The 55,536-nt window shown below is 48.1% G+C and carries 63 protein-coding genes and 3 pseudogenes (2 of these 66 cut by a window edge); 27 read left to right on the forward strand and 39 right to left on the reverse strand.

Annotated features, from left to right (window positions below):
• The 9 genes from rpsC to NC981_RS03565 all read right to left on the reverse strand — a co-directional run.
• Positions 1–738, reverse strand: partial view of a 30S ribosomal protein S3 gene (rpsC, locus tag NC981_RS03525; protein WP_348241548.1) — the 5' portion only. The gene continues 15 nt to the left of window position 1, outside the view; 738 of the gene's 753 nt are visible here — the first part of the coding sequence; it begins with the start codon at positions 736–738; its stop codon lies beyond the left edge, outside the window.
• An 11-nt stretch (positions 739–749) separates the two neighbouring features.
• Positions 750–1,109: a 50S ribosomal protein L22 gene (rplV, locus tag NC981_RS03530; protein WP_190378715.1), complete on the reverse strand. Its 360-nt coding sequence runs from the start codon at positions 1,107–1,109 to the stop codon at positions 750–752.
• A gap of 5 nt (positions 1,110–1,114) precedes the next feature.
• Positions 1,115–1,393 (reverse strand): 30S ribosomal protein S19, encoded by a 279-nt coding sequence (rpsS, locus tag NC981_RS03535; RefSeq protein WP_348241549.1) that lies wholly within the window; start codon positions 1,391–1,393, stop codon positions 1,115–1,117.
• A 20-nt stretch (positions 1,394–1,413) separates the two neighbouring features.
• Positions 1,414–2,277: a 50S ribosomal protein L2 gene (rplB, locus tag NC981_RS03540; RefSeq protein WP_190378714.1), complete on the reverse strand. Its 864-nt coding sequence runs from the start codon at positions 2,275–2,277 to the stop codon at positions 1,414–1,416.
• Positions 2,278–2,295: 18 nt separating this feature from the next.
• Positions 2,296–2,595: a 50S ribosomal protein L23 gene (locus NC981_RS03545; RefSeq protein ID WP_190378713.1), complete on the reverse strand. Its 300-nt coding sequence runs from the start codon at positions 2,593–2,595 to the stop codon at positions 2,296–2,298.
• Positions 2,585–3,220, reverse strand: a complete 636-nt coding sequence (gene rplD, locus NC981_RS03550; RefSeq protein WP_190378712.1) for a 50S ribosomal protein L4 — start codon at positions 3,218–3,220, stop codon at positions 2,585–2,587. The genes NC981_RS03545 and rplD overlap by 11 nt, the downstream gene beginning before the upstream one ends.
• A gap of 3 nt (positions 3,221–3,223) precedes the next feature.
• Positions 3,224–3,862, reverse strand: coding sequence for a 50S ribosomal protein L3 (rplC, locus tag NC981_RS03555; protein ID WP_190378711.1), 639 nt, complete (start codon positions 3,860–3,862; stop codon positions 3,224–3,226).
• A 675-nt stretch (positions 3,863–4,537) separates the two neighbouring features.
• On the reverse strand, positions 4,538–4,879 hold the full coding sequence (locus NC981_RS03560; RefSeq protein WP_348241550.1) for a DUF5615 family PIN-like protein: 342 nt from the start codon (positions 4,877–4,879) through the stop codon (positions 4,538–4,540).
• A 13-nt stretch (positions 4,880–4,892) separates the two neighbouring features.
• Positions 4,893–5,222, reverse strand: a complete 330-nt coding sequence (locus NC981_RS03565; RefSeq protein WP_348241551.1) for a DUF433 domain-containing protein — start codon at positions 5,220–5,222, stop codon at positions 4,893–4,895.
• A 220-nt stretch (positions 5,223–5,442) separates the two neighbouring features.
• Here NC981_RS03565 and NC981_RS03570 point away from each other — a divergent pair.
• Positions 5,443–5,855: pseudogene (locus NC981_RS03570) on the forward strand (Uma2 family endonuclease).
• Positions 5,856–5,859: 4 nt separating this feature from the next.
• Here NC981_RS03570 and NC981_RS03575 read toward each other — a convergent pair.
• Together NC981_RS03575 and NC981_RS03580 are read right to left on the reverse strand one after the other, a co-directional pair.
• Entirely contained in the window at positions 5,860–6,726 is an 867-nt protein-coding gene (locus NC981_RS03575; RefSeq protein ID WP_348241552.1) for a phosphodiester glycosidase family protein, read from the reverse strand.
• A 208-nt stretch (positions 6,727–6,934) separates the two neighbouring features.
• Complete coding sequence (locus tag NC981_RS03580; protein ID WP_348241553.1) at positions 6,935–7,798, reverse strand: EamA family transporter; 864 nt, start codon at positions 7,796–7,798, stop codon at positions 6,935–6,937.
• Positions 7,799–7,807: 9 nt separating this feature from the next.
• Between NC981_RS03580 and miaE the strand changes: the two genes are divergently transcribed.
• Positions 7,808–8,404 carry a tRNA isopentenyl-2-thiomethyl-A-37 hydroxylase MiaE gene (gene miaE / locus NC981_RS03585; protein ID WP_348241554.1) on the forward strand — a complete coding sequence of 199 codons (597 nt, stop codon included), beginning with the start codon at positions 7,808–7,810 and terminating at the stop codon, positions 8,402–8,404.
• Positions 8,404–8,880: a GNAT family N-acetyltransferase gene (locus NC981_RS03590; protein WP_348241555.1), complete on the forward strand. Its 477-nt coding sequence runs from the start codon at positions 8,404–8,406 to the stop codon at positions 8,878–8,880. Before miaE ends, NC981_RS03590 begins: the two co-directional genes overlap by 1 nt.
• Positions 8,881–8,915: 35 nt before the next feature.
• Here the strand turns inward: NC981_RS03590 and NC981_RS03595 are convergent, their stop codons facing one another.
• Entirely contained in the window at positions 8,916–9,170 is a 255-nt protein-coding gene (locus NC981_RS03595; protein ID WP_190378704.1) for a hypothetical protein, read from the reverse strand.
• 92 nt (positions 9,171–9,262) lie between these two features.
• Positions 9,263–12,667, reverse strand: coding sequence for a phycobilisome rod-core linker polypeptide (locus NC981_RS03600; protein WP_348241556.1), 3,405 nt, complete (start codon positions 12,665–12,667; stop codon positions 9,263–9,265).
• Between the two features lie 550 nt (positions 12,668–13,217).
• On the opposite strand from NC981_RS03600, the gene NC981_RS03605 reads away from it, so the two are divergent.
• Entirely contained in the window at positions 13,218–14,288 is a 1,071-nt protein-coding gene (locus tag NC981_RS03605) for a M4 family metallopeptidase (protein WP_348241557.1), read from the forward strand.
• Between the two features lie 22 nt (positions 14,289–14,310).
• Positions 14,311–14,601, forward strand: coding sequence for a protealysin inhibitor emfourin (locus NC981_RS03610; protein ID WP_348241558.1), 291 nt, complete (start codon positions 14,311–14,313; stop codon positions 14,599–14,601).
• 353 nt (positions 14,602–14,954) lie between these two features.
• Here NC981_RS03610 and larE read toward each other — a convergent pair whose 3' ends face one another.
• Entirely contained in the window at positions 14,955–15,767 is an 813-nt protein-coding gene (gene larE / locus NC981_RS03615) for an ATP-dependent sacrificial sulfur transferase LarE (RefSeq protein WP_348241559.1), read from the reverse strand.
• A 100-nt stretch (positions 15,768–15,867) separates the two neighbouring features.
• Positions 15,868–16,092 carry a Calvin cycle protein CP12 gene (locus tag NC981_RS03620; protein ID WP_348242036.1) on the reverse strand — a complete coding sequence of 75 codons (225 nt, stop codon included), beginning with the start codon at positions 16,090–16,092 and terminating at the stop codon, positions 15,868–15,870.
• A 326-nt stretch (positions 16,093–16,418) separates the two neighbouring features.
• Here NC981_RS03620 and NC981_RS03625 point away from each other — a divergent pair, with 326 nt between their 5' ends.
• The 4 genes from NC981_RS03625 to glgP all read left to right on the forward strand — a co-directional run bounded on the left by NC981_RS03625 (position 16,419) and on the right by glgP (position 21,246).
• The gene (locus NC981_RS03625) at positions 16,419–17,681 is read left to right on the forward strand and encodes an FIST N-terminal domain-containing protein (RefSeq protein WP_190378699.1); all 1,263 of its coding nucleotides are present in this window, start codon (positions 16,419–16,421) and stop codon (positions 17,679–17,681) included.
• Positions 17,682–17,686: 5 nt separating this feature from the next.
• Entirely contained in the window at positions 17,687–18,322 is a 636-nt protein-coding gene (gene trmB, locus NC981_RS03630; protein ID WP_348241560.1) for a tRNA (guanosine(46)-N7)-methyltransferase TrmB, read from the forward strand.
• Positions 18,323–18,550: 228 nt separating this feature from the next.
• Entirely contained in the window at positions 18,551–18,811 is a 261-nt protein-coding gene (locus NC981_RS03635) for a helix-turn-helix transcriptional regulator (protein WP_348241561.1), read from the forward strand.
• Positions 18,812–19,026: 215 nt separating this feature from the next.
• On the forward strand, positions 19,027–21,246 hold the full coding sequence (gene glgP / locus NC981_RS03640) for an alpha-glucan family phosphorylase (protein WP_348241562.1): 2,220 nt from the start codon (positions 19,027–19,029) through the stop codon (positions 21,244–21,246).
• 83 nt (positions 21,247–21,329) lie between these two features.
• On the opposite strand, the gene NC981_RS03645 is transcribed toward glgP, so the two are convergent.
• Together NC981_RS03645 and NC981_RS03650 are read right to left on the reverse strand one after the other, a co-directional pair.
• Positions 21,330–22,346 (reverse strand): hypothetical protein, encoded by a 1,017-nt coding sequence (locus NC981_RS03645; RefSeq protein ID WP_348241563.1) that lies wholly within the window; start codon positions 22,344–22,346, stop codon positions 21,330–21,332.
• Between the two features lie 2 nt (positions 22,347–22,348).
• A complete protein-coding gene (locus tag NC981_RS03650; RefSeq protein WP_348241564.1) occupies positions 22,349–22,966 on the reverse strand; it encodes a DnaJ domain-containing protein in 618 nt (205 codons plus the stop codon).
• 378 nt (positions 22,967–23,344) lie between these two features.
• Here NC981_RS03650 and NC981_RS03655 point away from each other — a divergent pair.
• Positions 23,345–23,818: pseudogene (locus tag NC981_RS03655) on the forward strand (Tab2 family RNA-binding protein); the annotation flags it as partial.
• Here the strand turns inward: NC981_RS03655 and NC981_RS03660 are convergent.
• The 3 genes from NC981_RS03660 to NC981_RS03670 form a co-directional block, all read right to left on the reverse strand.
• The gene (locus NC981_RS03660) at positions 23,808–24,956 is read right to left on the reverse strand and encodes a hypothetical protein (protein ID WP_348241565.1); all 1,149 of its coding nucleotides are present in this window, start codon (positions 24,954–24,956) and stop codon (positions 23,808–23,810) included. The pseudogene NC981_RS03655 and the gene NC981_RS03660 overlap by 11 nt on opposite strands.
• A 102-nt stretch (positions 24,957–25,058) precedes the next feature.
• Positions 25,059–25,367, reverse strand: a complete 309-nt coding sequence (locus tag NC981_RS03665; protein ID WP_348241566.1) for a hypothetical protein — start codon at positions 25,365–25,367, stop codon at positions 25,059–25,061.
• 406 nt (positions 25,368–25,773) lie between these two features.
• Positions 25,774–26,805, reverse strand: a complete 1,032-nt coding sequence (locus tag NC981_RS03670) for an aldo/keto reductase (RefSeq protein WP_348242037.1) — start codon at positions 26,803–26,805, stop codon at positions 25,774–25,776.
• Between the two features lie 262 nt (positions 26,806–27,067).
• Between NC981_RS03670 and ebsA the strand changes: the two genes are divergently transcribed.
• Both ebsA and NC981_RS03680 read left to right on the forward strand, forming a co-directional pair.
• The gene (ebsA, locus tag NC981_RS03675) at positions 27,068–27,445 is read left to right on the forward strand and encodes a type IV pilus biogenesis protein EbsA (protein ID WP_348241567.1); all 378 of its coding nucleotides are present in this window, start codon (positions 27,068–27,070) and stop codon (positions 27,443–27,445) included.
• 186 nt (positions 27,446–27,631) lie between these two features.
• Positions 27,632–28,720, forward strand: coding sequence for a phosphotransacetylase family protein (locus NC981_RS03680; RefSeq protein ID WP_348241568.1), 1,089 nt, complete (start codon positions 27,632–27,634; stop codon positions 28,718–28,720).
• Here NC981_RS03680 and NC981_RS03685 read toward each other — a convergent pair.
• The 6 genes and pseudogenes from NC981_RS03685 to NC981_RS03710 form a co-directional block, all read right to left on the reverse strand.
• A complete protein-coding gene (locus NC981_RS03685) occupies positions 28,717–29,010 on the reverse strand; it encodes a DUF3593 domain-containing protein (protein ID WP_348241569.1) in 294 nt (97 codons plus the stop codon). The genes NC981_RS03680 and NC981_RS03685 overlap by 4 nt on opposite strands.
• Complete coding sequence (locus tag NC981_RS03690; protein WP_190378687.1) at positions 29,007–29,312, reverse strand: DUF2499 domain-containing protein; 306 nt, start codon at positions 29,310–29,312, stop codon at positions 29,007–29,009. Before NC981_RS03690 ends, NC981_RS03685 begins: the two co-directional genes overlap by 4 nt.
• 53 nt (positions 29,313–29,365) lie before the next feature.
• Positions 29,366–29,938, reverse strand: coding sequence for a Uma2 family endonuclease (locus tag NC981_RS03695; protein WP_348241570.1), 573 nt, complete (start codon positions 29,936–29,938; stop codon positions 29,366–29,368).
• Between the two features lie 57 nt (positions 29,939–29,995).
• The gene (locus NC981_RS03700) at positions 29,996–30,199 is read right to left on the reverse strand and encodes a type II toxin-antitoxin system VapC family toxin (protein WP_348241571.1); all 204 of its coding nucleotides are present in this window, start codon (positions 30,197–30,199) and stop codon (positions 29,996–29,998) included.
• A complete protein-coding gene (locus NC981_RS03705; RefSeq protein WP_348241572.1) occupies positions 30,196–30,399 on the reverse strand; it encodes a hypothetical protein in 204 nt (67 codons plus the stop codon). Before NC981_RS03705 ends, NC981_RS03700 begins: the two co-directional genes overlap by 4 nt.
• Positions 30,400–30,464: 65 nt before the next feature.
• Positions 30,465–30,821, reverse strand: a pseudogene (locus NC981_RS03710) (type ISP restriction/modification enzyme); the annotation flags it as partial.
• A 323-nt stretch (positions 30,822–31,144) separates the two neighbouring features.
• Between NC981_RS03710 and csaB the strand changes: the two are divergent.
• The gene (gene csaB, locus NC981_RS03715; protein ID WP_348241573.1) at positions 31,145–32,194 is read left to right on the forward strand and encodes a polysaccharide pyruvyl transferase CsaB; all 1,050 of its coding nucleotides are present in this window, start codon (positions 31,145–31,147) and stop codon (positions 32,192–32,194) included.
• On the opposite strand, the gene NC981_RS03720 is transcribed toward csaB, so the two are convergent.
• The 3 genes from NC981_RS03720 to NC981_RS03730 all read right to left on the reverse strand — a co-directional run bounded on the left by NC981_RS03720 (position 32,174) and on the right by NC981_RS03730 (position 34,468).
• Positions 32,174–33,757, reverse strand: a complete 1,584-nt coding sequence (locus NC981_RS03720) for a glucose-6-phosphate isomerase (protein ID WP_348241574.1) — start codon at positions 33,755–33,757, stop codon at positions 32,174–32,176. The two genes, csaB and NC981_RS03720, sit on opposite strands and share 21 nt — an antisense overlap.
• A 115-nt stretch (positions 33,758–33,872) precedes the next feature.
• Positions 33,873–34,175: a cytotoxic translational repressor of toxin-antitoxin stability system gene (locus tag NC981_RS03725; protein ID WP_348241575.1), complete on the reverse strand. Its 303-nt coding sequence runs from the start codon at positions 34,173–34,175 to the stop codon at positions 33,873–33,875.
• On the reverse strand, positions 34,172–34,468 hold the full coding sequence (locus NC981_RS03730) for a hypothetical protein (RefSeq protein WP_348241576.1): 297 nt from the start codon (positions 34,466–34,468) through the stop codon (positions 34,172–34,174). Before NC981_RS03730 ends, NC981_RS03725 begins: the two co-directional genes overlap by 4 nt.
• A gap of 89 nt (positions 34,469–34,557) precedes the next feature.
• Here NC981_RS03730 and NC981_RS03735 point away from each other — a divergent pair, with 89 nt between their 5' ends.
• From NC981_RS03735 to NC981_RS03745, 3 genes are all read left to right on the forward strand, one after another.
• Positions 34,558–35,646 carry a branched-chain amino acid ABC transporter permease gene (locus NC981_RS03735; RefSeq protein ID WP_348242038.1) on the forward strand — a complete coding sequence of 363 codons (1,089 nt, stop codon included), beginning with the start codon at positions 34,558–34,560 and terminating at the stop codon, positions 35,644–35,646.
• Positions 35,647–35,648: 2 nt separating this feature from the next.
• On the forward strand, positions 35,649–36,419 hold the full coding sequence (locus tag NC981_RS03740) for an ABC transporter ATP-binding protein (protein ID WP_190378681.1): 771 nt from the start codon (positions 35,649–35,651) through the stop codon (positions 36,417–36,419).
• A 135-nt stretch (positions 36,420–36,554) separates the two neighbouring features.
• Positions 36,555–36,749: a hypothetical protein gene (locus tag NC981_RS03745; RefSeq protein WP_348241577.1), complete on the forward strand. Its 195-nt coding sequence runs from the start codon at positions 36,555–36,557 to the stop codon at positions 36,747–36,749.
• Here NC981_RS03745 and NC981_RS03750 read toward each other — a convergent pair.
• Together NC981_RS03750 and NC981_RS03755 are read right to left on the reverse strand one after the other, a co-directional pair.
• Positions 36,715–37,455 carry an HAD-IA family hydrolase gene (locus NC981_RS03750; protein ID WP_348241578.1) on the reverse strand — a complete coding sequence of 247 codons (741 nt, stop codon included), beginning with the start codon at positions 37,453–37,455 and terminating at the stop codon, positions 36,715–36,717. The genes NC981_RS03745 and NC981_RS03750 overlap by 35 nt on opposite strands.
• On the reverse strand, positions 37,400–37,753 hold the full coding sequence (locus tag NC981_RS03755; protein ID WP_348241579.1) for a hypothetical protein: 354 nt from the start codon (positions 37,751–37,753) through the stop codon (positions 37,400–37,402). The genes NC981_RS03750 and NC981_RS03755 overlap by 56 nt, the downstream gene beginning before the upstream one ends.
• Positions 37,754–37,867: 114 nt before the next feature.
• Here NC981_RS03755 and NC981_RS03760 point away from each other — a divergent pair, with 114 nt between their 5' ends.
• The 6 genes from NC981_RS03760 (at position 37,868) to NC981_RS03785 (ending at position 42,609) form a co-directional block, all read left to right on the forward strand.
• Positions 37,868–38,380: an adenine phosphoribosyltransferase gene (locus NC981_RS03760; protein WP_190378678.1), complete on the forward strand. Its 513-nt coding sequence runs from the start codon at positions 37,868–37,870 to the stop codon at positions 38,378–38,380.
• Positions 38,381–38,415: 35 nt separating this feature from the next.
• Entirely contained in the window at positions 38,416–39,465 is a 1,050-nt protein-coding gene (locus NC981_RS03765) for an ABC transporter permease (protein ID WP_348241580.1), read from the forward strand.
• Positions 39,465–39,767 (forward strand): hypothetical protein, encoded by a 303-nt coding sequence (locus tag NC981_RS03770; RefSeq protein WP_190378676.1) that lies wholly within the window; start codon positions 39,465–39,467, stop codon positions 39,765–39,767. The genes NC981_RS03765 and NC981_RS03770 overlap by 1 nt, the downstream gene beginning before the upstream one ends.
• 177 nt (positions 39,768–39,944) lie before the next feature.
• Positions 39,945–40,409, forward strand: coding sequence for a hypothetical protein (locus NC981_RS03775; RefSeq protein WP_348241581.1), 465 nt, complete (start codon positions 39,945–39,947; stop codon positions 40,407–40,409).
• 115 nt (positions 40,410–40,524) lie between these two features.
• Complete coding sequence (locus NC981_RS03780) at positions 40,525–42,042, forward strand: pseudouridine synthase (RefSeq protein ID WP_348241582.1); 1,518 nt, start codon at positions 40,525–40,527, stop codon at positions 42,040–42,042.
• Between the two features lie 15 nt (positions 42,043–42,057).
• Positions 42,058–42,609 carry an NUDIX hydrolase gene (locus tag NC981_RS03785; RefSeq protein ID WP_348241583.1) on the forward strand — a complete coding sequence of 184 codons (552 nt, stop codon included), beginning with the start codon at positions 42,058–42,060 and terminating at the stop codon, positions 42,607–42,609.
• Here the strand turns inward: NC981_RS03785 and NC981_RS03790 are convergent.
• The 4 genes from NC981_RS03790 to glnA all read right to left on the reverse strand — a co-directional run bounded on the left by NC981_RS03790 (position 42,606) and on the right by glnA (position 48,284).
• Positions 42,606–44,594: a CHASE2 domain-containing protein gene (locus NC981_RS03790; protein WP_348241584.1), complete on the reverse strand. Its 1,989-nt coding sequence runs from the start codon at positions 44,592–44,594 to the stop codon at positions 42,606–42,608. The genes NC981_RS03785 and NC981_RS03790 overlap by 4 nt on opposite strands.
• A gap of 132 nt (positions 44,595–44,726) precedes the next feature.
• Positions 44,727–44,885, reverse strand: a complete 159-nt coding sequence (locus NC981_RS03795) for a hypothetical protein (protein ID WP_348241585.1) — start codon at positions 44,883–44,885, stop codon at positions 44,727–44,729.
• A gap of 719 nt (positions 44,886–45,604) precedes the next feature.
• The gene (locus NC981_RS03800; RefSeq protein WP_348241586.1) at positions 45,605–46,720 is read right to left on the reverse strand and encodes a class I SAM-dependent methyltransferase; all 1,116 of its coding nucleotides are present in this window, start codon (positions 46,718–46,720) and stop codon (positions 45,605–45,607) included.
• 145 nt (positions 46,721–46,865) lie between these two features.
• Positions 46,866–48,284, reverse strand: coding sequence for a type I glutamate--ammonia ligase (gene glnA / locus NC981_RS03805; protein ID WP_190378670.1), 1,419 nt, complete (start codon positions 48,282–48,284; stop codon positions 46,866–46,868).
• 419 nt (positions 48,285–48,703) lie between these two features.
• Here glnA and apcB point away from each other — a divergent pair, with 419 nt between their 5' ends.
• Positions 48,704–49,213, forward strand: coding sequence for an allophycocyanin subunit beta (gene apcB / locus NC981_RS03810; protein ID WP_190378669.1), 510 nt, complete (start codon positions 48,704–48,706; stop codon positions 49,211–49,213).
• Positions 49,214–49,340: 127 nt separating this feature from the next.
• Here the strand turns inward: apcB and NC981_RS03815 are convergent, their stop codons facing one another.
• Positions 49,341–50,441 (reverse strand): aldo/keto reductase, encoded by a 1,101-nt coding sequence (locus NC981_RS03815; RefSeq protein ID WP_348241587.1) that lies wholly within the window; start codon positions 50,439–50,441, stop codon positions 49,341–49,343.
• An 11-nt stretch (positions 50,442–50,452) separates the two neighbouring features.
• Complete coding sequence (locus tag NC981_RS03820) at positions 50,453–50,959, reverse strand: bifunctional nuclease family protein (protein ID WP_190378667.1); 507 nt, start codon at positions 50,957–50,959, stop codon at positions 50,453–50,455.
• Positions 50,960–51,343: 384 nt separating this feature from the next.
• Between NC981_RS03820 and ribE the strand changes: the two genes are divergently transcribed.
• Positions 51,344–52,006 (forward strand): riboflavin synthase, encoded by a 663-nt coding sequence (gene ribE, locus NC981_RS03825; RefSeq protein WP_348241588.1) that lies wholly within the window; start codon positions 51,344–51,346, stop codon positions 52,004–52,006.
• Here ribE and NC981_RS03830 read toward each other — a convergent pair.
• Positions 52,003–52,452 carry a protein tyrosine phosphatase family protein gene (locus NC981_RS03830; protein ID WP_348241589.1) on the reverse strand — a complete coding sequence of 150 codons (450 nt, stop codon included), beginning with the start codon at positions 52,450–52,452 and terminating at the stop codon, positions 52,003–52,005. The two genes, ribE and NC981_RS03830, sit on opposite strands and share 4 nt — an antisense overlap.
• A gap of 1 nt (position 52,453) precedes the next feature.
• A complete protein-coding gene (gloB, locus tag NC981_RS03835) occupies positions 52,454–53,224 on the reverse strand; it encodes a hydroxyacylglutathione hydrolase (protein ID WP_348241590.1) in 771 nt (256 codons plus the stop codon).
• A 106-nt stretch (positions 53,225–53,330) separates the two neighbouring features.
• On the opposite strand from gloB, the gene NC981_RS03840 reads away from it, so the two are divergent.
• From NC981_RS03840 to NC981_RS03850, 3 genes are all read left to right on the forward strand, one after another.
• Positions 53,331–53,591, forward strand: a complete 261-nt coding sequence (locus NC981_RS03840; protein ID WP_348241591.1) for a hypothetical protein — start codon at positions 53,331–53,333, stop codon at positions 53,589–53,591.
• Positions 53,588–54,877 (forward strand): glycosyltransferase, encoded by a 1,290-nt coding sequence (locus tag NC981_RS03845; protein ID WP_348241592.1) that lies wholly within the window; start codon positions 53,588–53,590, stop codon positions 54,875–54,877. The genes NC981_RS03840 and NC981_RS03845 overlap by 4 nt, the downstream gene beginning before the upstream one ends.
• Positions 54,878–54,946: 69 nt before the next feature.
• Positions 54,947–55,536, forward strand: the 5' portion of a protein-coding gene (locus NC981_RS03850; protein ID WP_348241593.1) for a glycosyltransferase family 4 protein. 565 nt of this gene lie beyond the right edge of the window; only the first 590 of its 1,155 coding nucleotides appear in the window; it begins with the start codon at positions 54,947–54,949; its stop codon lies beyond the right edge, outside the window.

Consider the following 55,536-nt stretch of genomic DNA (forward strand, 5'->3'; position numbering starts at 1 on the left):
TCGATCTTCAAATCGCTGACGACGCTGTTGACGACGACGCGGTTGTTGGTTCGGCGCGACAACTTCAGCTTCACGCTCTTGTCCGGGCAGGATTTCTCCTTTGAACACCCAAATTTTGATGCCTAACGTTCCGTAGATCGTTTGGGCAGTCGTGTAAGCATAATCGATGTCGGCTCTGAGGGTGTGTAGGGGAACACGACCTTCGCGAGTCCACTCTGGACGGGCAATTTCAGCCCCATTCAGGCGACCGCTCACTTGGATTTTGATGCCTTCGATGCCTGCACGTTGAGCACGCTGGATCGCTTGGCGCACGACGCGCCGGAAGGAAACCCGACGCTCTAGCTGTTCTGCGATGTACTCGCCAATCAGCATGGCATCAGCATCCACGCGAGCGACTTCCACCACGTTAATGCGGATTTGTCGATCGTTTGCGCCTAACGCTTGCTGGAGGTTCGTTCTCAGCACTTCGATTCCAGCGCCACCCCGACCGACGACCACGCCAGGGCGAGACGTGCGGATTTCTAAATCAATCTGGTCGGCTTTGCGTTCGATACGGATTTCCGAAATCCCCGGCTTTTTCAGGTTATCCAAGTTCTTCGGATTCTTGGTGAAGAAATGCCGAATCTTGTGATCTTCCTGAAGCAGATCGGGATAACGATCGGCATCAGCAAACCAGCGCGATCGGTGTTCTTTGATCACACCGAGCCGAAAACCATTGGGGTTAATCTTCTGTCCCATGTTGTTCTCCCTTATGAATCTGCGCCCGGCGCAACGCCGATCGTGATGTGGCACGTCGGTTTGCGGATTTGATATGCCCGCCCTTGCGCTCTCGGTCTAAACCGCTTCAGAACAGGTCCTTGGTCAGCATAGGCTTGACTTACGACTAGACTGGCGCGATTTAAGCCTTCATTATGTTCTGCGTTTGCGGCTGCCGATCGTAGAACCTTGAGAACAGGTTCACAAGCGCGATACGGCATGAATTCGAGGATAATCAGCGCTTCTCGATAGGAACGTCCGCGAATTTGATCCAGCACTCGGCGCACCTTGAACGGTGACATCCGAATGTAGCGGGCTACCGCTTTGACTTCTCCTGGTGTTTGTGTCGCCATTGTTCCTACCTCCGCGATTTCTTATCGCCGCCGCCATGTCCCCGGTAAGTCCGGGTAGGCGCAAATTCACCCAGCTTGTGACCGACCATTTGTTCGCTCACGTATACGGGAACGTGAACTTTCCCGTTGTGAACTCCAAAAGTCATGCCGATCATTTGCGGCAGAATGGTGGATGCGCGTGACCAGGTTTTGATTACCTGAGTGTCGCCTTTTGCTCTTGCGTTTTCCACTTTTTTCAATAAGTGGTCAGCAATGAAAGGCCCTTTTTTCAATGAACGTGCCATCGTTTTTCGTCCTCTCTAACTTACGATTCGCGTCCGCCACGTCCGCGTTTAGAAGTCTTACGACGACGACGCACGATCAGGGCGCTACTGAGTTTCTTCTTGTTGCGAGTCTTTGCACCCAACGCAGGTTTACCCCACGGTGTCACCGGCCCCGATCGACCGATCGGGGCTCGACCTTCACCACCACCATGCGGGTGATCTACGGGGTTCATCACACTACCCCGCACTTCCGGGCGGCGACCCAAATGGCGTTTGCGCCCAGCTTTTCCGAGCGTTTGGTTGCGGTGATCGGTATTGCCGACTTGTCCGATCGTGGCGTAACACTCTTTCCGCACCATCCGAACTTCCGTCGAAGGTAGCTTCAGAGTGACGTAATCGCCTTCTTTTGCGGCAACTTGCGCGGCAGCTCCAGCAGCCCGAACGATTTGTCCGCCTTTACCGGCTTGCAGTTCGACGTTATGAACGATCGTACCGAGCGGGATCTTTTCGAGCGGTAAAGCGTTACCAACTTCGATCGGGGCATCGTTGCCTGCTTGCACCTTTGTGCCAACCGTCAATCCAACTGGATGCAGGATATAACGCTTTTCACCATCGGCATAGAACAACAATGCAATTCGAGCGTTGCGGTTCGGATCGTATTCGATCGCCGCAACCGTCGCGACTACATTGCGTTTATCACGCTTGAAGTCAATGATTCGGTACAGTTTCTTGTGACCGCCGCCCCGGTGACGACAGGTGACAACACCCCGATTGTTCCGTCCTTTATTGCGGTGCTTGTACACCACCAAAGACTTTTCGGGTTCCGACTTGGTGATTTCTGCGAAATCAGGGACACTGCGTTGACGAGTGCCAGGGGTATAGGGTCGAAAATTTCGGATGCCCATAGTTTGCTCTCTGGGTGGTTATACTTCGGGGAACAGAGTGATCGTGTCGCCTTCAGCCAGGGTGACGATCGCTTTTTTGTACTGCGGCTTGAAGCCAATGTACTTACCGACGCGCTTCTTCTTGCGAGGAAGATTCATTGTGCTGATGCCCGTGACTTTCACGTCGAATAAGTATTCGATCGCGGCTCTAATTTCGGGCTTCGAGGCTTTCGGCTGAACTTCAAAGGTGTATTGGTTCAGTTCGAGCAACCGTGTCGCTTTTTCGGTAATCAATGGGCGACGAATGATATCAGCTAAGTTGCGGGGATCAGTCTTCACCGTACACCTCCTGGATTTTCTCAAGTGCTGCGGAAGTCGCAACAATGTGATCTGCATGGAGCAAATCATAAACATTGAGGTTATTCGCTGAAATCAATCTCAGTCGCTCCACGTTCCGAGCGGAGAGATAAACGTTCTCGTCTCGCTCAGCCACGATCATCAAAACTTTCGATCCCGCTTCAACGCCCCAACGCGATAATGCTTGAACAAGCTCTTTGGTCTTCGGGCGAGGCAGCTTATCTGCGAAATCCTGCACCACGATCAAGTCTTCCGCCCGTCCTTGGAAAGCAGTTCTCAGCGCGAGTCTTCGCTCTTTGCGGTTCATCTTGATCGAATAATCTCTGGGTTTCGGGCCAAAGATTACACCGCCACCTCTCCACAACGGAGAACGGTTTGAACCTGCACGAGCACGTCCGGTTCCTTTCTGTCTCCAAGGCTTGCGACCACCCCCCCGAACTTCTGCACGGGTTTTAGTCGAAGCATTTCCCTGACGAGCATTCGCCAATTGACGAATCACGGCGCGGTGCAAAATGCCAGCAGCGCTTTCGGGTCTTGCGGTTTTGAGATCGATCGCTGCGGTTCCCGCTTCAGTCCCGTCCCAATCTTTTACTGTAAAGTCTGCCATGTCTTACTTACCCCCAACGGTCTTAGCGGGCAGGATTTGCACAAGCGCTCCGGGCTTTCCGGGCACTGCCCCTTTAATCAGAATGACGTTGCGTTCTGTGTCCACACGCACAACAGTCAGCTTCCGAACGGTGGTCTGAGTTCCGCCTAAGCGACCTGCCATCCGCTTTCCTGGGTAGACCCGTCCGGGAGTCGTTCCCGCTCCGGTTGAACCCGGCTCACGGTGGTTTTTAGAACCGTGAGACATCGGGCCTCGTGCAAAGTTGTTGCGCTTTTGATAACCCGCGAAACCGCGTCCAATGCTGGTTCCAATCACATCTACGGTTTGACCTGCCTCAAACAGGTCAGCATTCAACTGCTGACCGAGGGTGTATTCTCCCGCGTTGTCTACTCGATACTCGATCAGATGTCGCAGAGGTGGCGAATCTGATTTTTTCAGATGACCCAGTTCAGGCTTGTTCAATGCCTTCTCGGTGCATTCACCATATCCAATCTGGATGGCGGAATAACCGTCTGTTTCTTTGGTTTTGACTTGGGTTACGGGGCAGGGGCCAACTTGAATGACGGTAACAGGGATTGCTCTCCGTTGCTCGTCGAATACTTGAGTCATGCCCAGCTTTGTGCCGATAATGCCGACAGCCACTGTTCTTTCTCCTTGTTTACACATCATGACAAATGCAGCGAACAGGCTTCGCCTCGATCGCCGATTTGTGTCTCAGTCACTCCAACGGAGTCCACGGTCGGAAGACCAGAAGAATCTTACCTCTAGGAGAGTAGAGGCAGCGGATTCCGCGTGTTTCGTTGTACTTCAGGCATTCTATGAAAAAGCTGAGGTTGAGTCATGCTCTGGAATGCGAATTCCGATCGGACTTAAGTAGGGTGCCACTCAGTTTCCGGGAGTCGGAATACAGTTCGCGAAAAGAACTGAAGTCTAATGGTTTCAGCTTTCTCGCCTGAAGGTTGCGATTCTAGGGGTTTTAGAAATGCACTCTCGCACGTCTAAAAACTTATCTGCAAAAAATATCCGCAGTACTTCCCCTAAATTCGCTCAACTGATTTTTAGCGACAATTAAACAGTGTAAGACAAGATTGGTAAAACTGTCTACAAATTTTTCTAGGTTGGGATTTGGAGGAAGATGGCGATCGAGAATTAATCAGAAACCCAAACTAACGATATTGAAGATTGTTTCTCGGCCCAATCAACTAGAAAATCAAGTCAACTAAAAAATCAAGTTAATTCCTCCACGGTTTGTAGCGTTTGGGGTTGGGGAAGTGATCGTCTCTCGGCTACATAGCCCTCAGTCAACCATGGATGGCATCAAACGCCTGGACGGACAATACGAATTAACTTGCCTTGTAGACAAACGGCTTCTGAGATCGCGGTATCAATTCGATTTGCTAAGGCTTGCCAATCTCGGTCGTTCGTACAAACAATGATGCCTATATGAACTGAATTGTTGCGGTGTAATTGGATGAAATCTTTGCGGTTTTGGGTGAGAAGGGCGCGATCGTCGATCGTGGCAAAAGCCAGCACCTCCGGATCAGGAATGCCTTGATTGGCTTTCCCCGCCTCTTGAGCCGTCAAAACATCGTGTCCTAAACTTCTTAGAAACTCCACAACCGGATACGGGAACTGCTCATCAGCATAAAGACGCGCCATAGATTTACGCTGATTACGTTACTTCGTCATTTTCCCGAATCTCTACTTCAATCTCATCGGGAAACGCCTCAGAGTATGCCCAAGCATTTGCAAGGTCAGTCGCAGAGAGAGAAGGATAACTAATGAGCATATCTGCTTCACTGAATCCAATTCGACGGGCTTCAACCAATCCCCAGACCGTGATTCGAGTTCCAGCAATGCAAGCACTTCCGCCGCATACTCCAGGAGTTTTTTCGATTCCTCGTCCTAACGTGATTTTGCCTTGAGAAAGAAGTTGAATAACTTGCGTCTTTTCTTCGTCAGAGAGTGCCATTAGTTGCGGCGTTAATTCTTTTAGTGTCATAGCAGACTTTGAATTTGAATCAGAACCTTTCCGCGTTTATCCGCACACGATCAATTACTCACCATTTTAAGCGAAATCAATTTGTTGAAGCGCTAGGATCACCTTACGCGGTTTGTAGCGTTTGGGGTTGTGGGATCGCCTTTCAGCTACTGTCTATCGCAAATCAGTAACAGAACTACAATCATGGTAAAGCATTGCACCCGCTCAGGAAGCAAGACAGATGACAACTTTGCTGATTCAAACTGAGCAATTTCCTTTGGTTGTTAGCTTTCCTGCGATCGTGCAGATGACCAATGAACAGTTTTATGAGTTCTGCCACGCCAATCAGGATTTACGCATCGAGCGGACGGCACAAGGCTTCGCTTGCATCAATTTGTCCTGATCTCGTGATTAATTTGTCCTGATCTCGTGATTGAACTGAAGTCATTCAGCGATACATTGAGTGGACTGCAGGCCAAAATGCAGGAATACATTGAAAATGGAGCAATTTTAGGGTTTTTGATCGATCGCAACAATCGCACAGTTCATATCTATCGTCCGGGTCGATCGCCTGAAGTCTTAGAGCATCCTGAAGCAGTGAGCGGTGATTCAGAGTTGCCTGGATTTGTCCTGCAAATGGCAAAAATTTGGTAAATTGCTACTTTCCGGGTTGTAGTGTAACTTGATTGTTTTGCTGAAAGTCGTACCACGATCGCTTCAATCCCTCTGGTGCAGAAAAGCGCGAATCATACACCGTAATCACATTGGTTAGCTCACGTCCCGGAGATTGCACAATCCGATCGCCAACTGCTAATGCAACCGAAGTTCCACCATCGAGATTCATCGCTTCGTAAGCACCAATTGATCGCATAATTACTGCTTCTTTTTCCAGTGTAATAGGCTGGTGGAATGTGACGAAATAGAGGCGATTCGCGTTTTTGGGAAAGCCAATCGCCGATCGTACTGCCACACCAGAAACAGCCGGATCGCTAAAGCCCTCTTGCTGAGGATTGATAGATATCTCGCCTTGTTTAAGCAATCGAGGGCCAGCAGTGAGCGAGAACCAGTGTTGATTCCAGTGCGGTTTACCTTCAGTGCGGGCTGTGATCATCTCAGGACGATTACCGCGACGAATGCCTAATGTTGTGCCATAGTTCTCCCAAGGGCTGAACTTCAAGAAGCGCCCGCCTGCAACCATGTTTCCCATCACGCGCTTCTGGTCATCCATGCTGAAGAATGTTCCATTGATAGTTAGCGCAGCTTTGCTACGGCGTACCATTGCTTGAAAAGCTTCGTCTCCACGAGTCGATCGTGCACTATTCGCTTGACTTGCTTGGTTTGCAAGTCCAATGCTGATAAAAGTTTTGGGATCATTCAGATCGATCGTTGCAAGTCGAATTGGGACACCTTTGATCGTGCCTTCGATAAATGAAATTGGGCGGGCAATTCGAGGACGTTCAGACTGGGCGATCGCCATAGTGTGATGCGGTGCTTGTGGAGTCGTCGAGACTTGGGGAAAGATCATTGCACAAGTAAATAGTGCACAGGTTGCAGTAACTGAAATGCTACCAGGAAGCGAGGATAATCGACGAATCATGAAGCGCTTGCATGAGAAACTTTGATGATCATGCCTTGTGTATCAATTTTTCAGAAGATACTTAAAAATCTGTAATTTCTCTAAGTGCGAATACTATCAGAGACAATCCGCAAAAGATTCAATGAATGTAGAGGGATTAGAATAAAGTGATAACGATTACTCCAAACACCATGATTGCGGCTCCGGTCAGACGTTCTCGTAATCCTCTTTCGTGAAACAGAAAATGCCCGAACAATACACTGATTAGAGCACTCATACGTTTAACTGCAATGACTTGTGTTACCAAAGTGTAGGTTACTGCAATCATCTGAAAGGTAATGGCGATCGCATGAAACAATCCAATCACCATCAATGGTTTCAGGTTAGGCAGAATTTGATTGAACTTACGACGTGAGTTAAACCATGCGATCGGGAACATTCCCACTGCTAAATAACCATACAAAGCAGCTGACCAGAACAATGGCGAAGAATGTACTACGCCCACTTTATCGAAGTTAGCAGTAATGCTCCAGATAAAAGCAACCATTAACATAAAGCGGCTACCTCGATTACGAAACAAAGCTCTCAAGGGTGCAAAGTAACCATTCCGGCGTTCACGTAAGTTTAGAACATATGAGCCAACAACAATCAGCAAGATACCGATCGCATCTGCAGAAGTCGAACTTTCCTGCACGATCAACGGCGATGTAACTAAGAGAAACAGGGGGGTCAATGTTACTAAGGGAACTGTCAGTGATAAATCTGCAATTTGAAGGGCGCGAATGTAGAGGGCAAAGGAAATGACATTCAAGCTACCCCCGATTAACAAGGCTATCCAAAACTGAGGATCAATCTTGGGAATTCCGGTTAGCAACAATAGTGGAACTAAAAAGATAACAGCAAAGATATTTGCAACCCAAGCAACAATATAAGCATCCAGATTTCTGAGACTGTGTTTGCTGGAAACATCCTTCAAAGACTCAAAAAAAGCCGTTAAAATTGCAAATACTAACCAAATCATGAGGGTTCCGTGGTTTCTTCTTTTCCGACGATTCGCTTTTTACAGCAGCCAACTTCTGAAGCTTGGATTCATCAAGCGATCGCAAGCTTGGACACAATTTTGCTCGACCATTCTCACTGTGAGCGAAAAGCCGCAGGAGTCGCATTAAATCTCATGTTCCGTTATCCTTCTAGTGCGAAATTAGTACGGATGTTAACCGCGATCGCCCAAGAAGAGCTAGAACACTTTGAGCAAGTAAACCAAATTTTGGAGCGTCGCGCTATCCCTCTTGCGCCACTTGCCCCACCGCCTTATGGTGCTAGTTTGAATAAACAGATTCGCCGCGAAGAACCCGATCGGCTGTTAGATTCGCTGCTGGTGTCAGGACTGATCGAGGCTCGGAGTCATGAGCGCTTAGGATTGTTGGCGCAACATTGCGGGGATCAAGAACTGGCAAAATTCTATCGTGCATTGATGGCATCAGAAGCGCGACACTATGGCGTGTATTGGACATTAGCAGATACTTATTTTGAGCGGTCGCAGATTACACAACGATTAGAGGAATTAGGCGCGATCGAAAGCGAGATTCTATCAACATTACATCCTCAACCTAGAATCCATAGTTGATGCAGTATCAAGACTTTCTCGTTCGGCATTGGCAATCCTCGGATCGAATCAACGCATTCAATCTGATTGGTTCTGTGTTGGCAGAATATGGCCTGACGCAAGAACCAGAGGGAGCCGATCGCGATGTATTAGAAGTTGAGAATTTCTATCAGAAACAGAACGGTGAATTTTGGGTGATTGAGCGAGACAACAAATTGGTTGGAACCGGAGCTTACTATCCAATTTCACGCGGTCAGAATGCAGTCGAGATTCGCAAGATGTATCTATTGCCCGAAGCACGAGGCGTTGGGTTAGGAAAGTTCTTATTAACTGAATTGGAAAGTGCGATCGCTAAAAAAGAATTTGACCAAATTTGGATAGAGACTGCCAGCGTTTTGAAAGAAGCGGTTCAACTGTATGAACGTAATGGATATGAACCGAGTACCGGAGTTGAGACTTTGCGGTGCGATCGAGTTTACGTCAAGTATTTGAGATAGCTTTTTATCTAACACAAGCTTCACGAATTACAGCGTTAGATATCAATCCCGTCCCATAACTTTGAAATTGGGAACGTCTCTCCCGCTCTTCCTTGAAGAATGGCTTCTTGTAGGTCAGCTAAAATCTGTCCGCTTGCATCGTTTTCGTCGATCGCATCAAGCCCACTTTCCTCTAATTGCAGGAGCTTGATCAGTTCTTTCCAAAGTTCAACCGGAATTAGCACGTCAGTTTTTTCGCCTGCTGCATTCGTGACATATTTTACGCTGGCTTGAACCTCTGGAATTGGCATAATCGCAACTCTACAAAGGTTTCTCAATTATAAAAGCAGCCCTCGATCGCTGAGTATGCGATCGAGGGCTGCTTTCATTCAATCAAATCAACTTAGCTGAGGCGACCCGTCACATACGAGGGCGACAGATCCGACCACGACTGTTTCACCAAGTCTGCATCTGCTTTCACACTACCGAGGTAGTTTCCAGCAGGCAGCGAGGGGAAGCGCTTGTACGGAACCACATCTTCGCCAAAGTAGCGCGTGTATTCTGCACTATTGACCATTGCCTCAACCGCACCTTTCAAGCCTTGATCCGCCAGGATCTTGTTGTACTCGCGGATTTCGCCTTGAGTTGCGGGCGCACGACCCAGCAAGTGACGGAACAAGAATTCAATCACTTTCGTATTCGGGTACGGGGCATAGAAGCGACGGACATAGATGTCTGAGCTTGCCAAAGACTTGACGAACTCACGCACAGAGATTTCACTGTTGCGAAGTTTACTTTCAAGGTCAGAGCGTCTAAACTGGCTCGGCACTTGTCCGCTGAACACATCCATCACTTGCACGTAGATGGCATTGATTACCAGTTCGCTTTCACCCTGCGTCATGCCCGGATTCATCCGATAGATGCGAGCAGGTTTACGGCGGCTGGTTCCGACTCCTTCTTCAACTGACTGACCCTCACCGTTGGTGTAGGATTTGCCAAGTTGAATAAATCGGGGCTGGCTACCATCAGGCTTGCGCTCTTGGATGGCGAGGTCTGCGATCGCGGCTGCGGTCAGCGGCATTTGTGCCACATCCATGCGCGATCGTGCAGGCGAGAAGCTCGGAACCTCTAGCTTATTGTTTTGCTTGGTGAGCTTGTTGTACAGGGTTTGAGAGTTCGGGAAGTTCGCCGCAGGCAGGGTTAAGAAGCGGTTGTAAGGAACCACGTCTTCACCGAATGCTTCAGCGTATTCCGCACTGTTCACCATCTCGGTCACAAATGCTTTCAAGCCCTGAGCTGCAAGAATCTTGTTGTATTTGCGAATTTCAGCTTGATCCAGTGGGGCACGTCCTAAGAAGTGTTTCGTTCCCAGTTCGATCACTTTCGTGTTCGGGTAGGGCGTGTAGAACTCTTTGATGTACAAGCTGGAGATCCCTAAACCAATGATGAATTCTTTCAGGTTGATTTCACCATTGCCGAGCTTACTTTCGAGTGCAGAGAATTCGTTTTGCGCCACATAAGGAGCAATATCACGCTCAAACACTTGACGGTAAGCAGCACCAATTACGGTCTTGAGATTCGTCTTGTCGTTGAGTTGCGTCAGCTTGAACACTTTGGTTTGTTCGCGCTTCTTGCTAACTCCTTGATTGATTCGGAAATCAATATCAGGCTGAGTCCGAATTCCGCTTGCTGTGCCCAACTCGACGAAGCGAGGAGTCTCTTCCTTCGTGACCTTCGTGCCTTTGTCTTGGATCGAACCTACACGAACGGTTCTGGATGACAGACCCGCAGGAGTGAGATAGCGCTCATACGGAACGGTATCTTCTCCAAAGGTTTTGTTGTACTCTTCGGTGTCAAGAATTGCGTCGATGACGGCGAAAACGCCTTTCTTCGAGCAGAGATCAAAGTATTTGTTGATTTCTTGACGACCGTAAGTCGGACGACCCAGTAAGCGACGGTGGATGTATTCGATCGCTTTCGTCACATACAGTTTTTCCCAGTACAAGCTGCGGAACAGGGGCGATTTTGCCAGACGACGCACGAACTCTTTGACAGTAATTTCGCCGTTTTCCAGCTTGATTTCGTCAACTTTGAGCCGTTGTCCTTCGTAGACATCGCGACCGAAGACTTGCAGATATGCCGCTTTGATCACCGCTTGGGTCGAGCTTTCTGAGAACTTGGTGCTGACACCTTTAGATCCTGTGGACTTCTTGCCAAACGACCCAGTAAAGCTTGGGCTTTGGTCGTATTTGAAGACTTTCGGACCGAGAGATCCGGGAGTAGCGCCACGCGCACTCGGATTGCTCACTTGGTTGTTGATGCCAGGGCCGCGATTGATCAGAATCCGACGAGTATCCTTGCCGAACGGAGCAGGGCTGGCGCTGGGGTTCTTGGTTTCTTTCGGGAAGATTGCACCGAATTGAATTTCCAGTGGATCGTTTCCAGAACCATAAGGATGCTGATCCGGTAGCGGTTGGTCGTAAGAAGCAAAGGTCGTGAGGAACTGCGGAACTTTGCGGAAGGGCGCACTGTAGTTAAACAGGTCTTGTTGTGGCCCCCAGTTGCGGCATTCTTGGGCTTCTTGACCTAAACCGCGCAGATACGGAACGGTTTCTTCGCCGAAGTAGTCGCTGTATTCTTTGGAATCGACGAGCGCATCGACGAGGGCGTTTAGACCTCCAGCCGAGACGATCGAGAAATATTTCTGCACTTCTTCGCGCGAAGAAGGCCCGCGACCAAGAATATGACGGAATGCCAATTCTAAAGCGCGGCTATTAATATACGGTTCAAAGAAATTTTTGCGGTACAGAGGCGATTTTGCTAAGCGGCGAATGAATTCCTTCATCGAAATATCGCCGTTTTTCACTTTGGATTCGAGATCCGAAATCCCTAGTGAGTAAGCGCGGGTAATGTCGCGTTCAAAGACTTGACGATAAGCAGCTTTCACGACATCGTTCTTTTCGCTGCTTGATAGTCCCGGCTTCATCGCGAACTTCGGACGGCGTTCTGCGGCGTTGAAGTAGATTTGCGGCAGTTGCAGACCTTGAAGATCTCCCGAGGGACGCTGACGCACTTTATCCGAAGGAGTCGGCGCTTTGAACTCGGTGATCAGCACATCGAAGTATTGATCGACGATCGTTTTCGCGTCGGCATCGTTGCGGAAGTAGTTACTCGCGGCAACTTTCATCTCTTGCAATGCGACGATCGTGGCATCGGTCGAGCAGGCGCGTTCGATGATCTCGCGCAAGCCGCGAGTATTCACCGAGATAATGTTTGGATCTCCGGCGACGATCGCATAAGTCGTATAGCGTAGGAACCAGCTTAAGTCGCGTAACGACTTCGCCATGTTGCTTGGACCATAGCGAGCGACGTTAATCGGACGAAAACCGGGAGGAACTGCACCCGCGCTCGGAGTTAAGAAGAAGTTCCGAATGCCGCCGAACAATCCGCCACCGGAGCCTTCCGCATAAGTGACCGTACCCAGTTTCATTCCTTCTTCGGTATTCAGCGTTGTGCCTGCTACCGTTTTCACAGGTTCTTCAGCGGGCTTTTCGAGGAATGCCATCGGTGAGCCGCCGGTAAAGATGCGGTTTGCCGATCGAGAGACGATTAGTTCTGAGTTTCGCGTCAGGATTTCAGCGATTTCCAGACGTTTTTGTCCGGATTTGAAATACTGCACGAGTTCATCGAGTTCGCCCCGCCCCAAAAAGCGGTCTTGTTGCTCTGCCTGTGAAATCGTAGCAACTGGTACGGTTTGGTATAGTTGCGGGCGTGCAACCGAGCTTCCACCACTTGCCTTAACACTCATTGGATTCTAAAGCTCCCATTTACGGATCGTTACTGTGTTAAATCTGACCAGAGCGTCACCTGGCACGTTATTTCTTGAGAACCAAAGCGCACCGAGGCGCATCAGCCTTCGCACTGTTAAACGATTTGCCCAGGGTCAACCAGTTCATTCTTAGATTAAAACGTTTCGGGTTCTTACACTTGAATTATTAAAAAGTGTGACGAAGCCGATCGTGTTTAGTGCTTTCTCATCATAAAAGACGGGAATTGTTTTTCTGAGAAGCACTATAAGTTTTGTAACAAATTGCATCATTAACTTGAACATTGCAATTGTGCACGAGGCTTTTGATGCTTTGCAGGAATCAACGATCGTTCTGTTTTTCGAGATTTAGAAACAAGGTGCGTCTGACTAAAGATAGAGATCGCAGCAGAGTTTAGAATTTAAGCGCACTTGGCTCACACCTTTCCCAACAATTTCTAAAGAAACCGTGGGTAAGAACGAACTCGTTTATAGGCTGATAGATGAACTGTCACCAGAAAGACAATTCAGTCTGTCATCACCGGAGCGACCTATGAAAAAAGCCCGTCGTCAAAGCCATTGTCGTCCCAATCGCAAGGATTTTTGCCCGATTTGTCATATTGTGCCGCCGCATGTCACCGATCGCATTATCGTTAACGGCAACGAAGCTCAGCGTGAGTGGGCATTACAGAATTTGCGGGCTTCAGAGCAGTTTCGAGGACGACGAGAAGCCGTGGGAGCCGTTCATTTCATGGCTGCCGCTAACGAAAAACGTCGCACGATTTACACCGCAGAAAACGATACCGACTTGCCGGGGAAAATTGTGCGCGGTGAAGGTGCGGCAGCAGTCGAGGATGTTGCCGTGAATGAAGCGTATGACGGATCAGGAGCGACTTACGATTTCTTTGAGGAAATCTTCCAGCGAAACTCGATCGATGGTTTTGGAATGCGCTTAGATTCTACGGTTCATTATGGAGAGCAATACAATAACGCCTTCTGGAACGGCAGCCAGATGGTTTACGGCGATGGAGATGGTGAACTTTTTAATCGGTTTACGATTTCGATCGATGTAATTGGGCATGAACTGACGCATGGTGTGACCCAAAGCGAAGCCGCATTGATCTACAGAGGACAATCGGGCGCGTTGAACGAGTCTTTCTCGGATGTGTTTGGCAGTTTGATTAAACAGAGAGTTTTGAATCAGACGGCTGATCAGGCAGACTGGTTAATCGGCGAAGGCTTGCTGACTTCTAAAGTGAATGGAGTTGCGCTGCGATCAATGAAAGCTCCTGGAACCGCTTACGACGATCCGGTACTGGGAAAAGATCCGCAACCTGGGGACATGAGTAAGATCTACACAGGCAGAGCGGATAACGGGGGTGTGCATATCAATTCCGGCATTCCCAATCGAGCGTTCTATTTGACTGCAACAGCGATCGGTGGTTACGCGTGGGAGAAAGCCGGAAAGATCTGGTACATCGCACTTACAGAACGGTTACGCCCCTCGTCTAATTTCCGCAGTGCTGCGCGAGTCACTTCGACGATCGCGGCTGAGCTATACGGTGCAAACAGTGCTGAACAAAAAGCGGTTCAGAACGCCTGGAAAACAGTTGGTGTTAGCTAATTAAAGAAAGGGGGAGAGATTGATGCGTGTCACGCTTGAACAAAGTGGAGGCTTTGCGGGATTGATGATCACAAAAACGATCGACACTCAGAATCTCTCCCCATCCGAAGCCAAAGAGTTGGAAGAGATGGTTCAATCCGCTAATTTCTTTCAGTTAATCTCGGTCGTGGAAGCCTTTCCGCAGCCCGATCGATTTGGGTATGTACTGACGGTCGAGATGGAAGGGCGGACGCATTCGATCGAGATGAGTGAAACGAATATGCCCGAATCGGTGCGATCGGTTGTGAAATGGGTGCAGGCGCGATCGCGTTAATTTGCGATGAGTTTAGAGAAAGAGTCACGGTGGTGTTGAAGCACGATCGCTTTGTCAACGTTGAGTATTTATGACTCAACGTTGAGTATTTATGGCTCACGGTTGAGTGTTTATAGCTCGTCGTCGAGTATTTATGACTCGTCGTTGAGTATTTATGACTCGTCGTTGAGTGTTGATGGCTCGTCGTTGAGTGTTGATGGCTCACGAGCGAGTATTTATCACTCAGCGTTGAGTCATTATGAGTCATCGTCGAGCGATCAAGGCTCACGGTTGAGTATTTATGGCTGATCGTTGAGTATTTTTATGACTGACCTCGATCGCCCACTTCCTGCATTAGCAATGGCGATCGCTCCTCAAACCGACTTGAATTGCAGCACTTGATTTAATTTGCCGCTCCGGTAGCCCTCTAAATCCAGCGTCACATAGAGGAATCCATAAGACTGAAATGCTTCGGTGAGTTTCGGCAAATCGGTCTGAATCACAAACTCTTTTACCTGTTCCGGCAGCACTTCAATTCGAGCTGTGTCACCCTCCGATCGCACTCGAATGTTCTGCCAACCGAGCTTTCTCAAATACACTTCAGCCCGTCCGACTCGCTGAAGTTTCGCGATCGTAATCTCTTCGCCATACGGAAAGCGCGAACTCAAACAAGGCTGAGCAGGTTTATCCCAATACGGCAACCCTAAATGCTTCGCGATCGCTCGCACCTCCGCTTTGGTAATCCCAATCTCGGCTAACGGCGATCGTGCTCCCCGCTCTTTTGCCGCTTGAATTCCCGGTCGATAATCGTGCAAATCATCGGCATTCACGCCATCAATCACATACGGATAACCCCACGCCTGAGCCAGTGGTTTGAGCGTATCGTGCAATTCACTCTTGCAGAAATAACAGCGATTCACCGGATTCGAGGCATAGTTCGGGTTATCCAGTTCATGCGTCTGCACGACCTTGTGAACAATTCCAATCTCAGCCGCCTGAATTTTGGCATCTTCGAGATCTTCGGGCAGCAGCGAGGGCGATTCAGCTGTCACCGCCACTGCCCGATTTCCCAACACATCAAACGCAACCTTCGCGACTAAGGTGCTATCAATCCCGCCGGAATAAGCGATTAAGGCACGATCGAGGTCTACAAATAAGCCTTTTAACTGGTCTAATTTCTCGTACATTGCAGGGAACCGGGAATCAGGGGTAATCTCCGTTATGACACAAAAAAGCAAGCAACGATCGCTGCTTGCTTTTACACTAAAAATGAGGCGTTTTCAATGCTTACTCGTCGTAAACGCGGCACTCTAACGCGTCGGGGTTGTCATCACAATATTGTTCAAGCGAGTTTTTCGGCTTCACGCTTTGGCGTTGGTGAGCCGCTTCTGCCTGCAACTCTTCCACGGCATCCCATGCCGCAGCACATTCGCCCGAATTCGATCCGCTAACATCACAGGCTTTGCGAGCATTGTCACGCTCGACTTCAATTTGCTTTTGAATATCGCTCATTGCCATAGGATTCGTCCTTAATTTTCAAAACAGAGTTCTGTGCGAGAGAGTAGAACCGATCGTCTGTCTGGGCTAAACACGAAGACCGACAGAACTACCAACATATCAGCTTAGGACATTAATCCTATTTAATTCTGCTAGCTGGAAGACAGTCCAGAGAGTGCTGACTCAGTTTTTGTATATCTATATTAATCGGTGACGAACGATTCTGGCGACTCTACCGCAGGTGCGGTCTTCCGATCCCTCTTTCTTCGGATCTACAACCGTGTTCTACACTGGATCTACTGCGAAGTTTCTTTCGAGTCTATACACAGGAGCGATCGCACATGACAGAACCCTTAAATTCAATGCGGTGGGCAAGTGCGCTTTCAACTCGTCCATTTCTAGAAGCAGCGGTCGAGGAAGTGGTGACGCAGGCGCAAACGACGCTGCAAGCTTCGCCGGATCTGGGGTTTGTGTTCATCTCATCGGCGTTTGCGAGCGAGTATTCTCGATTGTTGCCGTTGCTGCGGGACAAGCTTCCGGGGGTATCGATCGTCGGGTGTAGCGGTGGCGGAATTGTGGGCATGACCCCACGAGGCAAGGTGCGAGAAGTCGAAGAGGAACCTGCACTAAGTCTAGTGTTGGCGCATTTGCCAGATGTGAAAGTCGCTCCGTTTTACGTCTCTGCAAGCGACCTGCCCGATTTAGACAGTGCGCCGAATACCTGGACAGATTTAATCGGAGTTGCGCCCTCAGACTCGCCAAATTTTGTTTTATTAGCCGATCTGCCTCGAATTAATGATTTGCTACAAGGCTTAGATTTTGCCTATCCAGGAGCGGCGAAAGTTGGAGGACTGGCAAGCTCTGGGATGCTAGGCGGCGGCGCGACTGGGCTATTTTGTGACGATCGCTTCTACCGAGAAGGAGCGGTGGGAGTGGCGCTGAGCGGGAATATCGTTCTCGATACGATCGTGGCTCAAGGCTGTCGTCCCATTGGTCAGCCGTACTGGGTTATGGAGGGAGAGCGAAACATCTTGCTGGCGATGCAGGAAGATGATGGCTCCGGTTTACCCTCCGATAGCTGTGCCGTGAAGCTCTCTCCCTTAGAGCAGCTACAAGAGCTGGTTCAAGGCTTGAGCGAAGACGATCGACTCTTAGCACAGCAGAATCACATCTTCATTGGGGTGGCGCAGAACGGATTTAAGCAGACTTTGGAGCCAGGCGATTTCTTAATTCGGAATTTGTTGGGGGTTGATCCGCGAGTCGGGGCAATCGCGATCGGCGATTTGATTCGTCCGGGACAGCGCATTCAATTTCACCTTAGAGATGCAGAAACTTCTGCGGAAGATTTAGATCTATTGCTACGGCGATATGTGCAGGCGAGTCAAGCGAATCCGTCTCCGATCGGGGCGCTGATGTTTTCTTGCCTGGGGCGGGGCGAAGGACTGTATGGAGAGCCAAATTTTGATTCGCAATTGGTGAATGAATATTTGGAAGATTTGCCGATCGCGGGCTTTTTCTGCAATGGTGAAATTGGGCCTGTGGGTGGCAGTACGTTTCTGCACGGCTACACCTCCGTTTTTGGAATTTGTCGAGAGAAGGAATAAGTTTTGTGGCGATCGTTCGAGTTCGAGAACACGTTAATCCGCTGAGCCGAAAATATCAAACTCCCACGGCTCCGCCGGACTGGAATCAGGTATTTGCTGATCCATCCCTCCCGTTGCACTTAGATATTGGTTGCGGTCGGGGGATCTTTTTGTTGAAGATGGCGCAAGCCGATCCAGAGTGGAATTATTTGGGCTTAGAGATTCGAGAACCGATCGTCGATCAGGCGCTGGAATGGCGGAACGAAGCAGGCCTAAAGAATTTGCATTACATTTTCTGCAATGTCAGCAACTCGCTACAGCCAATTTTGGCCTCGTTGCAACCGGGCACTCTAGCGCGAGTGAGCATTCAGTTTCCTGATCCCTGGTTTAAGCGCAAACACCAAAAGCGGCGAGTTGTGCAGCCAGAAATAGTAGCAATGCTGGCAGAGTTTATGAATCCGGGGGCGATCGTCTTTCTGCAATCCGACATTCTGGATGTGGCGAAGAAGATGGTCGATCGCTTTGCTGAATCGCCTCGATTTGTGCGGGAAGATTCAGACTGGTTGCCCGACAATCCACTCCCGATCCCAACCGAGCGTGAGCTAATGGTCACGTCATTTGGCGACCCGATTTATCGAGCGACTTTCCGCAAATCGGAGTAAATTAGTCGTTTGAAAAGTTAACAAATCGCATTGGCAGCCTTTCTAACATTGAAGTTAGAAGGAGTAGAATTGCCGCGATCGCTGGGCTTTGTCTTTAACTTGCAACGATTAATTACAGCGATCGTGGAATAGAACGTTGTAACAATCCCATCAGCTAAGCTAAGTGAATCACGCATGTTGCGATCTACGACCCTTTACGAACCTTATTAGCTTTGCCAAAATTTCGACATGGGAAAAGCAGGAAAGGCACTCAAACAGGTACTCTCCACCTATGGGATCAGCCAAAACCGTCTGGCTGTGACAATGGGAATCAACCGATCGACCGTGCATCAATGGGTAAATGAGATTAGCGATCCCCTTGCCGAAGCCGTCACACACATGATCAAAGCCTTGCGGCAGATTAACAGCACCGCAGCCGAAGACTTTATCGATTTGTATCTAGAACGTCAACCCCCGCAACCTTCAGCCGAGCCTGAAGACAATCTGTAATTCTGCCTTGTCGATCGTTAAACAGTGCTAGAAATCGATAGAACAGGACTAAAGTGAAACGAGCTAAAATCCGAATCTATCGATCGCGGTTTAAACGTTCGGCTACGCTCTGTCCATTTGCGGATTCGGAATTTTTGGAAATCAGACAAGCTGCAAGACACATTTCCAACGATTCAGAGTTCCATCGTTTAAGAAAGCAAAGAGATCTCCAACCTATGACCTATATTTCGACTGTCAATCCGGCTGACAGACTGAGTGCACGTTTACCCCAAGCCTTGAAGCCGCTGGCTGAGATTGCACATAACTATTGGTGGTGTTGGACACCGGATATGATTTCGCTGTTTCAGTCGATCAATCCCGATGAATGGGAACGCTGCGGACATAATCCGGTCGCACTACTTGAAACTATTAGCTACGATCGTTTGACCCAACTGGCTTCTGAACCGAGCTACATGAGTCGGCTCAAGGCATTGTCAGAACAGTTCACTCAGTACGTCAATTCAACCGATACTTGGTCGAGCCGCGTTGCCCCTCAGATTACACCAGAGCATCCGATCGCGTATTTCTGTGCGGAGTTCGGTCTGCACGAATCGCTGCAAATCTATTCGGGTGGTTTAGGAATTCTGGCTGGGGATCACTTGAAGTCTGCTTCAGATTTGGGTGTTCCTTTGGTCGCGGTGGGTTTGCTCTACCGCCAAGGCTATTTCCGTCAGCGCCTAAATCAAAGTGGCTGGCAAGAAGACTATTACATCAACAATCCGTTCGAGCGGTTGCCGCTGCAATTGTTGACCGATGCAACCGGGCAGCCTTTAGTGTTTGAAGTGCTGGTGCGGCATCGGAATGTCAAAGTGCAAGTCTGGAAGGCTCAAGTCGGACGAGTCAGCTTATTCCTGATGGATACCGATCGCGAAGACAATGATCCGATCGATCGCTGGCTCACAGGTCACTTGTACGGCGGCAACCAGGAAACCCGGATTGCTCAAGAAGTGATTTTGGGAATTGGTGGCGTTCGGGCACTCAAAACTGTCGGAATTGAACCCTCTGTTTATCACCTGAACGAAGGACACGCCGCATTCTGTCTGCTCGAAGTCTGTCGGCAAGAAATCGAGAAAACAGGCAAATCGTTCTACGACATTGAGAAATCAGTGCGCGATCGCTGTGTGTTTACCACTCATACCCCAGTTCCTGCCGGACATGATGTGTTCTCAGCCGACTTGATGGATTCGTTCTTTGCAACATACTGGGGACAATTGGGATTGTCTCGCGAACAGTTTCTTGCACTGGGCGCACGTCGATTGGGTGATCCCTGGGAACCGTTTGGAATGACAGTTTTAGCGTTGCGGCTGTGTCGATCAGCAAATGGGGTCAGCGAACTCCACGGAGAAGTCTCGCGCAAAATGTGGACCGTTCTCTATCCCGAAAAGAGCGAAGACAATGTACCGATCGGCTATATCACCAATGGCGTTCATGCTGGCACCTGGACTTCTGCGATGATGGCGGATCTGTACCGCAAGTATCTGGGTGAAGACTGGACAACCAAAGTGCTTGACCCCCAAACTTGGGCGAAGATCGACAATGCACCGGATGAGGAAATTTGGTGGCGGCACCAAATTCTCAAAGAACGCTTAGTGGCTCACACCCGCCAAAAGGTGAAGACTGCACGACAAAATCGTGGGGAAGATTGGAGCTTGATCGAAGCGACCGATCATCTACTTGATCCAAAAATTCTGACGATCGGCTTTGCCCGCCGATTCAGCCCCTACAAGCGTGGCGATTTGCTACTAAGAAATGCTGAAAAAGCACTGAAAATCTTCAGCAATGATGAGCGTCCTGTCCAAATCATCTTCTCCGGTAAGGCTCACCCTGCTGACGAAGAAGGTAAGCGGATTATTCAGCGTATTATGGAATGGTGTAAAACCAATCCGCATGTGGGCGATCGTGTTGCCTTTATCGAAGACTACGATATGCACACCGCTCGTAAGCTCGTTCAAGGGGTCGATGTGTGGCTGAATAACCCCCGTCGTCCTTTAGAAGCATCTGGAACCAGTGGTCAAAAGGTCTGCTTTAATGGGGGTCTCAATTGCAGCGTTCTTGATGGCTGGTGGTGTGAAGGCTACAAAACCGATGGGAATGGCAAAGCGCTGAATGGTTGGGCGATCGGTGAAGATGCTCACACCAGCGATCAAGCCCTTCAAGACAAGATCGATTCTGATTCGCTGTACGACCTGCTGGAAAACCAGATCGTGCCGCTCTACTATGACCAGGATGAGAACGGCATTCCACACGGTTGGATTCAGATGATGAAGGGATCGATTAAGACGAACTGCCCAGCGTTTAATACCCACCGCATGATCGCGGATTATGTGGCGCAGGTGTATGCTCCGGGCATTCAGGCAAATGTGCCGCTCACGTTGGCGAAAGTGCCGCAAAGTTAGTCGATCGTCTCTGAATTTTGATCCGCTCAATTCCAAATTTTTAGGAGTTGAGCGGATTTCTCTGGAATAGGCTCCACCAAAAATTATGACACTTTGCTGACAGGAAGATACAAGACATGGGGCTTTCGCGCATCTACAGGTTGAGGATTACCAAGAATTTGCTTCTGCTTCTCTAGCCAGATCACAACCTTAGAGTTGCTTGGATAGTATTGATGTACGAATTTAATGAAATCATCAATTGTACAAGCCTTATTTGTTCCTCCCATAAACGTATGGAATTGATCATGCACCTCAAGGGTAAGCGTAATTAGATTGTTTTCGACATCTGCAAGATAGGGATATGCATTGCACGAGTACAAGTGATGTGCAGCTAATTGGAGATTGTCAACTTTGTCCGGTCTTTTTCCTGTAACTTTGCAAGTCTTACCATCTCGTCGCTTTGCTTTGTCCTTCGCCTTCTGGATACCTTTTTCGCGTTCCAGAATCTGGTCAACAATGTCTTTAACTTGTGGCTGAATAACTTCGCCTACATCTTTACACCACTCACGACGGTTCTTCTGTGTTAATGATGCTTCTAAAGTTTGAGCCAGCTTGAAGACACCGGATAATGAATAATGCAACCCACCTTCATCAATGAAATCGTCAAAGTCTTCACCCTTCAGCATTGGTCTGTCACTTCGTTGTGCAGCTTCAGCCATTTTGCTCAAGTAGTCTGATCTGGTACCAAATATAGTAACAGCATCAGATTTTGAAATGAAGAAGCGATTGTTTCGTTTGATTAGCGAAGAACAGTTATCAAGAATTTTCTTCTTGATGAATGCTCTACGGATTTCTCGCTTCGTATGTAGAAACCATTCTTTGATGAGATCCCAAAAACCAGGCTTGCGAGTTGCTTCTAAGTAACGAGCGATCGTGTATGCCCCAGATGTTGTGTACTCGCGTAATCCGTTTCCGTTCACAACTCTGTAGTCTTTGTTTTTAACTAGCTCCCATTCATCGTCTGGAACTGCATCGAAAAATTGTTCGATTGCAATCAATTCTTGAGAACTAATCTTCAGAGTTTTGATCAGTTCCTTAGATGCGATGTAAATCTCTGCCATCTCTAGAACCTCTCAGTTAAGCTTTTGTAAAAGATTGTCAAACGACTGAAAACTTCAGCATTTCCAGTTTCAGGAATGTCTGGATGATAGATTTTGCTTAATTCTCGATATGCAGATTTCACATCATCAGTAGAAGCGGTTTGGGAATTAAGTCCAAATGCTCTCCAGGGCAAATCGTATTTGAAGATGTTAATGCCATTGACACAACCGTATCCTGTCTCGTTTTCCTCTTCAGGTAAAACTCCGATAAACTTGCGGTACAGAATCTCCCAGCCTTCCTTTTTACCAAGCTCTAATTTTTCCATGCCATTTGTTGCCATCTGGAACGCACCCGATTTCTTCAAGGTGCTAGTATCTGCAACATTGAAGTGCTGGTAGACAGCAAGCTTAAGTTGAGTGAGAGTTAAAGACTTTTTAGATGGTTTCTTAGGTAATTTCTTCTTGCAATTCTCAACTACAAACTGAGCAAATTCTTCAAGAACAATCGAATCAATCCCCTGTAGCTCAACGATACGAGCTATTTCGTTTTGGATAAGCTCATTCAGGCTTGACTTAGCTGCGTCTGAACTTTTTTTCTGTTTAGAAGTTGACTTTTCTTTCTTAGAGTGAGTTGTTGTCATAGAAAATTCTCTAAGTGTGAGACGGTACATTTGAGTTGATAGGGGAGCAATACTTCCAAATTACCCAGACAACCAAACTGGGTAACGTAAAAAATTTATCAACTTGCTTTTAGCGAAAAGAAAATTGCTTATAAGCAGAAGAAGTCCCTGTATTTCTGCCAAGTAAGGAATTTGATAATTGCTTGAAAGCGTAATCCTCATTAAGATACAAGTTCGGATACTGGTCTTTGATAGTAATTCGGCGAAGATTTTAGCGAACAGACAAAGTTTTGATGAATAGTTCTATTAATTCACCAACCTATCGAACTTCTCTCCCCAAGATTGCTTACGCTCTAAATCTCATAGAATAGAGTTCGTTCTACATTCTGTCGGTTTATGCGAAATCCTCCTCAGCCGTTGCCCGAAAATTTGTGGGGAGAACAATGGCGATTTGCATCGCTACGATCGGGTGATTTAGTTGATACGATCGCCAATCGCACCATTCCGATCGTCGAAATGCCCGAAGCGCTGTATCCCGTTAATTTAGGCATTGCATCGACAGTTCCGATTCCGGGAGTCGTAATTGATGGGGGACGACGATCGATGCAGTTAGCCCGATGGTTAAAGGCAAGTCAGCCCGTGTCGCTTGACGCGATCGCAGGTGCGCCGGATGGATTGATTTTAAATGCGGGAGAGGTAGATCGCTGGATCGTCACAACATTTGAAGATCCAGAAGTGAGAAGCGCTGCCCAACTATTTGAACAGCGCAAAAAAGAGAGCGATCGATTACATTTTCTGTTAATTCAACCTGACGATTCAGGAATGACTTACACCGGATTTTGGTTGCTGAGAAGCCAAGGACTTAAGGCTTGAAAATATCTTTCGCAGTTTGCCCACAAGTGTTTACAAACCATCCATCAAATCCTGCACCGACGACACCCCCAGCAATTGGAACAAGCTTCATTAAATTGATGACTCCTTTCTCGTCTGCTTTTGTAATGAGCCGGAATCCAATCTTTTTGTTAATCCCAATCAAGACTTTGCCAGGAATCTGACTAATCACGCTCTTGAAAGCTTTGTTACCGATTTGAACTCCAGCAGTTTGGAGAACGCTTTTTGCTGATTCCCCAAGCAGACACAACAAAATCATTGTTCGGACTTGCTGCGAGTTGATAGCGTATCCACGAAGATAAGCAATTGCGGCGGCTGTACTTGCGCCTAGCGCGTAACATGAGAGCAGACTCGCAGGAATTGAAACTGGGAGAAGAGCAATTTGATATTGATTCTGCTTCTCCGCAACAATCTGCTTTAGCTCTGCTTCTCGCTGGCGTTGCTCTGCCTGAAGTTGTGCCTGCTCGATCGAGAACTGTTGGTCTTCTTCGGATTGCTGTCGATCGAGGAGTGCAGTTTTGCTTACAGTTGCCTGACGTTCTGTACTGCTTGATGGCTGCAATCTAGCGCTTGCACTCGGATAGACCGGAGGTGAAAGCTTGATTGTTGATGTTTTTACAGTCTCCCACGGCAAACTCGAAATCTGTAAGATTGAAGCAAAGCATTGTCTACTGACGATCGCCACTCTTGTCATTAATGCTGCACCTGTAGTAAGGGCAGCAATCAGAAATCCCGCTCTCTGCCGCATGGTTGGACGAGACTTTGAGTAAGACATCAGTGGCGTAATCACCCACGGAAGAGGCGGATCTTCTATTGATAAAACAAACGACGAATCAGACCGGGCACATTGGTCTAACAATAAATTCAGTAACTCCTTGGAGCAACTTGTTTCGGATGGTGGTATGAGAAATTCCAGAATACGTGAAGTTTGATCTGCATAAAAACTCTGGGCATCGCCGCTCAATAGGTCTGTAGACTCAAGTAACGCCTGATCAACTTGACTGAGTAACAATGCCAAACCATCATTTGTTTCTGCTAGTTCTAAAATTTCACTGATTTGATCCGCATCATTCTCAGACAATACAGGCTGACTAGAAAGCAACGCATATCGTCGCAGCATAGGCAAGCATAGAGCCACTCATGCTTGCCTATGCTGCACTCTGCTCGCTTGAAGAAATCGCATCGAGATCAGGGGCACGAAGATACCAATCGTCAATCTCGTTCAGCACAAAGTCCAATCCTTCGTGCTGTGTTGCAAGCTCAAGGATCTGAGCAAGGCGATCGCTTTCACCGCTCGGTTATAGGCATCGAGAAAGATGTCGCGGGGGTCGTACTGATGGCCTAAATGAAACTGTCGCAGCTTCCAAGCAATGAATGGAAGAATCTGATGCAGATCGTCTGTCTCACCGTTTAGCACCTCAGCAACAATGCGATCGAGACGGTGGCGCTGACGATCGGATGAACTAACTAATACAGAGTTGTCTGAGGGCTGTGGGTCGTGCATTGGGCTATTCAAAGGGGGGCTTGTCATAGTCGGTAGTCCCTTAATTTGTAGATGAGAACAGAGCGAAGCCATCACACCACTGCACAGAAGCGACACTTGAACCATCGGAAGAAGGCACGAGAAACAATGAACTCTTCGAGTTTCCGTAGGGCTTTTAAGGGGCACAAGAAACGGACAACAGAGCGCAATCAAGTGCCGCTCTTGTTATTACTGTGCAAATTCCAGCGTGAGTGTGACAGTTCGCCTGAGCGTAAATTCATACCAAATTGATTTGTGGATACGACAGATTCTCGCCCCCTAAATCCCCCAGAACGGGGGACTTTGAGTATGATCTGTCGCGTTCTATGTTTAATTCGGTGTCACTTTTACGCGATTGCAGCACATTGCACGATCGATGTATGTGTCGATCGTGCCAATCTCAAGTTATATAAAATTAACGAGTGCGATCGAGTTGAGCAATCACGCCACCAAAGGCAGAATTCTGTACCATTTCAGATTGCAGAAAATCATGTGGGAATCCCAGCTCGATCGCGCTAGCTTCGTTGAGTCGCTGAAGCTGTTCTGGCGTTAGCTCAAATTCCAAACAAGCGAGATTCTCCTGAAGTTGCTCCAGTTTACGTGAGCCAACGATCGGAATGATTCCCCCTGGTTGCTGCCGTATCCAGTTGAGCGCGACTTGCGCCGGGAGTCGATCAATTTCGCTGGCAATATCCACCACAGTTTGCGCGAGCGCAAGCTGTTTCTCGGTCACAGGTCTTGAGCTATTCGGATTGCTTAAGCGTCCATCCACGGGGTCGGGCTTGTTGTATTTTCCGGTCAAAATTCCCGCACCAAGGGGACTCCAGGCAGTGACTCCAATCTCAAACGCCCGCGCCATTGGCAGTAAATCACGTTCCGGTGTCCGTTCAACCAGTGAATATTCGATTTGTAAGCCGATAAACGGTGTCCAACCGCGCAACTGCGCGATCGTATTGGCTTGCGAAATAATCCAGGCAGGCGTATCAGAAATACCGATGTAAAGAGTCTTCCCTTGACGTACCAAATCATCAAACGATCGCATCACTTCTTCGACCGGAGTTGTATGATCCCAAGCGTGTAACCAAAGCAGATCAATGTATTCCAGATTCAATCGCTTTAGGCTTGCTTCAACAGCTTGCACCATGTTCTTCCGGTGATTGCCGACGGCATTCACACCCCCGTTTCCCACATTCAGCGAATATTTTGTTGCAACGACCCATTTCTCGCGATCGGGCTTGACAAACTCTCCAACAAACTTCTCGCTGGTACCATTCGTATATAGATTCGCGGTATCAATAAAATTTCCGCCTGCTGCCGCAAACGTATCGAACATCTTGCGGCTTTCTTCATACGCCCCTCCCCAGCCCCAATCATCGCCAAATGTCATCGTGCCTAAGCAAAGTTCAGAAACCCGCAGTCCGCTGTGTCCTAAAAGTTTGTAGCGCATGAGATTCTCCTGATTAGTATCGAGGATAGGAGGTCGGGAAATATCAACCGTTATAACCATTACCGGCACGATCGACAAACACATTCGCACTGAATGGCGATCGTCTTCCCCAAACTTTCTGCCGCGAAAGCGGTGTGCGTTGCTTTTCACCATGGAAGAAATTTTGCGCTTTGTGGAGTTCCTGTCAGTCCGGGGAACACTAGGCAAGCCCGCAAGATACTCAAGCGACTCCGCTCACTTGGATTGACGAAACAGGATGATTATGTCCATCGAGAAACTTCAGCCCGCACCAGCACAGCAAGTCGGTGTTTACACGCCATACTATCCGCAGGTCAACAAAAAGCAGCTTCTACCCTTTGCGATCAGTCTTTATCAAAGAGGCGCGTTAGAAGGAGAGCGCAAAATCGAAGGCGGTTCTAGTATTCCGTTTATTGCGACTTGGAATGTTTCGACCCTGCCAGCGGATTTGTGCCGCTGCCGCATTCAGTTTGAGGGGAATGCAGATCTTAGCTATGAAGTGATGATGGCAAACTTTGAGTTTGTCGATTTCCTCATCGAAGTCATTCTTAACTTTAAGCGCAGCCGCCTTTCTGATTTTTCGCAAGCGTTTTATCGCAAGCTACTCCGCATCGACGATTAGAATTAATCTGATTTGAGGGGGACGATCGCACGCGATCGTCCCCCTTATTTCTTTGCCGCTTTATTTTGCGTTTCCTATAATAATGTTCTGTAATGCTAATGTGCGTTAAAACCCATCTACATAAGTAAGGTAGAATTCTTAGTCTGAGACAGCTCTTTAGATTTATCAATTAACCGGAGTAGGAGTGTGCCAAAGTCCGCTAAGTATTTATTAATCGGTTCGCTAGAAGCGTATAGTGGCAAATCTGCTGCGATTCTAGGACTGGCTCACCAACTGAAAGCGCGAGGGCTAGATCTGGCTTACGGTAAGGCGCTAGGGGGGGGATGGGGGCAAACCCAAATGGCAGACAACGATGGCGATCTTCAGTTTGTTGCGGAAACGATCGGGCTGAGTGACGATCGGCTCCAAACTCCGGTGCTGGTGCTGAATGCCGATACTGTAGAAAAGCGTCTCAACGGTTCTGATACCCAGGATTATGGTCAACGGTTGGCTCAGCGATCGCAAACCCAGGGCGGCGATTTGGTCATTCTCGAAGGCCCTGGAACCCTGAGCGAAGGTAAATTATTTAATCTGTCGCTGCTGCAAGTTGCGGATGCGATCCAAGCGCCCGTGATGTTGGTGGCGCGATTTCATTCGGTGTTGTTGTTAGATCCGATTCTGACTGCTAAAGAACAGTTGGGCGATCGTTTAATCGGTGTTTTGATCAATGATGTGCCCAAGGATCAAATTGATTCGATTAACACTTCGTTCCGTCCGTATTTAGAAAAGCAGGGAATTGCTGTTTTTGGTGTGTTGCCGAGCAATACGCTGCTGAGAAGCGTAAGTGTTGCGGAATTAGTGCATCAACTCAAGGCTGAGGTTTTGTGTCGTGGCGATCGCTTGGATCACATGGTCGAGAGTTTGACGATCGGGGCAATGAACGTGAACTCTGCTTTGAAATACTTCCGCGCTCGTCAAAATATGGCAGTAGTGACAGGGGGCGATCGGACTGACTTGCAGCTTGCCGCGCTGGAAACTTCGACTCAGTGTATTATTCTGACCGGACATATCCCGCCCACAAAAGAAATCATTTCACGCGCAGAAGATCTAGAAATTCCGATTCTCTCAGTCGATTTGGATACGCTGACAACGGTTGAAATTATCGAACGTGCCTTTGGCGAAGTGCGACTGCAAGAACCGATCAAATTTCAATGTATTTGTCAGATGATTGAGACTTATTTTGATAGCGATCGCCTGCTTTCAACTTTGGGATTAATGCCTGCTGAAGCGCGTTAATTCTGCGAAGGCTTCTCGATCGCGGCTTGCCGAAATCCCAACACAATCAGAATATTCGACAAAGTAAGAAAAGATTCCGCGCTGCCATGTAGCCAATCGACATCTGCCAATTGCTTACCGTAATACACCTGGGCATAAATTGCCGCAGGAATGGTAATTGCAACAAATACTAGGGTCATGTAGAAGCCAATTAATGCAAGACGAGGTGTTTTTTGCGATCGCGTCAAGAACCACAAGAATCCTAAATAGGGAAACAATGACAGTGCAAATAATGTTTCTTTAGAAATCATGATTCTGTTTTTTGAGTAGAACGCCAAATCCACCAGCCTGCGGCACAGCAGGTACAATTTCCCACGACCGTCATCGCGGCTTGCAGGGTGACTAACCAATCGAGGGCAGGCACATTATCGAAGAAATGCCAGGTACAAGCACACATTGCACTCACCAGCGCCGGGAGCATTCCGAACGAGAGAGATCGCCACACCAAATCGCCGCTAATTTCGGCATAGCGCCAAATTAACCAAATTGCCGCAATCCATTCGATTACGCTGGAAACGTGAATAATCCAAGTGGGAATTGAAAGAGCCGTCATACCGTAGAGCGAAAGGTACTCGTTCAATTCTAAAGGGTCTCAGCATTGCTGATTTAAGAATTTGCGAGTTTCAGCCAGCCAAACAACTCACCGACGGTTAGCTGTAAGGTTGACATAAAAGCAGGAACCGGAAGTAGCTGCTCTGGCTCCTGAATAAAGTCAGGTTGTTGCCCGGATGGATAGGCAAAAACTGATTTGATTTTGGGATCAATCAGCCAGCCCATTTGACAGCCAAACTTGAGACAGTGCAAGATGTTGGCTGTGACCTTTGACTGGTTATGATCTGGAGAAAGAATCTCGATCGTCCAATCCGGTGGTGCATTGAACACATTTGCAATATCTCCGTCTTGATCTAAAGGAATTCGATCCCAAGTAAAGACTGCAATATCAGGCACGATCGATCGATCGCCAAAGGTGCAGCGTAATTCTGGAAATGCTAAGGCAATCTGTTGGGGTTCAGCGATGTTGTTAATCTCGGTGCCGAGTTTCCCCTGTAGCTTGCTATGTTTTCCTTGCGGCATCGGCTTTTGCACCAGTTGACCTTCAATGTATTCGGTTGCAGGCTTGGTTTCTGGAAGTTGCAAAAACCCTGCTAACGTTAGTGTTTTTTCAGAACTCTGCACCATTGTCAATGCCTCAACTTGCTGCTGATTTGGGATGTTTGATTCCGATAATTATCTCTTTTACTCGATTTCTGACAGGGGCATTCCTTGGAACCGTACCTGTTTCCAAAATACATTTGTACATTCAAGTAGGCAGAACTCTGGAATAACAAGAGCAACCTCTATTTGTAGTTGAGAGAAAAGAATTCTGACTTGTGGAGTAAAGCGATCGACAATAAAGCGTTGAACCACGATACTGGTGTCTACGACATAGCGTGTTGTCATCGATCGCGATCCTCGCGCAGTAGCTCAAGGGTAGATTTTGACCCAGGCGGAGGAGTCCGCATATGACGGTCAATCGATTCTAGAATTTCTTGCAGCGATCGTGGATCTCTCGGTGCTGGCTGCAATTTCTCTTCCACTACCTGTGTTACAAATGCTTTGAGATCGTCGATCGTCATGTCAGCAACTCGCTTTGTGTTCATGAGGAGAACTCCAAAAAGCAATGTATTCCCTTAGTTTACCAACTGCTGCAAGGCTGCGGCGATGTCTACTCGATCGGAAATCCTGGAATGAGTTGATCGATTTCTTCCATCAATTGCATCGTTTCTTTGAGGGCAACGACAATGTTTTGATAGTGCAGTACATCATCAAAAGATAAAGTTCGTTTCGCTTTTTTGCGGTCTTTTAGCCATTTATCTAACACTTGATAGCCGCCAATTTTGAATTTCCAGATTTGGGATGAGATGCCTTCAAAATAGCGATCGCGGTTAATAAAAACTCGCTGTTCTGCAGGTTTGTAGGTCACTTCGGTAACAGTATTCTCTCCATCACCGCTCATTTTTGTGATTAGTTTTGCGATGAGTTTGTTGAGCTTCTTTGATTTCATTAGATGCAGGGCTACTAATTCTTCGCCTTGTCTGAATCATTCAGTAATTCTTTCAGCGCTGGATAATGACTACGCTCACTGCCTTTCTGCAAGTTTTTCTGAATCGACTTTAGGCAAGCATCAAAAGAGAGACGACATTAAATCATTGCCCTACTGAGCTTGGTCTGCTGCTGTCGCCTATTTTCTCAGGCAATCGTTTTTGAGGAAATCCAGATTGAGCAGCGATCGAAACCCAGTATCTTACCTTATTTTAATTTTGGCGCACAATCTTGAGTCTAGAGAGAGCCGTCATAGTAGAGTTAATGTCACCTGTTCAATTCTAGAAGTTCCGAGCATCGCTTATGCGTGCAGTTCTGTGTGGCTACTATGGCATGGGAAACGGAGGCGATGAGGCGTTATTAGCTTCGTTGCTGCAATTGTTGCCGGATGATGTCGAACCGATCGTGCTGTCCGGTGATCCTGCCCAAACTCGCGATCGCTATCGAGTGGAGGCGGTCGATCGTAAATCTTTCCCTGCAGTGCTGAGTGCCTTACGCCGCTCCGATGCGTTTATCTGGGGTGGGGGTAGTTTGATGCAGGATGCGACCAGTGCAATGAATCCGATTTATTACGGTGGACTGATGCGGTTGGCGCAAATCATGGGATTGAAAACGATCGCATGGGCACAAGGAATCGGGCCGCTCAAGCGATCGTGGGTGAAGCAGTTAACGCGATCGACCTTTAAGCACTGTACCGGGGTGAGTGTGCGCGATCGGGCTTCTGCGGCGCTATTACACGAATGGCAAATTCCGTTTACGCTGGCACCTGATCCGGTTTGGGCGATGGAATCGACACCCGTGACAGGCTTATGGAATCTACCTGCGCCCAGAGTTGCGGTGAATTTGCGATCGCATCGGCATCTCACTCCGGAACGCTTAGCCGTTTTCACTCGTGCATTGATTGACTTTCAGAAAGCCACACAAACTTGCTTACTGTTACTGCCATTCCAAGCCAGTCAAGATTTTGCGATCGCGCAATCGCTCTACGAACAGCTACCCGAAGTCAGTCACATTCTGCAAATTCAGCATCCGCAGGAATTAAAAGGCGTGTTCCGGGGTGTGGAAATGACGATCGCAATGCGGCTTCACGGATTGATCATGGCGGCGGCGGAAGGCTGTCGCTGTTTTGGGTTGAGCTACGATCCGAAAGTAACTCAACTCATGAGCGATCTGGAAATGCCGGGATGCGCGATCGCGGATTTACCTACAGATGCGAATGAGTTGAGTCGGATGTGGATCGAGTTGTATGCGAACGGAGACGCGCTCTCAGACGATCAGATTTATGGATTAGTCGATCGCGCTCTGTTTCATCAAATGGTGCTAGAGCAAGCGTTAGAACGCGCTCACCGTTAAGCTTCCCGGTTTGGATAAATCACCGTGGAGCTTCACGCCGCGATCGTTCGCTGCTAAGTGCCGCACAATTTTGTAAATCGATTCTACTTCATCGGGCTTTCCGACGTTAATCGCCAGAGTTTGTAATGGGATCGGCGTTTTTTCTTGCTGCAAGACTTCGGTCACTTTGCGCTGTAGATCGAGAATGGCAGCAGCAGCTTTTTTACCTGCTTCTACTCCAGGTTGGTGATACGCATTCACATTGACTAGAAATCCATAGAAACCAACAGCACGATCGTATAACGCAATCAGAGCACCAATGTGAAGGGGAGTCACTTCGGGAATCGTTACGGTAATAGAATCGCGATCGTTTTCGTACAACGCTTTGCGAGTACCTTGAAGCAAACCAGAGAGATAATCACCGGAGGTCACACCCGGTTCAACTTCGATCGAGGATTTAGCGCGATCGTGCAACACTTCAATGAACGTTAGAAAGAAATTCGGCACACCTTCGCGTAATTGCTGCACATAAGCGTGTTGGTCGGTACTGCCTTTGTTACCGTAAACCGCAATCCCTTGATACACAGTGTTTCCATCAAGATCTTTTTCCTTACCGAGCGATTCCATGACTAGCTGTTGCAGATACCGGCTAAACAACAGCAAGCTATCTTTGTACGGCAGAACGACCATATCTTTTTCGCCTTTGCCGTTGCCAGAATAGTACCAACTCAGAGCAAGCAACGCCGCAGGATTCGTTTTCAAGTTGGGAACGCGAGTTGCAATGTCCATTTCTCGCGCTCCTTCCAGCATTTGTTGAATGGGAATTCCTTGCAGTGCAGCCGGAACTAACCCCACTGCTGACAGTTCCGAAGTCCGACCGCCCACCCAATCGTGCATTGGGAAAGTCGTCAACCAGCCCTGTGATTTGGCTAAACGATCGAGTTCACTGCCTCTACCTGTAATGGCGATCGCGTTCTTGCTAAAATCCAATCCTTTCTGCTTGAAAGTATTCTGAACTTCCAGCATTCCATTGCGCGGCTCTGGTGTACTGCCCGATTTAGAAATCACAATCACTAACGTTGTGTTTAAGCGATCGCCCAATTTTGCTAACGTGCGATCGATCCCGGCCGGATCAGTGTTGTCGATGAAATGAATCGCTAAAGCAGACCCCCCACCCAATGCCTCCGCAACGAATTGCGGGCCTAATGCAGAACCGCCAATCCCGATCGACAAAACATCCGTAAATTTCTCAGCGCTCGGTGGATGGATTGCACCCGAATGCACATCACGCGCAAAATTTTCAATCGCCTTGATCGTTTCAATAATATCGGCTTTCAGCTCATCGTTTGGCGCGAGATTCGGGTCTCTCAGCCAGTAATGACCGACCATGCGGTTTTCGTCGGGATTTGCGATCGCGCCTGCTTCGAGGTCTTTCATCTGGGCAAACGCTTGTTCAAATTTCGGCAGCATCGATTCGACAAAGCGATCGTCAAATCGCATTCGACTGACATCCAAATACAGGGATAGTCCGTCGTGATAATACAGCCAGTCTTGATATCGTTGCCAAAGTGTTGAAGCAGTCATACGTCGCCTCTATTGTGTAGCTCTGATGCTAGTTTATAAGCGGTGGGGGAGCGGGGGAGTAGGGAGTAGGGAAGATTTAAGGAATTTGTTCTGGCGAAATCAACTTTACCCGCTTCTAAATCGTCGGTTCTGGTAATATTCGTAGAAATTTAATAATCTGTCCAGTGACTTCGATGCTAATCAGACAATGATCGATCGTGAACCGATATAGAATTTCGCTATCTTCTAACGCTTGAAATTCGGGTAAATCTTTGAGTTGGTTGATCTGAAAGAAGTCTTCAAACACAAACCGATACATCCGTTGCATCGCCGCGGACTCCAGGCTTTTAAGGTCGATGAGAAAAGTGCGATCGTATTGAACCTCTAAGCGAGCTGGCAGCAACATCGCACCAACGGGCATTGTTCTAATTCTGCTCATAATGTGCGGGGCGAGGGTTGCAGGATAGGCAACAGGTGCATCGCTTCTTCGCGGGTGAGGGTATCGCCAGGTTTGTGAGCGCGTTGGGCTTCCTCGATCGCTTTCAGCATATAAAGGTCATAATAAGCAGTCTCAAGCACTGCCCAAAGCTGTTCTAGCTCCTCGTCGGACAGACGATCGATGAGATGATGGGCGCGACTGCGGTAGAGATTCATGTTCCGGCGGCAACAGCTTATCTCTGTTGAGGGTGCCCATGCCGATGAGTCAGATCGCCGTCCGGTAGGAATTGCCACAGATTGTGTCCCCGCTTAGGATACGATTTCATTACAAAAGCGCACATCTCATCCCTATGCTGGATTATCTCTTCTCATTCGATCCCGGCTTGATCGGTTATTTGGTGTTTCTGATTGTGTCTGTTGCGATTTACGGAATCTTTAGCTTGGGGCTAAATCTGCAATGGGGCTACACCGGATTGATTAATTTCGGTCATGTGGCATTTATGACGATCGGAGCCTATACAACGTCCCTGTTAACACTTTCAGGAACTCCGATTTTAATTGCGGTGCTGATTGGAGGATTTTTGTCAGCGTTTTTGGGGTTGCTGATGGGATTTTCGACGCTGCGACTGCGCGAGGATTATCTCTCGATCGTGACGATCGGGGTTTCCGAATTAGTCCGACTCGTGGCGCTCAATGAAGACTGGCTCACTAAGGGAGCATTCGGAGTTCAGAGTTTTCCGCTTCCATTGGGAGAGTTTCGTCCCACGATCGGGACGCGCATTGGCATGATCGCGATCGTGCTGCCCATCTTTGGATTTGTCGCGTGGAAATTAGCGCAGCAGTTGATCGTGCGTGTTAAGAAGCGGCGAACATTGGGGACGATCGCTTCAGGGGTGTTGATTTTCCTAACTCTGCGATTGGCGCTAGTCAGCGCGATCGCGCTTTATGACTATTCGAGCAATCAAGCCCGCAACGGCTTATTGTTTCTCTCTCTGCTTACCGTAGCGCTGGTGTATTGGGCGTTAGAGCGATTAGTTCATTCCCCGTGGGGGCGTGTTCTGAAAGCGATTCGAGAAGATGAACAAGTGGCGAAAGCGCTCGGTAAGAATGTCTTTCTCTACAAACTGCAATCCTTGATGCTAGGCGGATTTATTGCCGGAATTGCAGGTGCATTCTTCGCATGGCAACTTAGCACCGTGTATCCCACAAACTTTGAACCGATCGTTACCTTCCAAGCCTGGATTATTATGATTCTCGGCGGTGCAGGTAATAACGCTGGAACACTCTTAGGTGCAGGAATCTATTGGGCTTATACGGCATTTACCCGCGACTTAGAGCGCATCCTGCCGCTCGGTGCAGACCAAATCGGTGCACTGCGAATTATGTTGATCGGACTGATTTTGATGGTGTTAATGCTGTTTAGACCACAAGGCATTTTAGGCAATAAAGACGAACTGACGCTGGGGAAATAACGATGCAGACTTCAAACACCGCCGTTCTCGCTGCCACGGGACTGATGAAGAGTTTTGGTGGCATCAAAGCCGTGAATAATGCTGCGATCGAAGTGCTTCCGGGCAGCATTACGGGATTGATCGGGCCTAACGGAGCCGGGAAAACGACGCTATTCAATCTGTTGTCAAACTTTATTCCACCTGATCAGGGCAAAGTGTTATTTGATGGAGAAGCGATCGAATCGCTCCAACCCCACGAGATCGCTCAACGCGGCATGATTCGCACTTTTCAGGTCGCACGAGTGCTATCGCGCTTGTCGGTCATGGACAATATGCTGTTAGCGGCTCAAAAGCAGACCGGAGAGAATTTTATTAATACTTGGTTGTTCTCGAACCGCATTCGACAGGAGGAACGGGAGAACCGCGATCGAGCAGTGGAAATTCTACAATCGGTCGGACTCGCAGCAAAAGCAAACGATTACGCGGGCGCACTCTCCGGCGGTCAGCGCAAACTGTTAGAGATTGCCCGCGCTTTGATGACTCGTCCAAAGCTCGTTTTACTCGATGAACCCGCAGCCGGTGTCAATCCTACGTTGATCAATCAAATCTGTGAATACATTCAGTATTGGAACAGCCAAGGACTCACTTTTTTGATTATTGAACACAACATGGACGTGATTATGTCGTTGTGCGATCGCGTCTGGGTTTTAGCAGAAGGAACCAATCTCGCGGAAGGTAGCCCCACTGAAATTCAATCGAATGCCAAAGTGTTAGAAGCGTATTTAGGTCAATAGGGCGGCGATCGACCCACGTGAAATCACAGTTTAGAAGGTTGACGCAAGCGGGATCTGCTCAGTACCCTTACCGATGGAGACTTTATCTTTAAAAAGTTTCTGTAAAGAATTCAAGCCCCATTGAGGACAGTCATCATGCAGCCTTCATCTTTTCGTGATTCAGAAACGACTCCGAAAGCGCAAGCAGCCGACGAAGTTGGAGGAATGTTGGATGCGTTTGTCAGTCTAGAAGAAATTTCGCCTGACCTTGACTGGATGGAAACGATCGCAGATAGCTGGGGAATTCCCTATAACGCTACTTCAGCAGCGCCCAAAGCTCAGGAGCAGTAAAATCAGCGATCGCAAATTTCACGCCTAGTCCGTTTAAGGTTTCCGGCATTTGAGTGGAGGTAATGCCGATCGTTGGAATTCCTGCTGCAACTGCCGATCGCACTCCTGATGGTGAATCCTCAAAGGCGAGTGCCTGATGCGCCTCTAAGCCAAACTCTTTCAGCGCATAGTTGTAAGGCGCAGGATCGGGTTTACCAATGCCGAGATCGTCCGCCAAAATTAAGCGATCGAACACCTGATCCAACTTCAGCACTTGCAGCATAAAGTGAGCGTTTTCGCGAGGCGCATTCGTCACCACCGCTTGCTTGAGAGAATGCTGCTTTGCCCAATCGATTAGCTCCAGTAAGCCTGCCATCGGTTGCAGTTGAGTGGCTAATTCTCGAAATCGGGCTTCTTTGCGATCGGCGAGCGCTTCACTTTCAGCCGGGGTCAACTGAGGTAAAAATTCTGCAATGATCGGTGGATTGGTTCGACCGCTCATTCGCTGTTTGTAAATCGTTTCATTAATCGAGATTCCAAATTCACTGAGGCAGTCTTGCCAAGCGATGAAATGAACCGGATCAGTATCCGCGATCGTTCCGTCTAAGTCGTAGAGAATGGCAGCCAGCACAACCTTACCTTGATAAAACTTCACCTTAGAGTAGCGTAGATTAGCGCTGCGCGATCGAAGCCGGAGAACTGGGTGAGCCAAAAATCGGGCTGGCATCGAGTCCCGTCACCAGTTGAAATTCTGCGGCATCAAATGAAACGGCAATCGAATCGGTCTGCCATTGGTCTAGCAATTCTTGAACTTGACGAAAAAAATCAATCCCGCGCACCATTGGAACCCGTGCCCAATTTTGCACAATTGTTTCCACCAATGCCAACTCAATTAGTCCAGCCGGATACAGTTGCAACATTGCCGTCAAGCAAGCATCGCACAACTCATGATCTTCGCCATCTAATTGATAGCTACTAATAATGTGTTTGATTCGCTGTTGTTGGATCTGTTGCTGAAGAGACATTGTTGCTGGAGAGACATTGATACTGCGCGATTCGTTATGTTCAAGCGTATCTCAACTTGATCAGTTTGAATGATAACTTGTGAGATATCTCAGTTCCGTTTGCCCTAAATCACTATGGATCTCAAACCTTTTATTCGCGAAATTCCAGATTTTCCCAAACCCGGAATTTCGTTTAAAGACATCACAACGCTCTTGCAAGATCCCACCGGACTCAAAGCCACGATCGATCTATTTGCCGAGAAATGTTCGGATCTCAATCCAGAGTTTATTGTCGGAATGGAGTCAAGAGGATTTATCTTCGGTGCGCCATTAGCTTACAAAATGGATATCGGTTTTATTCCGGTGCGGAAGCCTGGAAAACTACCCGCAGCCGTTCACGCGATCGAATACGACTTAGAGTACGGCACCGATTGCTTGGAAATGCACCAAGATGCTGTACACCCTGGAAGCCGAATCCTGATGGTCGATGACTTAATCGCAACAGGTGGCACCGCAGGCGCGACCGCAAAATTGATTCAACAAATTGGCTGCGAACTGGTTGGATGCGCCTTTGTGATCGAACTGAAAGACCTGAAGGGACGCGATCGACTGCCTCAAGTTCCCATCATTACACTCGTCGAATACTAGCGCTATAATCACAAAACCGATCGCAAAAATCCCTTATGACGACCTCTACACCGAGAAGATTTCGATCTGGATTGGATCGAGTTGTTGAGCTTTTAACGAGCGACACTTCGATCTATGTGTTCAAGCGATTGTTGCAGGCATTATTTACGCTTTTTCTTGCCGCAGCGTTGAGCTTTTTCATTATTCAGCTTGCCCCCGGAGATTATCTCGATACCTTGCGCGAAAATCCAAAAATTTCGCCAGAGCGAATTGATCAACTGCGGCGGCAATATGGCTTAGATAAATCCTGGCTCGAACAGTTTTTCTTATGGGTGTGGAACATTATCACGAAAGGCGATTTTGGCACGAGTTTCGTTTACAATCGCTCGGTGGTTTCGCTCCTCTGGGAACGAGTGCCGCCGACCTTGTTACTCGCCATTACTTCGCTGATTGTGACTTGGGGTGTGGCGATTCCGCTGGGTGTGCTGGCGGCGATTAAGCAGCAAAGATGGGTCGATCGAGTGCTGCAAGTTCTGAGCTACACCGGACAGGGATTTCCAAGCTTTATTACGGCGTTGTTACTGTTAATTTTCGCGCAGAATACTTCCCCCCTGTTTCCGGTGGGAGACTTAACCAGTATTGATTTTGCCGACTTAACTCCGTTAGGTAAAGTTCTTGATGTAGCGTGGCATCTGGTTTTACCGACTTTGGCGCTAGCGATCGCGGGTTTCGCTGGATTGCAGCGCATTATGCGAGGACAGCTGCTCGATGTGTTGCGCCAAGATTATGTTCAGACGGCTCGTGCGAAAGGGCTTCCAGAGAATCGCGTTATTTATGTTCATGCGTTGAGAAATGCCATCAACCCGTTGATCACCTTGCTAGGATTTGAATTTGCCAGCCTGCTGGGTGGCGCATTTATTACAGAGAACTTTTTCAATTTACCGGGGCTGGGAAGGCTGATTCTACAAGCGGTACAAGCACAAGATTTGTATTTAATTATGTCGAGCCTAATGATGGGAGCCGTGATGTTAATTCTGGGAAACTTGCTGGCTGATCTACTATTAAAGGCAGTTGATCCCCGGATTAGTCTGGAAGACCTGAATTAATGTTTTCGCAATCCTATTATTTAATTCGATCGAGAACCGACGGCAGTTATCTCGCGGCTTACCCCAAGCTGAGTGATGACCAGGTGCGATCGCCTGAACATGGATATGTTCTTTTATTTCAGGAGCAATATGATGCACTCGGATACCTGAATAAATTTGCAGGCGAGATGAGCGATCGTTTTGTCACGGAACTGATCTCCGGGTCACAACTGAGACCCTTGCTCGATCGCTGGGGCTACAAGGGATTTGGCATGGTGAAAGATCCTTTGATTCCGACGATTGAATTTCTCTCAAAGGGATAATAGACAAGTAGGCTCATCCGCCTTTCGGCAGGGTTGGTGTTTAATGAAACTCTCCCTGGTTACAGATGTTCGTGAAGGCAGAATTTTGAGTAGATAAGGGCAGATTAATGCGATGCTGCTGAATTTCACTTTTGCAGAATCCTAAGAAAAATTGCTGTACCTTTGGAGGGTATTTGTATGAAATCTCTGTTATCTGGACTCCGTTATGTGTTAACCATCTGCTTATGTGCGGTGTTATTGTTCGCGTCGTTTGTGCCGAGCGCGTCTGCTCAAGCGGTTGTAAAAGACAAACCGATGGCGAATGAACCCAGTGCATCGACGACCAAAGCGGCAAAAGAATATGAGGGTGCTGCAAGAGAAACGATCGACAAAGGTGGGTTGCAATCTTTAGAAGAAGTGCGCGATCGTACAAAGGGTGGCGGACTGAATGAAGTGCAAGGAACGGCTGGCTTCTACAACATGAAGCGCCCCTCAAACACCAGTGCAGACTCGATCGAGGAGAAAATCGAGCAAGGCTTAGAGAAGGCAACTGGCAAGGCAAGCGAAGGTTCAGAAAAGCTGACGAAAGAAGCTAAGAAAGCGCAAAAGCAAGCTGAAAAGCAAGCGAAAAAGGCAGCAAAGGCAATGGATATGGACGACTAATTTAGTCGAACCTACAGTAAGGCAAAATGGGGGCGATCGCCCCTTTTTTGATGGGTTTTTATCCTAGCTGATCGTTCCTCAATCCTGACATAGATATTTTGTCGTAGTTTGATAAATGGGTAGAAACGTCACTGAGGCAACTTATTGGTATGAGGGAATTTGTCCTCGATCGCACAAGCCTCTCCGCTTACCGCGCACGAAATTTATTGAAGCGATCGCGCATCAATTAATGCAAGAACTTGCCGCTGACGGGCAGTATTCACAAGAGGGTAAGATGTATGGTGTTTTGCTCACCGAAACTGCTGAAGGAGAACAGCAGACTTTAAAGGCATTTTCGGGGTTGTTGAATGGACAAAGTGTTGTCGATAGCTGGGTTCCACCGATTTCGGGGCGCGGTCGTATTCTGCATCAAGAATCAATTACATTAACACTATTGGAATCGCTGAAGAAACAAATTATTCAACAATACGAGATTCCTGAACGTCAGCAATATCAGCAATTAATTGAAGAATACGATCGAAAACTTAAGGACTTATCTGAACAACACCGTCAGCGAAAACTAGAGCGGCAAGATAAGCGACAAAATGCTGAGCATAATTCTGACCTAGATGAGCAAAGTAAGCGGGATGGAATTGAGCGACGTAATCTGAAACGCGATCGTACCGCAATCTTAAATCCCCTAAAGCAAATCATTGATCAAGCCGATGAGCAAATTCGACAACTGAAACAGCAACGCAAGCAGCTATCACAACAGCTTCAGTCTCAAATGTATGAGAGCTACCGCGTCACAAATTTTGCTGGAGAAACACGATCGCTCTCTAGTCTCCTTACCTCAATGCCGACTGGAACCGGAGAATGCTGCGCTCCAAAACTACTCCACTATGCCGCAACCCATCAGCTCAAGCCGCTAGCAATGGCAGAGTTTTGGTGGGGTGAATCTGTTGGAGATAAAGTTCAGGGCGAGTTTTACGGTGCGTGTGCGGAGCGATGCCAACCTATGATGGGATTTTTACTCTCAGGATTAGAGTCGATCGACCAATCGATCGACATTGTGTACCAAGACGACTGGCTCATGGTGGTGAATAAACCTGCTGGATTGCTTTCAGTGCGCGGACGATATGGACAGGATTGTTTGCTCGATCGCTTCTCTGAGCCGTTAATCCCAGTGCATCGATTAGATCAAGACACATCTGGTTTAATCATTCTTGCTCGTGATGCACAAGCTTATAAACTGCTGAGTCAACAGTTTCAGCAACGCAAAATACACAAAGTTTACGAAGCAGTTTTATTGGGACAGGTAATACAAAACCAAGGCAGAATTGATTTACCGCTTTGGAGCGATCCGAACGATCGACCCAGGCAAAAAGTCGATTACCAACTTGGAAAACCTTGCACCACAAACTTCCAAGTATTAGACGTGCAAGAAACGACCCGGCTTGAATTTCACCCCATTACCGGAAGAACGCATCAATTACGAGTTCATGCCGCTGAAGGATTAGGAGCCGCGATCGTCGGCGATCGCCTTTACGGCACAACTCCATCCGATCGCCTCCACCTACACGCCCGCGACTTACAATTTACACACCCGATCTTAGGCAAAACGATCGCCCTACACGCTAAAACCCCTTTCTAAAACCCCCTTCTAACGATGCAACCCGACTCAATTCAAGCCATCCTTACCGCAGTCGAAGCCCATACCCCGATCGACTCCACCGAAGCCGCCCACAAAATTGCAATTCTCGATCATTTCCGTCAGAGTAGCGCTCCTACAGACTCATTCTGCTTTGAACCCGGACATGCCACCGGAAGCGCCTGGGTAATTGCAAAAGACACGCAGCAATTTGCGCTGATTTATCACAAAACCCTCGATCGTTGGTTACAACCTGGCGGACACGCAGAACCCGAAGAACCCGATCTGCTCACCGTTTCGCTCAGAGAAGCCCAGGAAGAACTTGGAATTACGCTCGATCGTGCTCAAACCTGCCTACTCGACCTCGATGTCCATCGGATTCCAGACACCAAAAAATATCCGAGCCATTTACACTTTGATTTTCGTTATCTTTGCCTCACCAATTCTCAACCCTTGCAGCCTGCTACAGATGCAGTTCGAGCAGAATGGTTTTCACTCGATCAACTCAACGCGCTCCAACTTGATCCAGGTATTGAGCGCATGATCCGCAAGTCGATGATTCAGATTTAATAAATCAAATCGGCTTCAGAAGCGATCGTCGGCGCGATCGGTAACTCAAACCAAAACAGCGTCCCAACATTCGGCATACTCCGAACCTGAAGCCTTGTACCAAGAAGTTGCAGCAACTGCTGACTGATCGACAGGCCTAATCCTGTTCCCTTACCGGATTTACGCCCTGACTCTGTTTGCGTAAACGGTTTAAACAAGGTTTGAATCTCATAATCTGCAATGCCAATTCCGGTGTCTTCTACCTCAAACCGCAGTAGGGAAGATTTCACAGGAAATACTCGCAAAGCAATGCTTCCTTCATTAGTAAACTTCAGTGCGTTCGTCAGCAAATTAATCAGCACTTGTCGTATTTTTCGCTCATCTGTTTCAATCCAATCTGGAACATCATTCGTACAGGAGATTGATAAACTTAAACACTTCTCGATCGCTTGCGACTCAAACATTTCTATTAAGCTGTACAGCAATGGTTTTAGTGCTATCTCCTCAATCTCAACCGTTTCGGCTTTTGCTTCAAGTTTGGCTAACTCCAACACTCCATTAATTAGATCCAGCAAATGTTCCACACTCTGATTAATTAAACCTAAGCGCTCTTTCTGTTTTGGAGTCAGTGCCTTGTCGTAACTCATCAACTCACTACTGCTCAAAATAATCGACAAAGGAGTCCTTAATTCATGATTCACATTCGCTAGAAACGCGGTTTTTGCACGATCGGCAGCTTCCGCCTCCTGTTTTGCCCGCATCAATTCAACATTTTGCTCTGTTAATGCTTGGGTACGCTCTTGCACTTTCTGCTCAAGTGTGCGTGCATAATCCTGTAAAGTATCGTGCGATCGCGCCAGTGACTCCCACATGAGATACCCCCGCGTTGCCACCACAATAGCGCCGAATCCTACAAGCGGGGTGACGATCGGAATCCACCATCCTCCCAAAAATAGCCCATACACCGAAAGCACTCCCGCCAGAACAATGCCGATCATGTAGGTGATCATTCGCCGCACCGATCGCAGTTGTGCCCCCAACACCGTCCCTACACCCAACCACAGCAGCAGCCAGATTGCCTCAACCCAGTCTGATACACTCCGCAAAATCGGTCTGTTGTCCAAAGCTGCACTGATCAATTGGCTGGCAAAGTCCGCATGGATTTCAACGCCTGCCGCAGTCAGCTTTGCGGCGCTAGAATAAGGCGTGAAAAAGCGATCGTTCAGGCTTTCTGCAATCGAACCCAATAGAACAATTCGGTCGCGCATTAACTGTGCAGGCACTCGATCGTTTAACACATCGGTAAAACTGACAGATGTGAACTGCCCCTGCAAATTACGAAAATTCGATAAAACTTGAAAGCCACCCGTATCTCCGCGAACATAGCCGCCTGAATTTGGCTGTAGCGGCTCCAAACGAGTTTTACCCAATTCAAACCCGTTCCCTCGCTGAACTGGCTTAACCCCTTCCCGTTTGAGATACTCTAAACCCAGCCGCGTCCCCAACGTTTCGATCGTTCGCTCCTGCTTACCCCAAATCGGATTAACCCGTAGAGATAATAAGTTCCGGCGGACTTTCCCATCGAAATCAATCACCAAATCGCTTGCGGCAATCTGCCCCCGATCTCTCAGAATTGGAGGCGGATCAACCGAGGGCAGATTTGCGCCGCTCAAAGTTTTCTCTACGCCGATGAGATTGGGAGTCGTTGCGTAGACTTGCCGCAGAGCCTTATGTCCTGGCTCGATCGGCAGATTGCGATAGATATCTATCCCAATCACACGCGGCTTTTGCTGCTTAATTTTGCTTAATACATCCGCAAGCTGCTGGTCTGGAATCGGATATCGCCCGATCTCATTAAAGTCAGATTCGTCGATCGTCACCACCACAATGCGTGAATCGGCGGCTTCAGGAGGACGGAGGCGAAACCAATAGTCCAGCGTCATGAGTTCGAGTGGCTGAAATCCGCCTGCGAGCTGGAGCGCAACCACTGCTGTTACGACAGTCATTGCGCTCAGCCCAACCCCTACCCATTGCCGCACTCGTTTCAACTGCTTCTTAACCTTGAGGTGTGGTGATTACAATCCTGTAACGACTGTAGGGCAGGGTTGATAAAGTTGTCCATTACAAAGTTGAACTGGCTACGATCGTGAACCACCCCCGGCTGTCCCGCTCGGCGTTCCTGAGCCGGGGGGTGGCTCAATCTGAGCGCAAACGGGTGAGATGAATACCAGGCTGAGGAACAACCCCATCACTATACTGAGACTACAGAAGTTACGAGAGATTTGATTGAGAGACATGGTTGTGATTAGTAGATGGACGCTGATGAATCGGAGATCTTCCACGCACTCGATCGCTGATTGAACAGCAACGAATTACAGGGAAAGACCATGAACACTGCATAACAGGACTTCAGTAGAGCGGGCTTGGGGAGTCAATTTTTAAGCACGTTGACAAGAATTTTGCTTAAGTAGAATTGCTCAACTTGACCTGTCAAAATTAGCCAGTTTGTCAACCCGCCAATTTGCTGAAGTTGACCGTCGCAATTAAAATACTACATTCATCTCGCTCTGACTCTCAGCAAACTTACGCATAATTTAAGCAAGATTTGACAAGGCTGCTTCGCTCAATTGTGCAGATTAGATGAAGTGCGTTTGCCGTTGTAAACATTAGGATTGGAAGGCAAGCCTTACTTAGATTGCAAAGGCTTCAGTCTCAAGAACGATCTGCGTATTTTTTAGGAAACGCTTTGCCATTTTAATTATGGATCACAGTCGAAGGCAGCTTTGTCAAACTGCCTTCCTGCTGTTTAAAATTTGACTTACTTAATAAGATTTACAAACTAATCTGAAGGTTTTTGAACTCTGAGCATTCAACAAGTGGTTTCAAAATCTGTAAACTCAAGAGATGAGTTAATCTACTTTTTTCTCCAGCTCGCATAGATTTACCAACCGATGAATCACAAAAAGCCCTTCTTTCAATCCGAAAGAAGGGCAAAACTCAAATGACTATTTGATACCTAACCGATCGCAATACCAACCGCAGCGCTTTCAGGTTCTGGACGAACTGCGCTCGGCTTTTTTGCAATCAGATACTTACTCATAAAGTGAACCTGCTCAGACACTCCTGTAAAGCCAGCATCAGTCAACCGCTTGGTCAGATCATCAGTCGTGTAATGGCGGTAATACGGTTCATGAAAGATTTCCGGGAAGTTTTCCATTGCGATCGACAAGTCCGGTGAGTCAGCCATCTGAATTGAGTCACAGATGATAAAAGTTCCACCCGGTTTCACCACGCGAAAGGCTTCGTTGATCACATTTTGACGAGCTGCGGGAGGCAGTTCGTGGAATAGAAATACGCTCGTCACCGCGTGGAAGTAGTTATCCAGGTAAGGCAGCTCTTCTGCATTGCCTTGCACTAATTGCGGCAGCGTTCCGGGCACTTGAGACAGTAATTGATTTGCTTTTCTCAAATAGGCAGCGGATAGATCCACGCCATACAGCGAAGCTTTCGGCAACATTCCTCGAATGTTTCTCAGAGTGCGTCCAGTCCCGCAGGCGACATCTAGAATTTTGATTTGATGTGGTAGCACATCGCTAAATGCGCTCAAGCCGTCTTTAAGGGGCGCGAGGATTCGACGGCGCATTGGATCAGCAGTTCCGTTGAACAAAAGTTCAACCTGCAAATCATACAGGTTCGCCGACTCGTCACTCAGATAACCATTGGTTTGATGATGAAAATTTTGCACATAGTAGCTGGGTAATCCTTGAGTCTCGACTCCAGGATCAAAGTCTTGGTGGCGCTTTTGATTCACGCGCTGCCACATTTCCGGTAGATCCAGCCAAACGGCAGGATAGTAGCGGAAGAAATCGTCCCAGGGATTATCGAACAAGAGACTTGCAGGATAAACTCCTTTTTCGGCATCTTGCCAGTCGGTTTCAAGAATGGCATCCATGCGCTTTTGGATGGTGTGAATCAGTTCAAACGAGAGCGGTTTTGGATTCGGCTTGGTTTCGGCTGGAGCAGGCGCAACGATGTTAAGCAATTGAGTGCTAAGAGCTTTATGCGCTAAACCAAAGTAGCTTTTGCCTTGCTGAAAAGTTTGATATGCCAGCTTGGTGAGTGTATCGGGCATGGTGATATTAAGCAGCAATCTACGACTATGAATAAGTGTAACGAATTCTAATCGGTGAGAATCGTCTTTGAGCGAACGATTTTGCATGAAAAAAGCGATCGAGCCACTTAGCTCGATCGCTTTTTTCATGCAAAATCAGAACGCTTTAGCAGTCGTAGTAGAGCATGAACTCATACGGATGCGGACGAATGCTCATCGGAATCACTTCGCGATCGAGCTTGTAGCTGATCCAGCTTTCGATGAAGTCTTCGGTAAAGACTCCACTTGTGGTCAAATACTCGTGATCGGTCTCCAAACTCTTCAGCGCTTCAGCAAGCGATCCTGGAGTTGAGGGCACTTTTGCCAATTCTTCGGGGCTGAGTTCGTAGATATCTACATCCAGCGGTGAACCCGGATCGATTTGGTTCTTGATGCCGTCGATACCCGCACAGAGCATTGCCGCAAATGCTAGGTAGGGATTCGAGGTCGCATCCGGGCAGCGGAACTCTAGGCGTTTTGCTTTCGGGTTGGTGCCAGAGAGCGGAATCCGTACCGATGCGGAGCGGTTGCCTTGCGAGTATGCCAAGTTCACCGGAGCTTCAAAGCCAGGAACCAAGCGCTTGTAGGAGTTCGTGGTCGGGTTGGTGAATGCCAACAGCGACGGCGCGTGCTTGAGGATACCCCCGATGTACCACAGTGCAGTTTGGCTCAACCCTGCGTAGCCATCGCCTGCAAAAGTCGGTTGACCGTTGTTCCAGATCGACTGGTGACAGTGCATTCCCGAACCGTTATCGCCAAATACAGGCTTCGGCATGAAGGTGACAGACTTGCCGTATTTGCGAGCGACATTCTTGATCACATACTTGTAGGTCATCAGCCAGTCTGCGGCTTGAATCAGTGTTCCGAAACGGAAGCCGAGTTCGCACTGTCCGCCCGTTGCCACTTCATGGTGATGCTTTTCGATCGGCACGCCGCACTTCGCCATCGTCAACAGCATTTCCGATCGCATATCTTGCGAAGTATCGGTCGGAGCCACGGGGAAGTAGCCTTCTTTGTTGCGGGGCTTATATCCTAAGTTTCCGCCGGGTTCTTGGCGACCAGAGTTCCAAATCCCTTCAGCGCTATCGACGTGATAGTAGCCTTCGTGCTGGTTTTGGTCGTAGCGAACATCGTCGAAAATGAAGAATTCTGCTTCAGGACCAAAGAAAGCGGTGTCACCCAGTCCGGTCGATTGCAGATAATCGATCGCTTTTTGGGCAATCGATCGCGGGTCGCGGCTGTAGGGCTGTCCGGTACGCGGCTCTTGAATCGAGCAAATCATGCTCAGCGTTTTGTGTTCCATAAACGGATCGATCCATGCCGTATCCGGATCAGGAACCATCGACATATCTGACTCGTTGATCGATTTCCAACCCCGAATACTCGATCCATCAAACGGAACGCCGTCGGTGAAGCTGCTTTCGTCAATTTGGCTTCTGTGCAGGGTGAGGTGTTGCCAAATCCCTGGCGTATCGATGAATTTGAGATCAATCAACTCAATGTTCTCGTCATTGATCTTCGCCAAGATCTCTTGTGGGGTTGCCATGAAATACTCCTAGTAAATCGCGTAACTTGCTCTACGCTGAGCATTGAATCGGATCAGGAATCGACATTTAGAGGGATGCCGTCCGCTCACCGCAATCTGTCCTGAATTATGGTAGGAACAGGTTTAACGCAGTTTTGTATCTTATGATACAAAATCATTTACGTTCTACAGAATTAAGTATTGATTAAGGCTCAAAGCGCACGGCTAGTAGGAATTCTGGCTTGGCGATCGCTTCTACAAGAATTAAAAATTGTAACAATCATCTCATCTGGCGACAAGCTCCAAGGTACGGTTCAACATGGAGGCTCAAGCCTGCGTGGTAAACTGAGCTTACATCTTTTACGAATCCCCGAAGCTTGCTGTAAAGCGGGGAAATTCGGCAAAACTCAAATTGAGCCAATTTTTGGGAGAAGACTTTCATGCGGGACGCAGTGACAAGCCTGATTAGAAACTACGACATTACAGGGCGTTATTTGGATCGCAATGCGATCGACAGCCTGAAAACTTATTTTGATACCGGAATGGCTCGCGTTCAAGCGGCTGCGACGATTAATGCAGATGCCGCAGAAATTGTGCGCCAAGCTGGATCGCAGTTGTTTGAAGAAAATCCAGAACTGATTCGTCCGGGCGGAAACGCTTACACGACTCGTCGCTATGCCGCTTGCCTGCGCGATATGGACTACTACTTGCGCTATGCCACTTATGCGCTGGTTGCAGGCGACACGGATGTTTTAGATGAGCGGGTTTTAGAAGGATTGCGCGAGACCTACAACTCGTTAGGCGTTCCTTGTGGCCCGACCGTGCGCGGTATTCAAATCATGAAGGACATTGTGAAATCGAAAGCTGCCGCAGCCGGTATTGCAGATACTCGCTTCCTGGATCAACCCTTTGACTATATGGCGCGGGAATTGGGCGAAAAGGATCTGTAAGACTTCTATTTTTGTCAATGGGCAGGGTGTTGTTCTCTGCCCGTTTTTTATGGACAAATTGAGGCTTCAGGCTCTTCTATACAAACCTCAGCCTTACACAATGTCACGGTTTGTCGCTCTCTGCAGTCTAATCCTGCCACAATCGCCGCCCAGGGTTGCCATTTAAGCGATCGTGCGTCTCCCGTAATAATTTCGGAATGTCTAACTCTTCCGGACATCTCGGTAAACAATCGCCGCAATCCGTACAGCGATTTGCTTTGTTTCCCGGAAACCAGTGCCCTGCATTCTCAAACATTCGATAGCGGTACTCACCAAAACCGGTCATATCGTAGGCTGTTGCTAGATTTCGCAAGCGCAGCACTTCAGGAATATGGATCGATTCGGGACAAGGTAAACACTGATAACACTGGTTGCACTGATTGGGGTCGATCGCTGTTCTCGCTTGCAGGCGATCGATTGCTTCCTCGATGCTCAAATCTTTCTCTAAGTCCGGCAAATCTAATTCTTCAGGCTTCGCGGCTCCTACACTCAGAGTGGTAATTCGAGAATCGCTCAATAAAAATCGATAATTCAACTCAAGCGGTGAGAATGGCGCACAGAGATCGATTAATGTTTGTGGCGGCGTGTGTAGCATTCCAGCTTTATCCGCAGGCGAAATAATGAAAACGCCCATATCTTTCTGATGAGCAAGCTCGATCGCAGGAGCATTTCGCTGAAAGAAAAACGAATAATGCAAATTGACGAACTCAAATAAACTGGTTTCGATCGTTGCCAAAATCAAATCGAGCGAGCCATGGGTCGAAAAGCCAATATGCCGCACTCGCCCATCTGCGATCGCCGCTTGAATCGCTTTCATGCAGCCTGCCTCAGCTTTAACCCAGTCGAGATGTTCCCAGGTATTTAAGCCGTGAATCGCAATGCTATCGATCGAACTGACCTGAAGCCGATCTAGAGATTCATCGATCAGGCGATCGGTTTGTGCGGCATCTAAACTGGGTGGAAGCTTTGTCGTTAGAAAAAGAGAGTCACGCGAGACAGCCTGCAACGCCATCCCCAAAAATTCCTCGCTTTTGCCGTATCCCCGCGCCGTCTCAATGTGATTAATCCCAAACTCGATCGCTCGTTGAACCGTTTGTTCCATCACCTGGGGAGACGACAAACAGCGCATCGTCCCCAGCGAAAACATCGAATAAAACAAATTCGTCTGACCGAAGCGGCGATACTGCATGAGCGGAATGTTTACTGGGCTTCCCCACTGCTAAACCGTCCGCGCTGGATCAGTTCATCCGGGCTAAGATTTGACAAAAACTCCCGGAAGGCGCGTCGTTCTGCTTCGTCTGCATCGCGATCGACTGGAATCGACGCATCCGCCACGACTTCTTCCATCACCCAGATGGGGCTATTCGTGCGGAGAGCAATTGCGATCGCATCACTCGGACGCGAATCAACCTCGCGCCGTGCTTCTCCCTGCGCCACAATTAGCACCGCATAAAAGGTATTATCCTGTAGGGAATGAATAATCACTTTTTCCACGGTCATTTGCCACGCTTCCAGGAAGTTCACGATCAGATCGTGGGTCAGGGGTCGCGGCGGGACTTGACCTTCGAGAACGCTAATAATTGCCTTAGCCTGATCTTGACCGATGTAAATTGGAAGCGCTCGTCGATCGGTTGCGTCTTTGAGCAATACGATCGGGCTTCGAGTCTGCGCGTCTAACGCAATGCCCGCAACCTTCATTTCAATCATGGTGTAGCCTCTAGAACTCCGGAAGCACAGTATAGGGTGGAGAAGTGAACAGACAAAATAAACAAACATTAGGTCAAGAAACGTACCCGATCGCATCCGGGAGCGGAATAAGGGTCGAGCAATGCCGTTTTACAATGCCCTAGTCTTTGAACTTGATCCTAAATCATCCACTTCAAAATTTGACAAAATAAAGAAGACTTCCCAATTTCATCAATTTTTCTGAGGCGGAAATCAAATCAGCACGAAACTGTATTGTGATTTTAGACTGTAACCTGTCTAAAGGAGCAGATTTCAACAATTCCGCAATCCTAGTCACAGAAGCAAAATCACACACGGGGACGATCGCTCCCGAACTATTATTGTTTTGCAAGAAGGATAGTATTTGTGTTTACAGGACTGATTCAAACGGTGGGACATTTGGCGATCTTGAGTCCTGAACAGGTCAGGATCTCAGGTGCGCGAGTCGGCATGATTCTGCAGGATTTAGCGATCGGCGATAGTGTCGCGGTGGATGGCGTGTGTTTAACCGTGGCTGAGATTTTGAGCGATGGATTTGTGGCGGATGTGTCTCCGGAGACGGTGAGCCGCACCACATTGGAACGATCGGCAGGGGGGGCAAAAGTGGTAAATTTAGAGACCTCGCTGCGGGTTGGAAGCAAGGTAGGTGGGCATTTTGTTACCGGTCATGTGGATGGTATTGGCGCGTTTGAATCGGCGGTTCCAACTGCAACTTCCTGGGCAGTTCGGTTTAAGACGGAAAGCAAACAGGTCGCACGATACATTCTTCCGAAAGGGAGCATTTCGGTGAATGGCATTAGTCTCACCGTGGCAAACTGTGCGGCGGATGGCTCATGGTTTACGGTAGCGGTGATTCCTCATACTTATGCTGAAACGAATTTGTCTGAGCTAAAACCCGGAGATTGGGTGAATTTAGAAGGCGATATTCTCGGTAAGTATGTGGAGAAATTTCTGCGCGGGGGTCGATCGGAGACAGAAGTGCCTGATCGAATTTCGGTGGAATTTTTGGCAGAACACGGATATCTTTAATTCTGATTGTCCGAGGGTTTGTACTGGTCAAGAAATGCCTGCCAAGTTGAATTCGGTTGCCAAATTTTGTTTAGATCGGCCTTGGCTTGCTCCTCGCTGATATTTTCGTGCGATCGACGATACAAATACACAAAGGCGGACACTCGCATATTCATTGCACAATGCACAAAGATCGATTGATTAGAGTGCGTTTGCATGAGATTCGAGAACTGATTGAAATCGTCGATCGTCGGGTTTTCCCAAATTACCGGAACGTGGAAATACTGCATTCCCAGCGATTCCACAATTTCCCGCTCGTTCTGAATTGCACCGTCCGAAGTCGGAAGCGCAAGGTTGATTACCACGTTGTAGCCTGCGTTTTTAATTGCGGCGAATTGCTCGATCGTCGGCTGTCCTGCGGTCGCGAGTCGATCGTTGATTTGCACAAAATTTAGAATGGATTCCATTCTAGAATCGCTCCTTCTGTTGACGCAGCGCGGCGAAAGTTTCGATCGCATCCCGACGACCAATCTCCCTTTGAATCTCAGGCGTATCCCAGCGTAGAAATGGGTTTGTACGTTTCTCCAGTCCGAGATGTGTTGGAATTGTGGCTTCATTTCGACTTCGAGCCACTTGCACCTGAGCAAATCTTGCTTGTAAATCGGAATTTTGCCGATCGACCGTCACCGCAAATTTCAAATTGCTCAATGTGTATTCATGAGCGCACCAAACCCGTGTATTGTCAGGCAACGATCGGATCTGGCTCAGCGAATCCACCATTTGCGCCGGAGTTCCTTCAAACAATCGCCCACAACCCGCACTAAATAACGTATCTCCGCAAAATAATTCTCCTGGTTCATCTGCGATTGGGGGAAAATAGTAAGCAATATGTCCACGTGTATGTCCGGGAACAAATAACACTTCACCTGTCCGATCGCCAAACTTGACCCGATCGCCTGCGTTTAATTCCACTTGCTGTCCGGGAATGCGTCCGCGATCGTGAACTCCCGCATAAACGATCGCATCAGGGAAGCGATCGAGCAGTTCGCGATTGCCACCGACATGATCACCATGATGATGCGTGTTGAAAATTGCGACTAAGGTCGCACTGAGTTCTTCTAATTTTTTTAGGACAGGGCGAGCTTCTGCTGGATCAACAACTGCCGCAATCTGACGCGCTTCATCGTACAACAGGAAAATATAGTTATCAGAGAGTGCTGAAATTCGATAAATTTGCATACCACTAATTTATGTCTATTTTGATTCTAAAGTCGTCAATACTAAGACCTGTAGATGATTTTACTCAGGTGTCGATCGAGTCCTCATCTAGCTATTAGGCTCACTTGTGCTTGATATTTCTCTGTTGAACAATGACGATCGTATGGCGAAAGCAGTCCCAAATCGATTTAACCAACCGCCACAGCGCATCCTTGAACGGATTCTCGAACAGCGCCAGCTAAATCGTCACGAGCATTTGCATCTTACGTCTCTGCTGCTTGCAAATCATCGCCTCACTGCCGAAGAACGCCGACAAATCAATCAGATTTTTGATCAAATTCAATCGGGTCAGATCAAGCTTGTAGATGAAGGGAAGCCGCTTTTATGAATGTGATTCAAGCGAGCGCTTGGTTTCCGCCAGATTCGCTTGGCGGCGTTGAGGTGTATCTCAATGGCTTAGTCGAGGACTTGAGCGCGATCGGCTTGAATTGCAAAGTGACAGCCTCAAGAGCGCAGGATCAACCGACGATCGAGCATTACAACGCGATCGAGGTCTACCGCTATCCAAGTCAGGATCTCGATGCGTTTCGCGCTTGGCTTGTTGAAAATAAAAGCGAAATCTATCATCAGCACACCTTGCGATCAGGCTGCGGTCTGCCTCATTTGCAGATCGCAAAAGAATTGGGAATGAAAACGATCGCCACGATTCATATGCCCGATGTTTCCTGCTTGCGAGGAACGATGATGCAAGGGGGACATTCTGCCTGTAATGGAAAAATTGATCTTGCTCGGTGTAGTGCTTGTTTAGGGGTATCTAAGCGAGTTCCAACTTGGGCAGCTAAAACATTAAGTCATCTCCCCAGTTCGCTCACGCTTTCCCTTCGAGATCGCTTGCGTCACTCCTCTGAAGTGCGATTGCGGCAACTGGGAACCACGATCGCGACTCCTGCCCAAGTGCATCAGCATCAGCGACAGTTTGATCAATTGGTGGAATCGAGCGATCGGATTGTCGTCGTTTGCCAGTGGCTTTATGATGCGTTTGTGCTGAATGGCGTGCCGGAATCGAAGCTAGTTCTGAGCCGTCATGGGGTTTTAGTTGAAAGGAAACCGACAGAACGATCGATCCATTCTCCAATTCGGATTGGCTTTCTCGGTCGTTGGCAAGAAACGAAAGGAGTTCAAATGCTTGCCCAAGCACTTCAACTAATCCCGAATACAGCCGTCGAACTGGTGATCTATGCAACTCACGCCGACCAGCATGGTGCAGCAAATCGCGAGAAAGTTTTAGCGATCGCTCAATCAGATTCGCGCATTCAAATTAAGCCGCCGTTAGCACGATCGGAAATCATGGACGCAATTGCAGGGTTTGATCTGCTCGCAGTTCCTTCACAATGGTTAGAAACAGGCCCGCTCGTCGTACTGGAATCGTTTGCCGTAGGAACTCCTGTGATCGGCTCAGATTTGGGTGGAATTGCAGAACTGGTCACGCAGGGGAGAGATGGCTGGTTAGTTCCGGCAAAAGATGTTAAGGCTTGGGCAAATGCGATCGCTTATCTTTCTGAAAATCCGGGAACGATCGCTCAACTGAGACAAGGTATTCAGCCCGTAAAAACACGGCAAGCGGTCGCCGCCGAGATGTTAAAGCTTTATCAAAACTTAAAGCAGGAATACTAAATCGGGAATACTCAGGGCATTGGGGAATTGCATCTGTTGAATACGCCTCCGTTCCCCATTTTTTCTTGTATGAAAGTTTCTATTCTCACGCCTAACTTTTCTAAAGGTGGAGTCGATCGCGCCTATCTTCTCGCCCAAGTTCTCAAAAAGCTAAATCACGAAGTCGAAATCCTCGGATTTCTATTTGGTGAAAAAATCTATCCAGAACCACCCGCAGATTTGCCAATCGTCTGTTTACCCGGCTGTAACTATCCGCAGTTTTTTAGTTCTGTGGGTCAATTGCTTGATCGTATAGATGGTGATTTGATTTATGCCGTGAAGCCGAAGCCTTCAAGCTTTGGAGTTGGACTTTTAAAGAAGTTAAAATCGCGTGTTCCCGTGTTGCTCGATGTGGATGACTGGGAATTGAGTTGGACAGGCGGTGACCAAACGCGCTATCGACCGAACCTAAAGCAATTCGGGCGAGATATTTTGAAACCGAATGGAGTGCTACGATCGCCCGATCATTTCCTTTATCTGCAATGGATGGAACGACTCGTCGGATATGCAGATGCGATTACGATCGACACGAACTTTCTGCAAAAGCGGTTTGGTGGAACCTATCTTCCCAACGGCAAGGATACAGATATGTTTGATCCAAGCCGATTTGATCCGGTGGA

The organism is Leptolyngbya sp. DQ-M1, from assembly GCF_039962505.1.
In the GTDB taxonomy this organism is placed as follows: Bacteria; Cyanobacteriota; Cyanobacteriia; order Leptolyngbyales; family Leptolyngbyaceae; genus Leptolyngbya.

Excerpts from the sequence above, each read along its gene's own strand:
- rplV (WP_190378715.1), bottom strand. The coding sequence starts at position 1,109 with ATGGCGACACAAACACCAGGAGAAGTCAAAGCGGTAGCCCGCTACATT.
- rpsS (WP_348241549.1), bottom strand. The coding sequence starts at position 1,393 with ATGGCACGTTCATTGAAAAAAGGGCCTTTCATTGCTGACCACTTATTG.
- rplB (WP_190378714.1), bottom strand. The coding sequence starts at position 2,277 with ATGGGCATCCGAAATTTTCGACCCTATACCCCTGGCACTCGTCAACGC.
- rplD (WP_190378712.1), bottom strand. The coding sequence starts at position 3,220 with ATGGCAGACTTTACAGTAAAAGATTGGGACGGGACTGAAGCGGGAACC.
- NC981_RS03560 (WP_348241550.1), bottom strand. The coding sequence starts at position 4,879 with ATGGCGCGTCTTTATGCTGATGAGCAGTTCCCGTATCCGGTTGTGGAG.
- NC981_RS03565 (WP_348241551.1), bottom strand. The coding sequence starts at position 5,222 with ATGACACTAAAAGAATTAACGCCGCAACTAATGGCACTCTCTGACGAA.
- NC981_RS03575 (WP_348241552.1), bottom strand. The coding sequence starts at position 6,726 with ATGATCTTTCCCCAAGTCTCGACGACTCCACAAGCACCGCATCACACT.
- NC981_RS03580 (WP_348241553.1), bottom strand. The coding sequence starts at position 7,798 with ATGATTTGGTTAGTATTTGCAATTTTAACGGCTTTTTTTGAGTCTTTG.
- NC981_RS03590 (WP_348241555.1), top strand. The coding sequence starts at position 8,404 with ATGCAGTATCAAGACTTTCTCGTTCGGCATTGGCAATCCTCGGATCGA.
- NC981_RS03595 (WP_190378704.1), bottom strand. The coding sequence starts at position 9,170 with ATGCCAATTCCAGAGGTTCAAGCCAGCGTAAAATATGTCACGAATGCA.
- NC981_RS03600 (WP_348241556.1), bottom strand. The coding sequence starts at position 12,667 with ATGAGTGTTAAGGCAAGTGGTGGAAGCTCGGTTGCACGCCCGCAACTA.
- NC981_RS03605 (WP_348241557.1), top strand. The coding sequence starts at position 13,218 with ATGAAAAAAGCCCGTCGTCAAAGCCATTGTCGTCCCAATCGCAAGGAT.
- NC981_RS03610 (WP_348241558.1), top strand. The coding sequence starts at position 14,311 with ATGCGTGTCACGCTTGAACAAAGTGGAGGCTTTGCGGGATTGATGATC.
- larE (WP_348241559.1), bottom strand. The coding sequence starts at position 15,767 with ATGTACGAGAAATTAGACCAGTTAAAAGGCTTATTTGTAGACCTCGAT.
- NC981_RS03620 (WP_348242036.1), bottom strand. The coding sequence starts at position 16,092 with ATGAGCGATATTCAAAAGCAAATTGAAGTCGAGCGTGACAATGCTCGC.
- NC981_RS03625 (WP_190378699.1), top strand. The coding sequence starts at position 16,419 with ATGACAGAACCCTTAAATTCAATGCGGTGGGCAAGTGCGCTTTCAACT.
- NC981_RS03635 (WP_348241561.1), top strand. The coding sequence starts at position 18,551 with ATGGGAAAAGCAGGAAAGGCACTCAAACAGGTACTCTCCACCTATGGG.
- glgP (WP_348241562.1), top strand. The coding sequence starts at position 19,027 with ATGACCTATATTTCGACTGTCAATCCGGCTGACAGACTGAGTGCACGT.
- NC981_RS03645 (WP_348241563.1), bottom strand. The coding sequence starts at position 22,346 with ATGGCAGAGATTTACATCGCATCTAAGGAACTGATCAAAACTCTGAAG.
- NC981_RS03650 (WP_348241564.1), bottom strand. The coding sequence starts at position 22,966 with ATGACAACAACTCACTCTAAGAAAGAAAAGTCAACTTCTAAACAGAAA.
- NC981_RS03660 (WP_348241565.1), bottom strand. The coding sequence starts at position 24,956 with ATGCTGCGACGATATGCGTTGCTTTCTAGTCAGCCTGTATTGTCTGAG.
- NC981_RS03665 (WP_348241566.1), bottom strand. The coding sequence starts at position 25,367 with ATGACAAGCCCCCCTTTGAATAGCCCAATGCACGACCCACAGCCCTCA.
- NC981_RS03670 (WP_348242037.1), bottom strand. The coding sequence starts at position 26,805 with ATGCGCTACAAACTTTTAGGACACAGCGGACTGCGGGTTTCTGAACTT.
- ebsA (WP_348241567.1), top strand. The coding sequence starts at position 27,068 with ATGTCCATCGAGAAACTTCAGCCCGCACCAGCACAGCAAGTCGGTGTT.
- NC981_RS03685 (WP_348241569.1), bottom strand. The coding sequence starts at position 29,010 with ATGATTTCTAAAGAAACATTATTTGCACTGTCATTGTTTCCCTATTTA.
- NC981_RS03690 (WP_190378687.1), bottom strand. The coding sequence starts at position 29,312 with ATGACGGCTCTTTCAATTCCCACTTGGATTATTCACGTTTCCAGCGTA.
- NC981_RS03695 (WP_348241570.1), bottom strand. The coding sequence starts at position 29,938 with ATGGTGCAGAGTTCTGAAAAAACACTAACGTTAGCAGGGTTTTTGCAA.
- NC981_RS03700 (WP_348241571.1), bottom strand. The coding sequence starts at position 30,199 with ATGACAACACGCTATGTCGTAGACACCAGTATCGTGGTTCAACGCTTT.
- NC981_RS03705 (WP_348241572.1), bottom strand. The coding sequence starts at position 30,399 with ATGAACACAAAGCGAGTTGCTGACATGACGATCGACGATCTCAAAGCA.
- csaB (WP_348241573.1), top strand. The coding sequence starts at position 31,145 with ATGCGTGCAGTTCTGTGTGGCTACTATGGCATGGGAAACGGAGGCGAT.
- NC981_RS03720 (WP_348241574.1), bottom strand. The coding sequence starts at position 33,757 with ATGACTGCTTCAACACTTTGGCAACGATATCAAGACTGGCTGTATTAT.
- NC981_RS03725 (WP_348241575.1), bottom strand. The coding sequence starts at position 34,175 with ATGAGCAGAATTAGAACAATGCCCGTTGGTGCGATGTTGCTGCCAGCT.
- NC981_RS03740 (WP_190378681.1), top strand. The coding sequence starts at position 35,649 with ATGCAGACTTCAAACACCGCCGTTCTCGCTGCCACGGGACTGATGAAG.
- NC981_RS03745 (WP_348241577.1), top strand. The coding sequence starts at position 36,555 with ATGCAGCCTTCATCTTTTCGTGATTCAGAAACGACTCCGAAAGCGCAA.
- NC981_RS03750 (WP_348241578.1), bottom strand. The coding sequence starts at position 37,455 with ATGCCAGCCCGATTTTTGGCTCACCCAGTTCTCCGGCTTCGATCGCGC.
- NC981_RS03755 (WP_348241579.1), bottom strand. The coding sequence starts at position 37,753 with ATGTCTCTTCAGCAACAGATCCAACAACAGCGAATCAAACACATTATT.
- NC981_RS03760 (WP_190378678.1), top strand. The coding sequence starts at position 37,868 with ATGGATCTCAAACCTTTTATTCGCGAAATTCCAGATTTTCCCAAACCC.
- NC981_RS03765 (WP_348241580.1), top strand. The coding sequence starts at position 38,416 with ATGACGACCTCTACACCGAGAAGATTTCGATCTGGATTGGATCGAGTT.
- NC981_RS03770 (WP_190378676.1), top strand. The coding sequence starts at position 39,465 with ATGTTTTCGCAATCCTATTATTTAATTCGATCGAGAACCGACGGCAGT.
- NC981_RS03775 (WP_348241581.1), top strand. The coding sequence starts at position 39,945 with ATGAAATCTCTGTTATCTGGACTCCGTTATGTGTTAACCATCTGCTTA.
- NC981_RS03780 (WP_348241582.1), top strand. The coding sequence starts at position 40,525 with ATGGGTAGAAACGTCACTGAGGCAACTTATTGGTATGAGGGAATTTGT.
- NC981_RS03785 (WP_348241583.1), top strand. The coding sequence starts at position 42,058 with ATGCAACCCGACTCAATTCAAGCCATCCTTACCGCAGTCGAAGCCCAT.
- NC981_RS03790 (WP_348241584.1), bottom strand. The coding sequence starts at position 44,594 with ATGACTGTCGTAACAGCAGTGGTTGCGCTCCAGCTCGCAGGCGGATTT.
- NC981_RS03795 (WP_348241585.1), bottom strand. The coding sequence starts at position 44,885 with ATGTCTCTCAATCAAATCTCTCGTAACTTCTGTAGTCTCAGTATAGTG.
- NC981_RS03800 (WP_348241586.1), bottom strand. The coding sequence starts at position 46,720 with ATGCCCGATACACTCACCAAGCTGGCATATCAAACTTTTCAGCAAGGC.
- glnA (WP_190378670.1), bottom strand. The coding sequence starts at position 48,284 with ATGGCAACCCCACAAGAGATCTTGGCGAAGATCAATGACGAGAACATT.
- apcB (WP_190378669.1), top strand. The coding sequence starts at position 48,704 with ATGCGGGACGCAGTGACAAGCCTGATTAGAAACTACGACATTACAGGG.
- NC981_RS03815 (WP_348241587.1), bottom strand. The coding sequence starts at position 50,441 with ATGCAGTATCGCCGCTTCGGTCAGACGAATTTGTTTTATTCGATGTTT.
- NC981_RS03820 (WP_190378667.1), bottom strand. The coding sequence starts at position 50,959 with ATGATTGAAATGAAGGTTGCGGGCATTGCGTTAGACGCGCAGACTCGA.
- NC981_RS03830 (WP_348241589.1), bottom strand. The coding sequence starts at position 52,452 with ATGGAATCCATTCTAAATTTTGTGCAAATCAACGATCGACTCGCGACC.
- gloB (WP_348241590.1), bottom strand. The coding sequence starts at position 53,224 with ATGCAAATTTATCGAATTTCAGCACTCTCTGATAACTATATTTTCCTG.
- NC981_RS03845 (WP_348241592.1), top strand. The coding sequence starts at position 53,588 with ATGAATGTGATTCAAGCGAGCGCTTGGTTTCCGCCAGATTCGCTTGGC.